The organism is Actinotalea sp. Marseille-Q4924, from assembly GCF_916618755.1.
In the GTDB taxonomy this organism is placed as follows: Bacteria; Actinomycetota; Actinomycetes; order Actinomycetales; family Cellulomonadaceae; genus Actinotalea.
Genome location: NZ_CAKAKB010000002.1, coordinates 458,987 through 516,657, shown reverse-complemented (window position 1 = coordinate 516,657; position 57,671 = coordinate 458,987). Strand labels below are relative to the sequence as shown.

Annotated in this window: 48 protein-coding genes (2 of these 48 running past the window's edge); 13 read left to right on the top strand and 35 right to left on the bottom strand. The window is 74.1% G+C overall.

The window, feature by feature from the left end; all coding sequences use genetic code 11:
- Positions 1 to 79, bottom strand: the beginning of a protein-coding gene (locus tag LG379_RS06595; protein ID WP_225753785.1) for a fumarylacetoacetate hydrolase family protein. Its footprint begins 707 nt before the window's first position; the window shows 79 of its 786 coding nt (coding positions 1–79); it begins with the start codon at positions 77 to 79; its stop codon lies off the left edge, out of view.
- Between the two features lie 63 nt (positions 80 to 142).
- On the opposite strand from LG379_RS06595, the gene LG379_RS06590 reads away from it, so the two are divergent.
- Entirely contained in the window at positions 143 to 1,237 is a 1,095-nt protein-coding gene (locus LG379_RS06590) for a heparan-alpha-glucosaminide N-acetyltransferase domain-containing protein (protein ID WP_225753815.1), read from the top strand.
- On the opposite strand, the gene LG379_RS06585 is transcribed toward LG379_RS06590, so the two are convergent.
- From LG379_RS06585 to LG379_RS06575, 3 genes are all read right to left on the bottom strand, one after another.
- On the bottom strand, positions 1,221 to 2,036 hold the full coding sequence (locus tag LG379_RS06585) for a methyltransferase domain-containing protein (protein WP_370634451.1): 816 nt from the start codon (positions 2,034 to 2,036) through the stop codon (positions 1,221 to 1,223). The two genes, LG379_RS06590 and LG379_RS06585, sit on opposite strands and share 17 nt — an antisense overlap.
- Positions 2,037 to 2,087: 51 nt before the next feature.
- On the bottom strand, positions 2,088 to 2,540 hold the full coding sequence (gene rnhA, locus LG379_RS06580) for a ribonuclease HI (protein WP_370634460.1): 453 nt from the start codon (positions 2,538 to 2,540) through the stop codon (positions 2,088 to 2,090).
- Between the two features lie 98 nt (positions 2,541 to 2,638).
- A complete protein-coding gene (locus LG379_RS06575; RefSeq protein ID WP_225753783.1) occupies positions 2,639 to 3,316 on the bottom strand; it encodes a pyridoxal 5'-phosphate synthase in 678 nt (225 codons plus the stop codon).
- A gap of 95 nt (positions 3,317 to 3,411) precedes the next feature.
- Here LG379_RS06575 and LG379_RS06570 point away from each other — a divergent pair, with 95 nt between their 5' ends.
- Together LG379_RS06570 and LG379_RS06565 are read left to right on the top strand one after the other, a co-directional pair.
- On the top strand, positions 3,412 to 4,725 hold the full coding sequence (locus tag LG379_RS06570) for a phosphoribosyltransferase family protein (RefSeq protein ID WP_225753782.1): 1,314 nt from the start codon (positions 3,412 to 3,414) through the stop codon (positions 4,723 to 4,725).
- A 60-nt stretch (positions 4,726 to 4,785) separates the two neighbouring features.
- Positions 4,786 to 5,784: a 3-methyladenine DNA glycosylase gene (locus LG379_RS06565; RefSeq protein WP_225753781.1), complete on the top strand. Its 999-nt coding sequence runs from the start codon at positions 4,786 to 4,788 to the stop codon at positions 5,782 to 5,784.
- Here LG379_RS06565 and LG379_RS06560 read toward each other — a convergent pair.
- A complete protein-coding gene (locus LG379_RS06560; protein ID WP_225753780.1) occupies positions 5,733 to 6,110 on the bottom strand; it encodes a hypothetical protein in 378 nt (125 codons plus the stop codon). The two genes, LG379_RS06565 and LG379_RS06560, sit on opposite strands and share 52 nt — an antisense overlap.
- A gap of 100 nt (positions 6,111 to 6,210) precedes the next feature.
- Between LG379_RS06560 and LG379_RS06555 the strand changes: the two genes are divergently transcribed.
- Complete coding sequence (locus tag LG379_RS06555; RefSeq protein WP_225753779.1) at positions 6,211 to 8,889, top strand: RNA helicase; 2,679 nt, start codon at positions 6,211 to 6,213, stop codon at positions 8,887 to 8,889.
- Between the two features lie 53 nt (positions 8,890 to 8,942).
- The gene (gene ybaK / locus LG379_RS06550) at positions 8,943 to 9,437 is read left to right on the top strand and encodes a Cys-tRNA(Pro) deacylase (RefSeq protein ID WP_225753778.1); all 495 of its coding nucleotides are present in this window, start codon (positions 8,943 to 8,945) and stop codon (positions 9,435 to 9,437) included.
- A 6-nt stretch (positions 9,438 to 9,443) separates the two neighbouring features.
- On the opposite strand, the gene LG379_RS06545 is transcribed toward ybaK, so the two are convergent.
- The gene (locus tag LG379_RS06545) at positions 9,444 to 9,842 is read right to left on the bottom strand and encodes a YccF domain-containing protein (protein ID WP_225753777.1); all 399 of its coding nucleotides are present in this window, start codon (positions 9,840 to 9,842) and stop codon (positions 9,444 to 9,446) included.
- Positions 9,843 to 9,980: 138 nt separating this feature from the next.
- Here LG379_RS06545 and LG379_RS06540 point away from each other — a divergent pair, with 138 nt between their 5' ends.
- Positions 9,981 to 10,760 carry a YggS family pyridoxal phosphate-dependent enzyme gene (locus LG379_RS06540; protein WP_225753776.1) on the top strand — a complete coding sequence of 260 codons (780 nt, stop codon included), beginning with the start codon at positions 9,981 to 9,983 and terminating at the stop codon, positions 10,758 to 10,760.
- 138 nt (positions 10,761 to 10,898) lie between these two features.
- The gene (locus tag LG379_RS06535) at positions 10,899 to 11,963 is read left to right on the top strand and encodes a glutathione S-transferase family protein (protein ID WP_225753775.1); all 1,065 of its coding nucleotides are present in this window, start codon (positions 10,899 to 10,901) and stop codon (positions 11,961 to 11,963) included.
- A gap of 36 nt (positions 11,964 to 11,999) precedes the next feature.
- Here the strand turns inward: LG379_RS06535 and cimA are convergent, their stop codons facing one another.
- From cimA to LG379_RS06515, 4 genes are all read right to left on the bottom strand, one after another.
- A complete protein-coding gene (cimA, locus tag LG379_RS06530) occupies positions 12,000 to 13,601 on the bottom strand; it encodes a citramalate synthase (RefSeq protein WP_225753774.1) in 1,602 nt (533 codons plus the stop codon).
- A gap of 293 nt (positions 13,602 to 13,894) precedes the next feature.
- Positions 13,895 to 15,010, bottom strand: coding sequence for a branched-chain amino acid aminotransferase (locus LG379_RS06525; RefSeq protein ID WP_225753773.1), 1,116 nt, complete (start codon positions 15,008 to 15,010; stop codon positions 13,895 to 13,897).
- 79 nt (positions 15,011 to 15,089) lie between these two features.
- Positions 15,090 to 16,133, bottom strand: a complete 1,044-nt coding sequence (locus LG379_RS06520; RefSeq protein WP_225753772.1) for a 3-isopropylmalate dehydrogenase — start codon at positions 16,131 to 16,133, stop codon at positions 15,090 to 15,092.
- Positions 16,134 to 16,202: 69 nt separating this feature from the next.
- On the bottom strand, positions 16,203 to 16,745 hold the full coding sequence (locus LG379_RS06515; protein ID WP_225753771.1) for an ASCH domain-containing protein: 543 nt from the start codon (positions 16,743 to 16,745) through the stop codon (positions 16,203 to 16,205).
- A 114-nt stretch (positions 16,746 to 16,859) separates the two neighbouring features.
- On the opposite strand from LG379_RS06515, the gene LG379_RS06510 reads away from it, so the two are divergent.
- Positions 16,860 to 17,849 carry a YihY/virulence factor BrkB family protein gene (locus LG379_RS06510; protein ID WP_225753770.1) on the top strand — a complete coding sequence of 330 codons (990 nt, stop codon included), beginning with the start codon at positions 16,860 to 16,862 and terminating at the stop codon, positions 17,847 to 17,849.
- A gap of 613 nt (positions 17,850 to 18,462) precedes the next feature.
- On the opposite strand, the gene ilvC is transcribed toward LG379_RS06510, so the two are convergent.
- From ilvC to LG379_RS06455, 11 genes are all read right to left on the bottom strand, one after another.
- The gene (ilvC, locus tag LG379_RS06505; protein ID WP_225753769.1) at positions 18,463 to 19,491 is read right to left on the bottom strand and encodes a ketol-acid reductoisomerase; all 1,029 of its coding nucleotides are present in this window, start codon (positions 19,489 to 19,491) and stop codon (positions 18,463 to 18,465) included.
- A 103-nt stretch (positions 19,492 to 19,594) separates the two neighbouring features.
- Positions 19,595 to 20,119, bottom strand: coding sequence for an acetolactate synthase small subunit (gene ilvN / locus LG379_RS06500; RefSeq protein ID WP_225753768.1), 525 nt, complete (start codon positions 20,117 to 20,119; stop codon positions 19,595 to 19,597).
- A complete protein-coding gene (locus LG379_RS06495; RefSeq protein ID WP_225753767.1) occupies positions 20,116 to 20,847 on the bottom strand; it encodes an aspartate/glutamate racemase family protein in 732 nt (243 codons plus the stop codon). Before LG379_RS06495 ends, ilvN begins: the two co-directional genes overlap by 4 nt.
- Positions 20,848 to 22,764, bottom strand: coding sequence for an acetolactate synthase large subunit (locus LG379_RS06490; protein WP_225753766.1), 1,917 nt, complete (start codon positions 22,762 to 22,764; stop codon positions 20,848 to 20,850). It abuts the gene before it with no gap.
- 312 nt (positions 22,765 to 23,076) lie between these two features.
- A complete protein-coding gene (gene ilvD / locus LG379_RS06485; protein ID WP_225753765.1) occupies positions 23,077 to 24,786 on the bottom strand; it encodes a dihydroxy-acid dehydratase in 1,710 nt (569 codons plus the stop codon).
- Between the two features lie 112 nt (positions 24,787 to 24,898).
- Positions 24,899 to 25,549 (bottom strand): VOC family protein, encoded by a 651-nt coding sequence (locus tag LG379_RS06480; RefSeq protein WP_225753764.1) that lies wholly within the window; start codon positions 25,547 to 25,549, stop codon positions 24,899 to 24,901.
- A gap of 31 nt (positions 25,550 to 25,580) precedes the next feature.
- Positions 25,581 to 27,125, bottom strand: coding sequence for a glycoside hydrolase family 43 protein (locus LG379_RS06475; protein WP_225753763.1), 1,545 nt, complete (start codon positions 27,123 to 27,125; stop codon positions 25,581 to 25,583).
- Positions 27,122 to 29,518 (bottom strand): glycoside hydrolase family 3 N-terminal domain-containing protein, encoded by a 2,397-nt coding sequence (locus LG379_RS06470; RefSeq protein ID WP_225753813.1) that lies wholly within the window; start codon positions 29,516 to 29,518, stop codon positions 27,122 to 27,124. The genes LG379_RS06475 and LG379_RS06470 overlap by 4 nt, the downstream gene beginning before the upstream one ends.
- 165 nt (positions 29,519 to 29,683) lie before the next feature.
- Positions 29,684 to 30,580, bottom strand: a complete 897-nt coding sequence (locus LG379_RS06465; RefSeq protein ID WP_225753762.1) for a carbohydrate ABC transporter permease — start codon at positions 30,578 to 30,580, stop codon at positions 29,684 to 29,686.
- Positions 30,580 to 31,599: a carbohydrate ABC transporter permease gene (locus LG379_RS06460; protein WP_225753761.1), complete on the bottom strand. Its 1,020-nt coding sequence runs from the start codon at positions 31,597 to 31,599 to the stop codon at positions 30,580 to 30,582. Before LG379_RS06460 ends, LG379_RS06465 begins: the two co-directional genes overlap by 1 nt.
- 5 nt (positions 31,600 to 31,604) lie before the next feature.
- On the bottom strand, positions 31,605 to 32,909 hold the full coding sequence (locus LG379_RS06455; RefSeq protein WP_225753760.1) for an extracellular solute-binding protein: 1,305 nt from the start codon (positions 32,907 to 32,909) through the stop codon (positions 31,605 to 31,607).
- A gap of 268 nt (positions 32,910 to 33,177) precedes the next feature.
- On the opposite strand from LG379_RS06455, the gene LG379_RS06450 reads away from it, so the two are divergent.
- Positions 33,178 to 34,236: a LacI family DNA-binding transcriptional regulator gene (locus LG379_RS06450; RefSeq protein ID WP_225753759.1), complete on the top strand. Its 1,059-nt coding sequence runs from the start codon at positions 33,178 to 33,180 to the stop codon at positions 34,234 to 34,236.
- Here LG379_RS06450 and LG379_RS06445 read toward each other — a convergent pair.
- The 12 genes from LG379_RS06445 to LG379_RS06390 all read right to left on the bottom strand — a co-directional run bounded on the left by LG379_RS06445 (position 34,233) and on the right by LG379_RS06390 (position 48,075).
- Positions 34,233 to 35,849: a glycoside hydrolase family 43 protein gene (locus tag LG379_RS06445; RefSeq protein ID WP_225753758.1), complete on the bottom strand. Its 1,617-nt coding sequence runs from the start codon at positions 35,847 to 35,849 to the stop codon at positions 34,233 to 34,235. The two genes, LG379_RS06450 and LG379_RS06445, sit on opposite strands and share 4 nt — an antisense overlap.
- Positions 35,846 to 36,799, bottom strand: a complete 954-nt coding sequence (locus LG379_RS06440) for an NAD(P)-dependent oxidoreductase (RefSeq protein WP_225753757.1) — start codon at positions 36,797 to 36,799, stop codon at positions 35,846 to 35,848. The genes LG379_RS06445 and LG379_RS06440 overlap by 4 nt, the downstream gene beginning before the upstream one ends.
- A gap of 116 nt (positions 36,800 to 36,915) precedes the next feature.
- Entirely contained in the window at positions 36,916 to 37,488 is a 573-nt protein-coding gene (locus tag LG379_RS06435) for a GNAT family N-acetyltransferase (protein ID WP_225753756.1), read from the bottom strand.
- 55 nt (positions 37,489 to 37,543) lie between these two features.
- On the bottom strand, positions 37,544 to 39,055 hold the full coding sequence (gene gatB, locus LG379_RS06430; protein ID WP_225753755.1) for an Asp-tRNA(Asn)/Glu-tRNA(Gln) amidotransferase subunit GatB: 1,512 nt from the start codon (positions 39,053 to 39,055) through the stop codon (positions 37,544 to 37,546).
- On the bottom strand, positions 39,052 to 40,593 hold the full coding sequence (gene gatA, locus LG379_RS06425) for an Asp-tRNA(Asn)/Glu-tRNA(Gln) amidotransferase subunit GatA (RefSeq protein ID WP_225753754.1): 1,542 nt from the start codon (positions 40,591 to 40,593) through the stop codon (positions 39,052 to 39,054). The genes gatB and gatA overlap by 4 nt, the downstream gene beginning before the upstream one ends.
- The gene (gene gatC / locus LG379_RS06420; RefSeq protein WP_225753753.1) at positions 40,593 to 40,889 is read right to left on the bottom strand and encodes an Asp-tRNA(Asn)/Glu-tRNA(Gln) amidotransferase subunit GatC; all 297 of its coding nucleotides are present in this window, start codon (positions 40,887 to 40,889) and stop codon (positions 40,593 to 40,595) included. The genes gatA and gatC overlap by 1 nt, the downstream gene beginning before the upstream one ends.
- Before the next feature lie 42 nt (positions 40,890 to 40,931).
- Positions 40,932 to 41,420, bottom strand: a complete 489-nt coding sequence (locus LG379_RS06415; protein WP_225753752.1) for a pilus assembly protein CpaE — start codon at positions 41,418 to 41,420, stop codon at positions 40,932 to 40,934.
- 57 nt (positions 41,421 to 41,477) lie between these two features.
- Positions 41,478 to 42,341, bottom strand: a complete 864-nt coding sequence (locus tag LG379_RS06410; protein ID WP_225753751.1) for an N-acetyltransferase — start codon at positions 42,339 to 42,341, stop codon at positions 41,478 to 41,480.
- Positions 42,338 to 44,662: an NAD-dependent DNA ligase LigA gene (gene ligA / locus LG379_RS06405; RefSeq protein WP_370634450.1), complete on the bottom strand. Its 2,325-nt coding sequence runs from the start codon at positions 44,660 to 44,662 to the stop codon at positions 42,338 to 42,340. The genes LG379_RS06410 and ligA overlap by 4 nt, the downstream gene beginning before the upstream one ends.
- Before the next feature lie 79 nt (positions 44,663 to 44,741).
- The gene (locus LG379_RS06400; protein WP_225753750.1) at positions 44,742 to 45,785 is read right to left on the bottom strand and encodes a hypothetical protein; all 1,044 of its coding nucleotides are present in this window, start codon (positions 45,783 to 45,785) and stop codon (positions 44,742 to 44,744) included.
- Positions 45,782 to 46,876 carry a tRNA 2-thiouridine(34) synthase MnmA gene (gene mnmA / locus LG379_RS06395; protein ID WP_225753749.1) on the bottom strand — a complete coding sequence of 365 codons (1,095 nt, stop codon included), beginning with the start codon at positions 46,874 to 46,876 and terminating at the stop codon, positions 45,782 to 45,784. The genes LG379_RS06400 and mnmA overlap by 4 nt, the downstream gene beginning before the upstream one ends.
- A 23-nt stretch (positions 46,877 to 46,899) precedes the next feature.
- Positions 46,900 to 48,075, bottom strand: a complete 1,176-nt coding sequence (locus LG379_RS06390; RefSeq protein ID WP_225753748.1) for a cysteine desulfurase family protein — start codon at positions 48,073 to 48,075, stop codon at positions 46,900 to 46,902.
- A 124-nt stretch (positions 48,076 to 48,199) separates the two neighbouring features.
- On the opposite strand from LG379_RS06390, the gene LG379_RS06385 reads away from it, so the two are divergent.
- Entirely contained in the window at positions 48,200 to 49,195 is a 996-nt protein-coding gene (locus LG379_RS06385) for a phosphotransferase family protein (protein ID WP_225753747.1), read from the top strand.
- Positions 49,196 to 49,251: 56 nt separating this feature from the next.
- Here LG379_RS06385 and LG379_RS06380 read toward each other — a convergent pair whose 3' ends face one another.
- Positions 49,252 to 50,244: an electron transfer flavoprotein subunit alpha/FixB family protein gene (locus LG379_RS06380; RefSeq protein WP_225753746.1), complete on the bottom strand. Its 993-nt coding sequence runs from the start codon at positions 50,242 to 50,244 to the stop codon at positions 49,252 to 49,254.
- A gap of 10 nt (positions 50,245 to 50,254) precedes the next feature.
- Positions 50,255 to 51,043, bottom strand: coding sequence for an electron transfer flavoprotein subunit beta/FixA family protein (locus LG379_RS06375; protein ID WP_225753745.1), 789 nt, complete (start codon positions 51,041 to 51,043; stop codon positions 50,255 to 50,257).
- Between the two features lie 166 nt (positions 51,044 to 51,209).
- Here LG379_RS06375 and glgX point away from each other — a divergent pair, with 166 nt between their 5' ends.
- From glgX to treS, 3 genes are all read left to right on the top strand, one after another.
- Complete coding sequence (gene glgX, locus LG379_RS06370; protein WP_225753744.1) at positions 51,210 to 53,447, top strand: glycogen debranching protein GlgX; 2,238 nt, start codon at positions 51,210 to 51,212, stop codon at positions 53,445 to 53,447.
- 477 nt (positions 53,448 to 53,924) lie between these two features.
- Positions 53,925 to 55,937: an alpha-1,4-glucan--maltose-1-phosphate maltosyltransferase gene (locus tag LG379_RS06365; RefSeq protein WP_225753743.1), complete on the top strand. Its 2,013-nt coding sequence runs from the start codon at positions 53,925 to 53,927 to the stop codon at positions 55,935 to 55,937.
- Positions 55,934 to 57,671 carry the 5' portion of a maltose alpha-D-glucosyltransferase gene (gene treS, locus LG379_RS06360; protein WP_370634449.1) on the top strand. The gene runs 62 nt beyond the window's last position, so the window shows 1,738 of its 1,800 coding nt (coding positions 1–1,738); it begins with the start codon at positions 55,934 to 55,936; its stop codon lies beyond the right edge, outside the window. Before LG379_RS06365 ends, treS begins: the two co-directional genes overlap by 4 nt.

Below are 57,671 nucleotides of genomic sequence, written 5' to 3'. Positions count from 1 at the left end.
CGAGCTGCTCCTGGCCGGGCTCGCCCTCGACGAGCGCGTAGCGGGGGTCGTCCCCTGTGGTGAACCTGGCGATGCGCATGCCCGCAGCGTAGGCGCTGCGGCCCCCGCCGCCGCGGCCGGCCGTAGGCTGCGACGGGTGGGGATGCCGACGACCGACGACGGCGCACGCACCGGTCCACGGACGGCCGCCGGGGCGCGCCTGGCCGGCGTGGACGCCACCCGCGGCCTGGCCGTGCTCGGCATGTTCGCCGCGCACGTCGGGGCCGGCGGTCCGGACTTCTGGTCCGGCGACGGCTGGCTGCAGGTCGCCGACGGCCGGTCGGCCGCGACCTTCGCCCTGCTCGCCGGCCTGTCCGCCGCGCTGCTCAGCGGCGGTCCCACGCCGCCGACCGGGCAGCTCCTGCGGTACGCCCGCGTGCGCATCCTCGCCCGGGCGGCCATGCTCCTGCCCCTGGGGGCGTTCCTGGTCCTGCTCCGCACGCCCGTCGCGGTGATCCTGCCGGCGTACGCGGTGATGTTCGCGCTGCTCACGCCGTTCCTGCGGGTGCCACCGCGCTGGTTGCTCGCCGTCGCAGCGGCCGTCGCCGTCGTGGGCCCGGCGGTCGCGCTCGCCGCCCGTGGGGTCGCGGGCACGGGCGACGCCCTGCTGCCGCCGGTCGACGTCCTCGTCGGCGAGCACTACCCGGTGGTGGTCTGGTTCGCGTACCTGCTCGTCGGCCTCGCCGTCGGACGCCAGGACCTCGGCGCACCGACGACGGCGCGCCGGCTCGCCGTCGTGGGGGCGGTCGCCCTCGTCGCCGGCTACGGCACGGCGGCCGCCGCGATGCGGGCGCTGCCCGCGGACGCCGGCGTCCTGCGCGCGCTGCTCACCGCCGAGCCGCACGCGGACACCCTCCCGGAGGTCGTCGGCAACGTCGGGGTCGCCCTGCTGGTCCTCGCCGTGTCCCTGGCCGCAGCCCGACGGGTGCCCGCGCTGCTGACGCCCCTCGCCGCGACGGGGGCGCTGGCCCTCACCGCGTACGTCGTGCACGTCGTCGCGATCGCGGTGCTGGGCGACGAGGCGGTGTGGGGCCCGGGGAACGGCGACCTGGTCGCGTTCGTGGTGGTGACGCTCGCACTGACGACGGCCTGGCAGGCCACGCTCGGCCGCGGGCCGCTCGAGCGCGTGCTCCATGCCGTGTCCGGCGTGGTCGCCGCGGCCGCCGTCGAACGGGAGCCGGTCAGACCCGCGCGATGAGCTCGCCGTGGAGGATCGCGAACCAGCCGTCGGGCGCCTCACCCCACTCGCGCCACGCCTCCGCCAGGCTCTCCAGCGCGACGTCGTCGGCCAGGCCCTCGCGCAGCGCGTGCTCCGCGAACCCGGACGACGTCACGCGCTCCGCCCACGTGCCGGCCCACCACGCACGGTCCTCCGGCGTCGCGAAGCACCACGCCGACGCCCCCGGCGTGAGCCGGTCGGCGCGGAAGCCCGCCTCGAGCGCCCAGTGCAGCAGACGGCGGCCCGCGTCGGCCTCCGTCCGGTTCGCCTCGGTGACCTCGTGGTACAGCGCGAGCCACTCGTCCAGGCCCGCCGACGGCGGGTACCACGTCGTCGCGGCGTAGTCCGCGTCCCGCACGGCGACCACACCACCGGGCCGGGTGACCCGACGCATCTCGCGCAGCGCCGCGACCGGGTCCGGGACGTGCTGCAGCACCTGGTGCGCGTGCACCACGTCGAAGCTCGCGTCGTCGAAGGGCAGGTCCAGCACGTCGGCGACCTCGGCGCTGAGGTTCGGGAGGTCGGCCGCGCCTGCGGCGTCCCGGGTGAGGTCCACGGCTGCCCGTGCGCGGTCGACCCCGACCACCTCCCCGGGCGAGACCGCGCGCGCGAGGTCCACCGTGATGCTGCCCGGCCCGCAGCCGACGTCGAGCACGCGCTGCCCGGGCTGCAGGAAGGGGAGCAGGTAGGCGGCGGAGGTCGCCGCCGTCCGCCGGGCGTGCGACCGGACCACGCTGCGGTGGTGACCATGGGTGTAGACGTCGGCGCTCACGCCCACAGTGAGTCAGAGGCCGCCCGCCGTATCAACGTGCGACACACTCCGTCTCGCTCAGCGGGACGGTTCAGCGAGGGGCGTCACTCGGGCGACCTCGACACCACGGTTGGCGAGCGCGTCCGCGCGCTCGTTGCCCGGGTCGCCCGCGTGGCCCTTCACCCACACCCAGGTGACGTCGTGGCGGCGCACCTGGCGGTCCAGCGCCTCCCACAGCTCCTTGTTCTTCACCGGCTTGCGCTCGCCGGTGAGCCACCCGTTGCGCTTCCAGCCCGCCATCCAGCGTGTCATGCCGTGCATGACGTAGGTCGAGTCGACGTGGAGCGTGACGCTGCACGACCGGTTGAGGGCCCCGAGCGCCTCGATGACGGCGCTGAGCTCCATCCGGTTGTTCGTGGTCACCGGCTCGCCGCCGAACAGCTCCCGCTCGTGGCTGCCGGAGCGCAGCAGCGCTCCCCAGCCACCCGGACCCGGGTTGCCCTTGCAGGCGCCGTCCGTCCAGATCTCCACGACCGGGCCCGCGGCGGCGGCCGGGGACGGCTCGGGGGCCGCCGGTGCGTGCGGCGGCGTGGTCGGGGGCGTCGGCACGGCGCCACCCTACGGGCGCGTCAGGGCCAGACGAGGGTGCGGCTCCAGCCGTCGCCGTCCCGCGCGTAGACGACGCGCTGGTGCGCCCGCGTGCCCGAGCCCTGCCAGAGCTCCACCGCCTCGGGCACGACCGCGTAGACGACCCAGTCGGCCAGCACGGCGTCCGGGTGCGCGTCGACGTGCTGGCGAGCCCGCGCCAGGGCCACGTGCAGGGTGGCCACGTCGGGCAACGGCTCCCCCGGCCGCGTCGCGAAGGCGGCCGCCCGCGACGCCGGTGAGCGGGCGAGGAAGTCCGCGGCGCACTCGTCGGCATCGAGCGCGACGGCGGTGCCGGTGACCCGGACCTGGCGACCCTGCGGCTGCCAGTAGGAGGACAGCGCGACCGCGGGGTTCGTGCCGAGGTCGCGTGCCTTGCCGCTGCGCCGGTCGGTCGCGAACACCCACCGGCCCTGCTCGTCGACGTCCTTGAGCACGACCACGCGCGACGACGGACGCCCGGCGCCGTCGACCGTCGAGACGGTCACCGCGTGCGGCTCGGGGACGCCGGCGTCCAGGGCCTCCTCGAGCCACCGGAGGAAGGCGGTCACGGGGTCGGCGGGCAACGAGGCCGGGTCGAGCACCGGGAGGTCGCCCGCGAGCGCGGGGAGCCGGCGCAGCGTCCGGCGCAGGCCCGACGGGTCGTCCGCGTGGCGCGACATGGCCCCGACGCTAGCCCAGGCGGCGTCCCTCGGACGGCGGACGGGTGGACGGATGGACGGCGGGGCCCACCGGGGCCATGGTGGAGGTGGGGGTGGTGACATGCGCTATCACCGACCGTGAGGAGGCGGGCCGCCGGCTCGCACCGTTGCTGGAGCACCTCCGGGGTCGCGACGTGGTCGTCCTCGGCCTGCCACGCGGCGGCGTGCCGGTCGCCGCGCAGGTCGCCGAGTGGCTCGGAGCGCCCCTGGACGTCGTGGTCGTACGGAAGCTGGGGGTGCCCTGGCAGCCGGAGCTGGCGATGGGCGCCGTCGGCGAGGGCGGCGTCATGGTCGTCGACGAGCACGTCCTGCGGTCGGCCCGCCTGAGCCGGGGCGACCTCGAGGAGGTCGCGACCCGGGAGCGCGCGGAGCTCGAGCGCCGCACCGCACGGTTCCGCGGGGACCGCCCCCGGGTACCCGTGGCGGGCCGGACGGCCGTGGTCGTCGACGACGGGGTGGCCACCGGCTCCACGGCCCGCGCGGCGTGCCAGGTCGTCCGGGCCCTCGGCGCCACGCACGTGGTCCTGGCCGTCCCCGTGGCGCCGGCCGGCTGGGAGGGGCGGCTCGCGGGTGCCGCCGACGAGCTCGTGGCGGTCCGCACCCCGCGGTTTCTCGGCTCGATCGGCGAGTTCTACGACGATTTCCGCCAGACGAGCGACGAGGAGGTCCTGGCGTGCCTGTCCGGGGTCGCGCCGCCCTCGCACGTCACGATGGCGGTCCCGGCGGACGGTGCCGGCCTCGTCGGCGACCTCGTCCTGCCGGCAGGCGCGCGAGGTCTGGTGGTGTTCGCCCACGGGACCGGCAGCAGCCGGCACAGCCCCCGCAACCGGGCCGTGGCGCGGGTGCTGCAGGAGGCGCGGCTGGGGACGGTCCTGCTGGACCTGCTCGACCCGACCGAGCAGGACGGCCACGCGACGCCGGTCGACGTGGAGCTGCTGGCGGCACGACTGGGCCTCGTCGTCCGGCACCTCACGGACCTGCCCACGACGGCCGGCCTGCCGATCGGGCTCTACGGGGCCAGCACGGGCGCAGCCGTCGCCCTCCTGACCGCGGCGGAGCCGGGCTCACCGGTCGCGGCGGTCGTCTCGCGCGGCGGACGGCCCGACCTCGCGGCCCTGCGCCTGCCGGCCGTGCGGGTCCCCACGCTGCTCGTCGTCGGGCAGGACGACCCCGTGGTGCTGGACCTCAACGAGCGCGCGCTGCGGATGCTGCGCTGCGAGGCCCGGCTCGTCGTCGTCCCCGGGGCCGGGCACCTCTTCGAGGAGCCGGGGACGCTGGACGTGGTGGCCGAGGCGGCGCGGGACTGGTTCGTCGAGCACCTCCGTGCGCGACGGCACCGGGACGGCGGCCCGGAGCGGCTCCGGGCGTGAACGCAGCCCCGTGAGCTCGACCGCCGGTCCGACGACGAGCGGGCGACGTACCCTCGGGGCGTGACGTCCCCGACCGCTCCGTCGGGCCCCTTCGAGCCCGAGACCGTCGCGACGTCGCCCGCGCCCCTCACCCTCACCCCGACGCAGTGGCGGCGGCACGCGGACGAGCACGCCGCTCACGCCGACGCCCTCACCGCCGCGCACCGCGCGCGGCGCGCCACCGGCGAGAAGCACCCGGTCGAGGACTTCCTCTACGAGTACTACGCGCTCAAGCCCGCCGCCCTGCGCCGCTGGCACCCGGGTGCCGGCGTGCGCCTCGCGCCGGGTCCCGACGGGCCGGCCCCGCACGCGGCCTGGCGCTGGTACACGACGGACGACGACCACGCGGTGGGGCTCGACCTCGACGCGTACCTCGCCGACCGCGCGGGCACGGTGCGCTACGTCCGTGACCTGCTCGTCGCCACGGCGGCGCGTCCCGCTCACCTGGGCTGCCTGGGGCTGCACGAGTGGGCGATGGTGTACCGCCAGGACGACGTCGGCCGCCGGCACGCCCTCCCGCTGCGCTTGGGGAGGGAGGGCACGGACGCCGTCGTCGAGCGGCACGCGATCCGGTGCTCCCACTTCGACGCCTTCCGGTTCTTCACCCCGGAGGCCACCGGGCGCAACGCGCTGCAGCCGACCCGCGAGACGCAGCCCGCGATGGAGCAGCCCGGCTGCCTGCACGCCACCATGGACCTGCTCAAGTGGTCGCTCAAGCTCGGCCCGCTCGTCCCGGGCGACGTGCTGCTCGAGGCCTTCCGGCTCGCGTCGGACGTGCGGCGCCTGGACATGCAGGCCTCGCCGTACGACGTCAGCGCCCTCGGTGAGCCGGTGGTCGCCGTCGAGACGCCGGAGGGCAAGGCGGAGTACGTGCGCCGGCAGCGTGCGTTCTCCGAGCGCGCTGCACCGCTGCGGGCGCGGCTGGCGGACCTGTGCGGCACCGCTGTCGGCGGCGACCGACCGGCTCCTCAGCCGAGCAGCCCGGCGACCCCCGTGAGGATCGGCGTCGCGAGCCAGTAGAGCGCCACCACAGCGCCGATCACGGTGGGGACCAGGCCCTGGGGCTCACCCTCACGCTCGGCACGCCGGCCGTTGACGAGGGCGAAGACCGCGGGGGCCAGGCCGATCACGGTGGCGGGGAGGCCTGCGAGGAGGAAGACCTCGGGCGTCGGGTCGACGGAGCCGCTCTCGTACCCGAGGAGCGACCCCACACCGTCACCGACGAGCATCGCCACCACGAACGCGACCGGCACGAGAGCCACGGCGACCCAGGCGCGGCGCAGGTGGCGACGGGCCGCGGTGTACGGGCGGCCCAGGGGCGGGGAGGCTGGTGCGACGGCGGACATGGTGCACCTCCACCACCAGAGGACACCCGCGCGCCTCCGGGCGCAAGGGCCGGACGCCCCGTGGGCCCGCCCGTCGGTGACGCCTGCGAGGATGGCGGCGATGACCTCCTCCCCCGGCACCTCCATCGCGACGTCGACCGGCCCGTCACGGGCCCCGACGGAGCCCGTGCCCGACCTGGCCGCCCGCATCCCCGACGACCCCCACGACCCCGACGCGCTCTACGAGGCGTTCGTGGGCTGGGCCGCCGAGCGCGGCCTCGACCTGTACCCGGCCCAGCAGGAGGCGCTGCTCGAGCTGGTCACGGGGTCGCACGTGATCCTGTCGACGCCCACGGGCTCGGGGAAGTCGCTCGTGGCGATGGCGGCGCACTTCGTGGCCCTGGCCCAGGGACGCCGGACCTACTACACGGCGCCGCTCAAGGCGCTCGTCAGCGAGAAGTTCTTCGACCTGGTCGCGGCGTTCGGGTCGGACCGCGTCGGGATGATGACCGGCGACAGCAGCGTCAACCCCGGGGCCCCGATCATCTGCTGCACGGCGGAGATCCTGGCGAACATCGCGCTGCGCACCGGCGAGGGCATCGCCGAGGCGCCCGGTCACGTCGACGACCCGGCGGTGCCCGGCGAGGACGCCGTCGGCCAGGTCGTGATGGACGAGTTCCACTTCTACGCCGACCCCCAGCGCGGCTGGGCCTGGCAGGTGCCGCTGCTGGAGCTCCCCCGCACCCAGTTCCTGCTCATGTCGGCGACGCTGGGCGACACGACGTTCTTCGCCGAGGACCTGCGTCGGCGCACGGGCGTCCCGGTCGCCGAGGTGGCGAACGCCGAGCGGCCCGTGCCACTGACGTTCTCCTACGTCGTCGAGCCGCTGCACGAGGTGGTCGAGGAGCTCGTGCACACGCGGCGGGCTCCCGTCTACCTCGTCCACTTCACCCAGAAGGACGCCGTCGAGCGGGCGCAGTCGCTCCTGTCCAGCGCGGTCGCCTCGCGGACCCAGCGGGACGCCATCGCCGAGGAGCTCGGCGCCTTCCGCTTCGGCACCGGCTTCGGCAGGACGCTCTCCCGGTTCCTGCGGCACGGCGTGGGCGTGCACCACGCCGGCATGCTGCCGCGCTACCGCCGGGTCGTGGAGCGTCTGACCCAGAAGGGGCTGCTCACTGTCGTCTGCGGCACCGACACCCTCGGCGTGGGCATCAACGTGCCCATCCGCACCGTCGTGCTCACGTCTCTCGTCAAGTACGACGGCGTGCGGATGCGCCACCTGTCGGCGCGCGAGTTCCACCAGATCGCCGGCCGTGCGGGCCGTGCGGGCTACGACACCGTGGGAGAGGTGCTCGTCATGGCGCCGGACCACGTGGTCGAGAACCGCAAGCTGCTCGCCAAGGCGGGCGACGACCCGAAGAAGCTGAAGAAGATCGTCCGGAAGAAGGCACCGGAGGGCTCGGTCAACTGGACCGACAAGACGTTCGAGCGGCTCCGCGACGCCCCGCCCGAGCCGCTGACGTCGAGCTTCGCCGTCACCCACGCGATGGTCCTCAACGTCCTGTCCCGGCCGGGCGACCCGGTGGCGGCGATGCGCCGGCTGCTCACGGACAATCACGAGCCGGAGGCGGCTCGCGGCCGGCACGCGCGCCAGGCTGTCCGCATCTACCGCTCGCTCCGGACCGCCGGGGTGGTCGAGCGCGTGCGCCGCCAGGACGGTGCGGGGTGGACCGTGCGGCTCACCGTGGACGTGCCCCCCGACTTCGCCCTCAACCAGCCGCTGTCGCCCTTCGCGTACGCCGCCCTGGACGTCCTGGACCGCGAGGCGCCGTCGTACGCGCTGGACGTCGTGTCGGTCATCGAGGCGACCTTGGACGACCCCCGCCAGGTGCTCGCGGCCCAGGAGAACCGGGCGCGCGGCGAGGCCGTGGCCGCCATGAAGGCCGAGGGGTACGACTACGACGAGCGGATGGCGCTCCTGGAGGACGTCACCTACCCCAAGCCGCTCGCCGAGCTGCTGGAGGCCGCCTTCACGATCTACCGGCGCAGCAACCCGTGGGTCGCCGACCACCAGATCTCGCCGAAGTCGGTCGTGCGCGACCTGCACGAGCGCGCGATGACGTTCACGGAGTTCGTCTCGGTGTACGGCCTGGAGAGGACCGAGGGCGTCCTGCTGCGCTACCTCGCCGACGCGTACCGCGCCCTGCGCCAGACCGTCCCGGCGGAGCGACGCGACGAGCAGCTCGAGGACTTGCTGGAGTGGCTGGGCGAGCTGGTCCGTGGCACGGACTCCAGCCTGCTCGATGAGTGGGAGCGGCTCCGCGACCCCGAGGCCTTCGCGGCCGGCCGCGACGGCTCGGCGCAGCCGGCCGACCTGGGCGACGGCACGACGACGACCCGCATCACCGCCAACCGCCGCGCCTTCCGCGTGCTCGTCCGCAACGCGCTCTTCCGCCGGGTGGAGCTGGCCGCCCGCGAGCGCTGGGCGGCCCTCGGGGCGCTGGGCGACGTGGACGCCGACGGCGCTGCGTGGGACGCGGACCGGTGGGCCGACGCGCTGGACCCGTACTTCGACGAGCACGACGAGATGGGCACCGGTCCGGACGCGCGGGGTCCGGCCCTCCTCATGATCACGGAACGGCCGGCCGCCGACGGCACTGCCGAGCGCTGGGAGGTCCGCCAGGTCCTCGAGGACCCGGCCGGTGACCGCGACTGGCGCATCGACGTGGTCGTCGACCTGGCTGCGAGCGACGAGCGCGGGGAGCCGGCGCTCGTCGTGACGGCGGCCGGGCGACTCTGACGGCGCGCCCCGCGCGCTCGTGGGGTGACCCGGCGCTCTCGTAGAGTCGCGCCGTGGCCAGGAAGAAGGGTCCGTCCGGGACGCCCGCGCTCGTCGCCCTCGAGGCGGCCGGGGTGGCGCACACCGTCCACCCGTACGAGCACGACCCTGCCTCGGACCTCGGGTACGGCCTGGAGGCGGCGCAGGCGATCGGCGTCCCCGCCGAGCAGGTGTTCAAGACGCTCATGGCGGTGGTCGACGGGGAGCTGACCGTCGCCGTCGTCCCGGTGACGGGTCTGCTCGACCTCAAGGCGCTCGCGCACGCCGTGGGCGCCAAGCGCGCCGTCATGGCCGACCGGCCGGTCGCCGAGCGGGCGACGGGGTACGTCGTCGGCGGCATCTCCCCGCTCGGCCAGCGCGCCCGGCACCGGACGGTGGTGGACGAGACGGCGGAGCTCTTCGACGTCGTCTACGTGTCGGGGGGCCGGCGCGGGCTGGACATCGGCCTCGCACCGGCGGACCTGGTGCGGCTCACCGGCGCCGTCGTCGCCGACGTGGCCCGCGGCTGACGGCGCTCAGCGGACCGGCTCCGCGAAGGGCCGGTCGGTCGGGACGACCTCCTTGCCGAGCGGCAGCAGCGAGATCGGGATGAGCTTGAGGTTCGCGATGCCCATCGGGATTCCGATGATCGACACGAACAGCGGGATGGCCGTGACCACGTGCCCGATGGCGAGCCACACCCCTGCCACCACGAGCCAGACGACGTTCCCCAGCGTCGACCACGCCCCCGCGCCCGGCTTGTCCACCACCGTGCGACCGAACGGCCAGAGCACGTAGCCGGCGATCCGGAATGCCGCGATGCCGAACGGGATCGTCACGACCAGGAGGCAGCACACGATGCCGGCGGCGACGTAGCCCAGCGCCAGCCAGGCGCCGGCGAAGAACAGCCAGATGACGTTGAGGAGGGTCTTCACGTCCCCAGCCTCTCCCCTGGTACCGGGCTCCGACATCGGTGAACCACCGGACCCGCCCCTGATCGTGCGCCCCTGATCGTGCCGGGCCGCGCCGGTGCCGTCGACGGTCTGCGATCGGCCCGGAATACAGTCACGCGCGTGACCGCCACGCACCCGCCCGACGCGCCCGACGGCGGCCTCGCCGCCCGGCTGGCCGCCGCGCAGGACCGCGTCGCCGCCGCCGCTCGCTCGGCGGGCCGGGACCCTGCCGAGGTGCGGCTGCTGCTGGCCTCGAAGCGCATGCCGGCCGCCGTCGTCCGCGACGCGGTGCTCGCGGGGGGGACCCTGCTCGGGGAGAACACCGTCCAGGAGCTCGTCGCGAAGGCGCCCGAGCTCGCCGACCTGCGCCCACGGTGGCACCTCATCGGCCACCTGCAGTCCAACAAGGTCAACGCGGCGCTGCGCTGGGCCGACTGCGTGCAGAGCGTCGACACCCTCCCTCTGGCGGAGCGGCTCTCCCGGCGGTGCGGGACCACCGACCGCGACCTCGACGTCATGGTCCAGGTGAACGTCTCCGGCGAGCCGAGCAAGTCGGGCGTCGAGCCGGTGCAGGCGGTGGAGCTCGCCCGGGCGGTCGCGGCGCTCCCGCGCCTGCGGCTCGTGGGCCTCATGACGATCGGCGCCGCCACGGAGGACGACGCGGTCGTCCGTGAGGGCTTCGCGCGGCTCCGGGGCCTGCGCGACGAGGTCCTCGCGTCCGGGGCGCCGGGGACGGCGGCCGCACGCGAGCTGTCGATGGGCATGAGCGGGGACCTCGAGGTCGCCGTCGAGGAGGGGTCGACGATGGTGCGGATCGGCACCGCGGTGTTCGGTGCGCGACCCCGGCAGGCGGACGGCGCCGCTGACGACGCCGGCCGACACGGACGCGGCGCCCCGTGACCAGCGGTCGACCTGCACGTCTACCGGCCGGTCTGACCGGGGCGGAGTCTGCGGGCCGGCGCACCCGCCGCGACCCCTGGCGCCGACCCGCGCCTCGGCGTAGACTAGTTGAAACGTGAACTAGTTGAGGAGGCCTCGGTGACCGAGCACCACCCCGAGCACAGCACCGGCGGGACGTACACCGTCAAGGGCAAGGAGTTCACCCGCGACACCCGGTACATCGCCACGCGCATCACGGCGGACGGTCAGGACGGGTTCCCGGCGGAAGCCGGGCGGTACCGCCTCGTCGCGGCCCGGGCGTGCCCGTGGGCGAACCGCGCCATCATCGTGCGGCGGCTGCTAGGTCTCGAGGACGCCATCTCGCTGGGCACACCCGGGCCCACGCACGACGCCCGCTCCTGGACGTTCGACCTGGACCCGGACGGCCGGGACCCGGTGCTGGGCATCGAGCGCCTGCAGGAGGCGTACCTGCGCCGCGACCCCGAGTACCCCCGGGGCATCACGGTGCCCGCGATGGTCGACGTCACGACCGGCGCCGTCGTCACCAACGACTACGCCCAGCTGACCCTCGACCTGTCCACCGAGTGGCGCGCGCACCACCGGGCCGGTGCGCCGGACCTGTACCCCGAGCGGCTCCGCGACGAGATCGACGGGATGAACGACACGGTGTTCCGGGACGTCAACAACGGCGTCTACCGCTGCGGCTTCGCCGGCTCGCAGGACGCCTACGAGCGGGCCTACGACCGCCTCTTCGCCGCCCTCGACCGGCTCGAGGAGCACCTGACCACCCGGCGCTACCTCGTGGGCGACACGATCACCGAGGCCGACGTGCGGCTCTTCACCACGCTCGTGCGCTTCGACGCGGTCTACCACGGCCACTTCAAGGCGAACCGCAACAAGCTCAGCGAGATGCCCGCCCTGTGGGGGTACGCGCGGGACCTGTTCCAGACGCCCGGGTTCGGCGACACGGTGGACTTCCAGCAGATCAAGGAGCACTACTACGTCGTCCACACGGACATCAACCCCACCCAGGTCGTGCCGAAGGGCCCGGACCTGTCGGGCTGGGTGACCGCCCACGGCCGCGAGGCGCTCGGCGGGCGACCGTTCGGGTCCGGGACGGCGCCGGGCCAGGTCCGCGAGGGCGAGCGCGTGGACCCCGCGCACACGCCGCTCGGCCGTCAGTCCGGCGCCTTCAGCAGCTGACGACGCCGCCCGGACCGGGCGTCGTCGCGGAAGGCCTCAGGGCCGCGCCCCGACCCCCGCGCGGAGGAGCCCGAAGACGATCGAGTCGACGATCGCCTCCCACGACGCCTCGACGATGTTCGGACCGACGCCCACCGTGCTCCACGTCGTCTCCGCGCCGGTGTCCATGGTCTCCACGAGCACGCGCGTGGTGGCGTCCGTGCCGTGCTGCGTGTCCATGATCCGCACCTTGAAGTCGATGAGCTCGAAGCGCTCGATCTCCGGGTAGCACGGCCGCAGGGCCTTGCGGAGGGCGTGGTCGAGGGCGTTGACCGGACCGTTCCCCTCTCCGGTCGCGATGACGCGATCCCCGCCGACGTGCACCTTCACCGTGGCCTCGCTGGAGGCGTCGGTCGGGTCGCCGGGGACGGTCTCGACGAAGACGCGCCAGCTCTCGGTCCGGAAGAAGGCAGGCCGGGCGCCGTCGAGCTCCTCCCGCAGGAGCAGCTCGAAGGACGCGTCCGCCGCGTCGTAGGTGTAGCCCTGCGCCTCGGCGTCCTTGACCCGGTTCGTGACGCGGGACAGCAGCTCCCCCTGACCGGACAGGTCGAAGCCCAGCTCGCGGCCCTTGAGCTCGATGGAGGCGCGGCCCGCCATGTCGGAGACGAGCATCCGCATGTCGTTGCCGACGGCCATCGGGTCGGCATGCTGGTACAGGTCGGGGTCGACCTTGATGGCGCTGGCGTGCAGCCCCGCCTTGTGCGCGAACGCGCTGGCGCCCACGTACGGCTGGCGGGCGAACGGCGCGATGTTCGTCACCTCGCTGATCGCGTGGGCGATCCGGGTCATCTCCCGCAGCCCGTCGCCGGCGAGCAGACGGCGGCCCTCCTTGAGCTCGAGGTTCGCCACGACGGTGAGGAGGTCGGCGTTGCCCGTGCGCTCTCCGTAGCCGTTGATCGTGCCCTGCACGTGCGAGGCGCCCGAGGCCACGGCGGCCATGCTGTTCGCCACCGCGCAGCCCGAGTCGTTGTGGGCGTGGATGCCGAGGCGTCCACCGACCCGCTCCCGGACCGCCTGGACGACCTCGTGGACCCGGTCCGGCAGCATCCCGCCGTTGGTGTCGCACAGCACGGCGACCTCGGCCCCCGCGGTGAACGCCGCCTCCACCGCGCGCAGGGCGTAGTCGGGGTCGTACCGGTACCCGTCGAAGAAGTGCTCCGCGTCGAGGAACACCCGCCGGCCCTCGCGCACGAGGAAGGCCACGGTGTCCGAGATCATCGCCAGGTTCTCCTCGCCCGTGGTCCGCAGGGCCCGCGCGACGTGGCGGATGTCGCTCTTGGCCACGAGGGTGACGACGGGGGCCTCGGCGTCGAGCAGGGCGCGCACCTGGGCGTCCTCCCACGCCCGGCTGCCGGCCTTGCGCGTGGACCCGAACGCGGCCAGCTCGGCGTGCCGCAGGTCCAGCTCCTTCGCGGCCCGGCGGAAGAACTCCGTGTCCTTCGGGATGGCGCCGGGCCAGCCGCCCTCGATGTAGCCGACGCCCAGCTCGTCCAGGAGCGGGGCGATGGTGAGCTTGTCCGCGACGGAGAGGTTCATCCCCTCCTGCTGGGCGCCGTCACGCAGCGTCGTGTCGTAGACGTCGAAGGTCGTGGTCTCCACGTCGTGCTCTCTTCGTCCGGCCCCGTCACGGGGCTGCGGGTGCGGCCGGTGCTGCCTGGGTCGTGCTCCCGCCGGCGAGGGGTGGTGCCGGCTGTGCCTCGGTCCGGGCGGGGGTGGTGCCCGGACCAACAAAAAGACCCCCCGGGGTACGGGAGGTCTGCGCGTCCGGCGGGTCGGCCGAACGCGCTACTCGATAATGAGGGTGATCCAGGTCACGGCGCCATCATGCCACAGCGTCCGCGAGCCGGACAGGGTGGCCGCATCGTGGGATGCGCCACCCTGTCCGACGTGCTTCAGACCAGCCGGCGCATCCAGCCGTGCGGGTCCTCCGCCCTGCCGTACTGGATGTCCGTGAGGCGGCTGCGGACCGCGGACGTGACCGCACCGGTCTGGCCCTCCCCCACCGTCAGGTCGAAGTCGTCGCTCGCGAGCCGGCCGATCGGCGTGACGACCGCCGCCGTGCCGCACGCGAACATCTCCGTGATCGAGCCGTCCTGCAGGCCGTCGCGGACCTCCTGCAGCGGGACAGGGCGCTCCTGCACGTCGTGGCCGGCCTCCCCGAGCAGGGTGAGGATGGACGAGCGCGTCACGCCCTCGAGGATCGAGCCGTTGAGCTCCGGAGTCGTCACGGACCCGTCGGCGCGGACGACGAAGACGTTCATGCCACCCAGCTCCTCCAGGTAGGAGCCGGTGGGCGCGTCGAGGAAGCACACCTGGTCGCAGCCCTGCGCCTGCGCCTGCTGCTGCGGCAGGAGGCTCGCGGCGTAGTTGCCACCGCACTTCGCCGCACCGGTCCCCCCCGGCCCGGCCCGGTGGAAGTCGCGGACCACCCAGATCGACACGGGCTTGAGGCCGCCGGCGAAGTAGGGCCCGACCGGGGAGGCGATGAGGACGTACTCGGCCTGCCTCGTGGGCCGGACGCCGAGGAAGACCTCCGAGGCGTACATGAAGGGACGCAGGTAGAGGCTCGTCTCCTCGCCCGAGGGCACCCACGCGAGGTCCGTGCGCACGAGCGCCTCGATCGAGCCGAGGAAGTCCTCGGCGGACAGCTCCGGCAGCGCGAGGCGTCGCGCGGAGCGGGCGAACCGCGCGGCGTTGGCCTCGGGCCGGAAGGTCCACACGGACCCGTCGGCGTGGTGGTACGCCTTGAGACCCTCGAAGATCTCCTGCCCGTAGTGCAGGACCGCGGTGGCCGGGTCGAGGACCAGCGGGCCGTACGCCTCGACGCGGCGGTCCTGCCAGCCGCCGTCGGCGGTCCAGGAGACGCGCGCCATGTGGTCCGAGAAGGCCGTGCCGAAGGTGGGGGCCCGGAGGATCGCGTCGCGCTCGTCGCTCGACCGGGCGGTCGTGCTCGGGCGGACGTCGAAGCGGTCCGCGGTCGATGCAGCAGCAGCAGCAGTGGTGCTCATGTCGATCCTTTCACCGGGGCGTGAGCCCGCTCGGTCCCAGACGGTACCGGGGTGACGGCCGACGCGGCACGACGAGCGGCTACCCGCTGACGCGGGCGGCGAGGTCGGTGCCCACCTCGGCCGTCGACCGTACTCGGGCGCCCCGCTCGGCGAGGTCCGCCGCGACGGCGCGCTCCACCCGGGCGGCGGCGTCGTCCAGACCCAGGTGGGCGAGCAGCATGCTCACCGAGAGGACCGTCGCGGTGGGGTCGGCCTTGCCCTGACCGGCGATGTCGGGCGCGGACCCGTGCACGGGCTCGAACATCGACGGCGACGTCCGGTCGGGGTTGATGTTGCCCGAGGCGGCGAGGCCGATGCCGCCGCAGATCGCGGCCGCCTGGTCGGTGATGATGTCGCCGAACAGGTTGTCGGTCACGATGACGTCGAACCGCGACGGGTTGGTCGTCATGAAGATCGTCGCCGCGTCGACGTGCAGGTAGTCCGTCGTGACGTCGGGGAACTCCGCGTTGACGCGCTCGACGGTCCGGCGCCACAGGTGGCCGGCGTGGACGAGCACGTTGTGCTTGTGCACGAGCGTGAGGTGCTTGCGGGGGCGCGCCTGGGCCCGGGCGAAGGCGTCGCGGACGACCCGCTCGACGCCGAAGGCGGTGTTCACGCTGACCTCGTTGGCGACCTCGTGCGGGGTACCCACCCGGATGGCGCCGCCGTTGCCGACGTACGGCCCCTCCGTGCCCTCGCGCACCACGACGAAGTCGATCTCCCCGGGCTCCGCCAGCGGCGACCGCACTCCGGGGTACAGCCGCCCGGGCCGGAGGTTGACGTAGTGGTCCAGCTCGAAGCGCAGGCGCAGCAGGAGGCCGCGCTCGAGCACGCCCGACGGCACGCCGGGGTCACCGATCGCGCCGAGGAGGATCGCGTCGTGCCGGCGGATCGTGGCGAGGTCCTCGTCGGTGAGGGTGTCCCCCGTGGCGTGCCACCGGCGCGCGCCCAGGTCCAGCTCGGTGGTCTCGACCGAGACGCCGGACCCGGCGACGGCCGCGTCCAGGACGGCCAGCCCCTGCTCGACGACCTCGGTCCCGATGCCGTCCCCCGCGACGACGGCGAGCTTCACGATGCGTGCCATGCCCGAGACCCTAGCCGAACCGTCCCACGACCCGGGACGCGGATCCCGCCATCCGGACGATCCGTGCGCTCACGGGTGGAGGACGACGAACCTCTCGACGACCAGCTCGACGTCGTCGTCCGGGACGGTGCCGAGCGAGTCGCGCAGGGCCGCGGCGGTGTCCTGGCGCCACGCGGCGACGTCGTCGTCCCCCGTCTCCGCCCGCACGAGCGCCGGGTCGACGTCGCCGAGCCGGACGACGTCCACCGCCGTCGTCCGGAGCAGGGCCCGAGGACGCCCCGCACCGTCGGCAGCGATCCAGAGGTCGTCCACCTGCGGCAGCTCGGCCCCGTGCGCCTCGAGCTCGGCGAGCGGCGCGCTCACCGCCGTCACGGTGCCCCCGAGCACGAGGGCGAGCCGCGCGTCGGCGAGGTCAGGGTCGGTCGCGAGCCGGCCCACCGGCGGTGGCACGGTCGCCAGCACGCCCTCCCCGACGACGGCGCTCAGCCGCGCGAGGCCGGCGCGCGCCCTCGCCACCTCCCAGAAGCGCTGCAGCTCGGCGGCGCGCTCCTCCTCCTCGGGCGTGAGCGGCGTCAGCTGCTCGGCGGAGGTGAGGTCCTCGGGGTCGCTCATGACGTCAGTCTCCCCCACGTGGCACCGGTCGGGTCGCGGACCCCGTGACGACGGCGCCGTGCGCGGTCGGACGTGCTTCGGGACACTGGTCCGGTCACCACCTGAGGAGGCCCCGTGGGCGCGCCCGTCGAGGAGCACCATCCCGGTGCGCACGCACACGAGCCCGACGAGATCCCGCCGCGCGGCTGGTGGCAGGTCCTGGTCCGCGCGCTGCAGCAGTCGGCCGAGGACCGCGTCCCGCTCGTGGGCGCGGGCGTCGCGTTCTTCGCCTTCCTCGCGCTCTTCCCGACCCTCATCGCCGCCGTGCTCCTCTACGGCCTCGTCGCGGATCCCGGCGACGTCGACCGCCACGTCGGGAACGTCGCCGCGGTCCTGCCCAGCTCGGCGGCCGAGCTCGTCACCCTCCAGATGCGGGACCTCGTCGCCAAGGACGCGGAGGGCCTGTCGATCGGCTTCGTCGTCTCCATCGTCACCGCCCTGTGGTCGGCCTCCGTCGGGGTCGCGAACCTCATCACGGCGGTGAACCTCGCGTACGACGAGACGGAACGGGTCTCCTTCGTCAAGCGACGTGGGATGGCGCTGCTCTTCACCGTGGGCGCGATCCTCACGTTCACGCTCCTGGTCGGCCTCGTCGCCGTCGTCCCGTTCGCGGTCGACACCACTCGGGTGTCGCCGGTGGTGGTGAGCGCGGTCCGCTGGGTCACGCTGGCGCTCGTGTCCGCGGTCGTGCTGGCGGTGATCTACCGCTACGCCCCGGAGCGGCGCGCCCCACGGAGCTCCTGGGTGAGCGTGGGTGCCGTCGTCGCGACGGCGATCTGGGTGCTGACGTCCCTGGGGTTCTCCGGGTACGTGCAGTGGTTCGGTTCGTACACGGAGACCTACGGCGCCCTGGGCGGCGTCATGGTCCTGCTGCTGTGGATGTGGCTGACGAGCATGGCCGTGCTCCTCGGCGCCGAGCTCAACGCCGAGGCCGAGTACCAGACCGACGAGGACACCACCGTGGGCCCCGACCGACCCCGCGGCCGCCGCGGCGCCGTCAAGGCGGACACCGCCGTCGGCCGCCCGGACCCGCCCGGCCTGCGGACCGGCGTCCCCCGGCGGTGACCTGCTCGTCGGCGCCACGGCCGGCGTCCGCTGCATCCGGGCGGGCGGGTGGCGCCGTAGTGGTGGCAGGGCCCGTCGGGCCCGCGGGCAGCGACCCGCACCGCGCGCGCCACGAACCGGAGGAGCAGGGTCCATGCGTCACCGTCGTCTGCTGTCCTCCCTCACCGACGGCGACGTCGTGCTGACCGCGTTCATCCCGACGGACCGACCTGGGCAGACCGCAGATCGCCCACGGCACCAGCGAGGTCCTGCTCGTCCCGCTCGCCTGAGGCAGGAGGACGCAGCGACCCGCTGAGCACCGTGCGGGGCGGGGGTGTCCTGACCACCCCCGCCCCGCACGTCTGCGGGATCGCTGTGGGCGACACCTCCGGTCCTCGTGAAGATGACGCCCCGAAGCGCAGCGAGGCCCGGTGCAACCCAGTGCGCCGTCAGAACGGTCAGCGGGCGGCGCTTCCCTCGGTGCTCATCGCTCGGGAAGCACCACCCTTGCCGTCGCGGGCCGCTCCTGCGTCGCGGACCACGACGTCAGCGGGCGGCGCTTCCCTCGGTGCTCATCGCTCGGGAAGCACCACCCTTGCCGTCGCGGGCCGCTCCTGCGTCGCGGACCACGACGTCAGCGGGCAGCGCTTCCCTCGGTGTAGTCGGAGTCCGCGTCCTTGATCCACGCGAACATCTTCCGCAGCTCGCGACCGGTCGTCTCGATCGGGTGCTGCTGACCCTTCTCACGCAGCTGCTGGAACTCCGGGGCACCGGCGTCCTGGTCGGCGATGAACCGCTCGGCGAAGGCGCCGCTGCGGATGTCGGCGAGGACGTCCTTCATGTTGTCCTTCACCTCGGGCGAGATGACGCGCGGGCCGGAGACGTAGTCGCCGTACTCGGCCGTGTCGGACACGCTCCAGCGCTGCTTGGCGATGCCGCCCTCGACCATGAGGTCGACGATGAGCTTGAGCTCGTGCAGCACCTCGAAGTAGGCGACCTCGGGCTGGTAGCCGGCCTCGGTCAGGACCTCGAACCCGTACTGGACGAGCTGCGACGCGCCGCCGCACAGGACGGCCTGCTCCCCGAAGAGGTCGGTCTCGGTCTCCTCGGTGAACGTGGTCTTGATCCCACCCGCGCGCAGTCCGCCGATCGCCTTCGCGTAGGACAGCGCGAGGTCCCACGCCTGCCCGCTCGCGTCCTGCTCGACCGCGACGATGACCGGCACGCCGCGCCCGGCCTCGTACTCGCGGCGCACGAGGTGGCCCGGGCCCTTGGGGGCGACCATGAGGACGTCGTGGCCCTCGGCGGGCTTGATGTAGCCGAAGCGGATGTTGAAGCCGTGGCCGAACACGAGGGCGGCGCCCTCGGCGAGGTTGGGCTCGATCTCCTCGCGGTAGATGTGCCGCTGGAACTGGTCCGGCGCGAGGACGACGACGACGTCGGCGCCCTTGACGGCCTCGGCGACGGTCGCGACCTTGAGGCCCTGCTCCTCGGCCTTGGCGCGGGAGGGGCTGCCCTCACGCAGACCGACGGTCACGTCGACGCCCGAGTCGCGCAGGTTCAGCGAGTGCGCGTGGCCCTGGCTGCCGTAGCCGATGACGGCGACCTTGCGGCCGGCGATGAGGGACAGGTCGGCGTCGTCGTCGTAGAACAGCTCTGCCACGGGGGTGTCTCCTTGTGTCTGGGTGGTGGTGCAGGTGTGGGGGACGGCGCGGGCGGCTCCGCGGACCCGCCGTCAGGCGGACGGTGCCGCCCGGCACGTCGGGTCAGGCGCTGCGCGCCACGCGCTCGAGGGCTCGGTCGGTGATGGACCGGGCGCCGCGGCCGATGGCCACGGTGCCGGACTGGACGATCTCCCGGATGCCGTACGGCTCCAGGGCCGAGAGCAGCGCGTCGAGCTTGCCTGGGCTGCCGGTGGCCTCGATCACCACGGCCTCCGGGACGACGTCGACGACGTGCGCCCGGAACAGCTGGACGATCTCCAGGACGTGCGTGCGCGTCGAGGCGTCGGCGCGGACCTTGACGAGCAGGAGCTCGCGCTGGACGGACGCCTCGGGCTCGAGCTCGACGATCTTGATGACGTTGATGAGCTTGTTGAGCTGCTTCGTCACCTGCTCCAGGGGGAGCTCGTCCACGTCGACGACGACGGTGATGCGCGAGATCTCCTCGTGCTCCGTCGGGCCCACCGCGAGGGAGTGGATGTTGAACGACCGTCGCGCGAAGAGGCCGGCGACCCGCGTCAGCACACCGGGCTTGTTCTCGACGAGGACGGAGAGCGTGTGCCTGCTCATGCTGCACCTTCTTCTTCGGTGGACGGGAGCCCGGACGCGAGCGCCGCGTCGAGCAGTGCCTGGACGTGCAGGGCCGTGCTGTCCAGCACGGGGACGGGTGACAGCGCCTGGTCACCGGGCAGCAGCATCGCGAGCTCGGTGCAGCCGAGGACGACGGCGCCCGCGCCCGCCTCGACGAGACGCCCGATGACCTGCCGGAACGCCTCGCGCGACTGCGGGCGGACCTGCCCGAGGACGAGCTCGTCGTAGATGACGCGGTGGACGAGGTCCGCGTCCTCGCCCTGCGGGACGATCGTGTCGATGCCCCGCGGTGCCAGCCGCGCCGGGTACAGGTCCGACCGCATCGTGTAGGCGGTGCCCAGCAGTGCGACCCGCCGGACGCCGAGCGCAGCCGCGGCCTCGGCGACGGCGTCCACCACGTGCACCACGGGCAGGCCGGAGCCGCGGGCGACGTCGTCGGCGGCGAGGTGCATGGTGTTGGCGAGGATCCCGACCAGCTCCGCGCCGGCAGCCCGCAGCGCGGCGCCCTCGGCGGCGTACCGCGCGCCGAGCGTCGCCCAGTCACCCCGCTCCTGGAACGGGACGAGCTCGGCGAAGTCGACGGAGCGCAGGACGAGGTCGGCCGAGTGCAGGCCGCCGAGCCGGTCACGCACGCCCTCGTTGAGCTGCGCGTAGTAGTGGGCCGACGACTCCCAGGAGGTGCCGCCGATGAGCCCGATCCGCCGCACTCAGTCCTCCCGGTCCCAGGCGGGGCTGATGCCGCGGGCGTACTGGATCTCGTCGTTGCTCACGCCGGCGGCGACCATCGGCCACACCATCGCGTCGCGCGAGACGGTGAAGTCCACGACGACGGGCTGGTCGTCGATCTCCATGGCCCGCTTGACCGTGGCGTCGACGTCGGCGGGGCTCTCGCAGCGCAGGCCCACGCACCCGTAGGCGTCTGCGAGCTTGACGAAGTCCGGGATGCGCACCGTGCCGTGGCCGGTGTGCAGGTCGGTGTTGGAGTAGCGGGACTCGTAGAAGAGCGTCTGCCACTGCCGCACCATGCCGAGCGAGGAGTTGTTCACGACCGCGACCTTGATGGGGATCTCGTTGATCGCGCAGGTCGCGAGCTCCTGGTTGGTCATCTGGAAGCAGCCGTCGCCGTCGATGGCCCAGACGGTCCGGTCGGGGTCGCCGACCTTGGCGCCCATGGCCGCCGGCACGGCGTAGCCCATGGTCCCCAGGCCGCCGGAGTTCAGCCACGAGCTCGGGCGCTCGTAGCGGATGAACTGCGCCGCCCACATCTGGTGCTGACCCACGCCGGCGACGTAGATCGCCTCCGGGCCCGCGATCTCCCCGAGGCGCTGGATGACCCGCTGGGGGGCGAGGTGCCCGTCGTCGGGGTCGGTGTAGCCGAGCGGGAAGGTCTCGCGCCAGTCGTCGATCTGGCGCCACCACGCCTCGAGGTCCGGCTTGCCGTGCTGGGCGTGCTCGCGGGTGAGCTCCGGGAGCAGGTCGGCGATGACCTCGCGCAGGTCACCGACGATCGGCACGTCCGCGCGGCGGTTCTTGCCGATCTCCGCCGGGTCGATGTCCGCGTGCACGATCGTGGCGTGCGGCGCGAACGACGAGAGCTTGCCGGTGACGCGGTCGTCGAAGCGGGCGCCCAGAGCGACGATGAGGTCGGCCTTCTGCAGCGCCGCGACGGCCGGGACCGTGCCGTGCATGCCCGGCATCCCGAGGTGCTGCGGGTGGGAGTCAGGAAGCGCGCCGCGCGCCATGAGCGTCGTGACGGCCGGCGCGCCGGACAGGTCGACGAGGCGCCGCAGCTCGGCGCTCGCACCCGAGCGGATCGCGCCGCCACCGACGTACAGCACCGGCCGGCGGGCCGTGGCCAGCAGCCGTGCGGCCTCGCGGATCTGCTTGGCGTGGGGCTTGGTCACCGGGTGGTAGCCCGGCAGCTCCACCGACTGCGGCCAGGTGAACGTCGTCTGCGTCTGCATGGCCGACTTCGCGATGTCGACGAGGACCGGGCCGGGGCGGCCGGTCCGGGCGATGTGGAACGCCTGCGCGATCACCTTGGGGATCTCGTCGGGGTCGGTCACGAGGAAGTTGTGCTTGGTGATCGGCAGCGTGATGCCGACGATGTCCGCCTCCTGGAAGGCGTCCGTGCCGATCATCGAGGCGCCGACCTGGCCGGTGATCGCCACCATGGGCACCGAGTCCATGTTGGCGTCCGCGATGGGGGTGACGAGGTTCGTGGCGCCCGGTCCGGACGTCGCCATGCAGACGCCCACCCGGCCGGTCGCGTAGGCGTACCCCGAGGCCGCGTGCCCGGCGCCCTGCTCGTGGCGCACGAGGATGTGGCGCAGCGCGCTGGAGTCCATGAGCGGGTCGTACGTCGGCAGGATGGCGCCGCCGGGGATGCCGAAGACCACCTCGGTGCCGGCCGCCTCGAGCGAGCGGACGATGGACTCGGCGCCGGACATCGGCGTGCCGGCCGCGACGACCGACGCGGGGGCCGTGGAGGCACCTCCGGCCGGTCCACGCCCCGGGACGACGGCGGGCCGTACGTCCGCGGGCGTGACGGCCGGCTGCGGCCGGGCGGTCTCGGCGGCCGGACGGCCGCTCCCCGTGGGCGGGGCCTGCGTGCCCTGTGCCATGTCGCTCTCCCTGGTGGTGCGGGTGGTGCGGGTGGTGCTGCGGTCGTGCCGGTGCCGCGGGGGCCCCGACATGAAAAAGCCCCTCCGCCCGTCAGGTGGGCTGCGAGGGGTCGGCGCGCGGACGATGCCTGGCTGGCGGTCGGCCGGCGCCTAGGCGAGTACTACGAGGATCGTCTGCACGTCCGGCAGCCTACGCCCGCGTAGGTGCTGTGTCACGCAGCGACCCGCCGGTCTCACATCGTGGTTCACGTGTCCATCATCCGGCCACGCGGTGGGAGCAGGAGCGCGCCCGCTCCCACCGGTGGCGAGGGCTCAGCCCAGGACGGCTCCCTTGGACGCCGACTGGACGAGCTTCGCGTACTTGGCGAGGACGCCCCGCGTGTAGCGCGGGGGCAGGGGCTCCCAGCCCTGACGGCGGCCGACCATCTCCTCCTCGTCCACGAGCAGCTCGAGGGTCGCGTTGCGGACGTCGAGCCGGATGCGGTCGCCGTCCCGGACGAAGGCGATGGGACCGGCGTCGACGGCCTCCGGCGCGACGTGGCCGACGCACAACCCGGTGGTGCCGCCGGAGAACCGGCCGTCCGTGAGGAGGAGCACGTCCTTGCCCAGGCCCGCACCCTTGATCGCACCGGTGATGGCCAGCATCTCCCGCATGCCGGGTCCGCCCTTGGGGCCCTCGTACCGGATGACGACGACGTCGCCCGCGACGATCGTGCCGTCCTCGAGGGCGTCCATCGCGGCACGCTCGCGGTCGAAGACCCGCGCGGTCCCCTCGAACACGTCGGAGTCGAACCCCGCGGACTTCACCACCGCACCCTCCGGGGCGAGCGAGCCGTGCAGGATCGTGATGCCCCCGGTGCGATGGATCGGGTTGTCCAGGGCACGCAGGATCTTGCCGTCGGGGTCCGGCGGGTTCACGTCCGCGAGGTTCTCGGCGACCGTCTTGCCCGTCACCGTCAGGCAGTCGCCGTGCAGCAGGCCGGCGTCCAGCAGCGCCTTCATGAGCACCGGGACGCCGCCGATGCGGTCCACGTCGTTCATGACGTAGCGCCCGAACGGCTTGAGGTCGCCCAGGTGCGGCACCTTCTCCGCGACGCGCGCGAAGTCGGCGAGCGTGAGGTCGACCTCGGCCTCGTGGGCGATCGCCAGGAGGTGCAGGACCGCATTGGTGGACCCGCCGAAAGCCATGACCACGGCGATGGCGTTCTCGAACGCCTCCTTCGTCATGATCTGCCGGGCCGTGATGCCGCGGCGCAGGAGCTCCACGACCGCCTCGCCGGAGCGCTGCGCGAACTGGTCGCGCCGGCGGTCCGCCGACGGCGGCGCGGCGGAGCCCGGCAGGGACATGCCCATCGCCTCCGCGACCGAGGCCATGGTGTTGGCGGTGTACATGCCACCGCACGCGCCCTCACCCGGGCAGATGGCCCGCTCGATGCGGTCCACGTCCTCCGTGCTCATGAGGCCCCGGGCGCACGCGCCGACCGCCTCGAAGGCGTCGATGATCGTGACCTCCTTCTCGGTCCCGTCGGAGAGCTTGACCCAGCCGGGAGCGATGGAGCCCGCGTAGAGGAACACCGACGCCAGGTCCAGACGGGCGGCCGCCATGAGCATCCCCGGCAGCGACTTGTCGCAGCCCGCCAGGAGCACCGAGCCGTCGAGGCGCTCGGCCTGCATGACCGTCTCGACGCTGTCCGCGATGACGTCCCGGCTCACCAGGGAGAAGTGCATCCCCTCGTGCCCCATCGAGATGCCGTCCGACACCGAGATCGTGCCGAACTCCAGCGGGAAGCCCCCGCCCGCGTGGACGCCGTTCTTCACGGCCTTGGCGAGCCGGTCCAGGGAGAGGTTGCACGGCGTGATCTCGTTCCACGAGCTCGCGACGCCGATCTGCGGCTTGGCGAAGTCGCTGTCGCCCATGCCGACGGCGCGCAGCATGCCGCGCGCGGCGGTCGCCTCCAGACCGTCGGTCACCTGGCGGCTGCGGGGCTTGATGTCGACGGCACCGTCGGGGGTCTGCGTCATGGCCGGAGTCTAGGACCGCGACCACGGGGCGCACCGGAGCGGCCGCAGTGCGGACCGACAGCCGTCGACCGCGCCGGGGCGCCCAGCACGCCGGGCCGTCGGCTGGTCCGCGTCAGTCCCGTCCCTGCCAGGTGCACACGCACGCCTCGTTGCCCTCGGGGTCGGCGAGCACCCAGAAGGCGGGCGCGCGCTCGTCGCCGACGACGCGTCCGCCGGCGGCCACCGCCTCGGCGATGCGGCGCTCGGCGAGGTCGTGCGGCACGTCGACGTCCACGTGCAGCCGGTTCCGCTGCGGCCGGGGCGCATCCATCTGCTGGAACCAGACCGTCGGGCCGGTCCCGGCCGGGTCCACGAGCTGCCCCGGCCGGTGCGGGTCGTCGACGTAGCCCAGGACGGCGCGCCAGAACGGCAGCACGGCGGGGATGTCGAGGGCGTCGACGGCGATCTCGAGCATCCGCGGTGCCGTGACGTCGGCCTCGAGGCCCGCCTCGTCGGCGAGCGCGCTGATGCGCCGCGCCAGCGCGATGTCGCGGTCGGTGAGCCGGCCGACGTCGTGCGAGACGAGGGTGAGCGTCACGGCCGGGTACCGCAGCACGACGTCGGGGTGGTGCCCCGCCTCCTCCGCCGCCTCGGTGACGCGCGACACGAGCTCGGCACCGCGCACGAAGCTGCCGGTGCGGAACGTGGCCTGGAGCCGGCCGAGCACGACACGCCAGTGGCGCGGGTCGACGGCGGCGGTGACGTCGGCGTGGGAGAGGTCCATGCCGTCATGGTCGCACCGCGGGGGGCGGTGCTCACCCCTGAGGGACGTACGTCACCTGCTCGACCGTCACGCTCGCCGTGGTGGGCCGTCCCGTGCTGGTGGCGTAGACGCCGATCCAGAGACCGAGGAAGCCCCCGGTGGTGACGCTGTCGAGCCACCGCCCGTCCGCCGTGGCGACGTGGACGGGCTCCGCGCCCTCCTCCTGGACCAGGAGCGCGTAGTCCTGGCCGCGCGCCGAGACGCTGAGGCGGACGCGGTCGCTCCCACCGTGAACAGGCACCTCGCCCAGCACCGTGCGGGACCCGTCGTCGACCCGGACGGCGACCGCTCGCCGCTCCTCGCCGCCGGTCACATGGAGGAGCACGTGCTGCTTCTCGGACTGGCGGACGGCCAGACCGACCTCGTCCTGCGGCCCGGGTCCGGCCACCAGGACCGCCGAGACGTCGACGTCGCGGTGCTGCTGACGCAGCCCCAGGAATGCCGGCACGTCGAGGTCCGCGAGCGTGGCCGGCCTGACGGGCAGCTCCCAGCCCTCGCCATGAGGGACCGCGACCTCCTGCGGCAGCGCACGCACGGCGGTCCAGCGGAGGTCGTGCGCTGCCACGACGCCTGAGGTCGCGCCGTCGTCGGACGCCGTGACGGCCGCGGGGACCTCGACCGTCGGGGTGACCCGGCCCGTCCCCGGCGCGAAGAGCGGCCAGCCGTCCTCCCACGTGACGGGCACGAGGAAGGTCTCCCGGCCGAGGTTGTAGTGGTACCCGCCGTAGGGACGCATCCCGAGGAGCACCGCCCACCAGGAGCCGTCGGCACCCTGGACGAGGTCGGCGTGGCCGACCCCGACGACGTCGGCGCTGCGGCCGAGGTCGCGATGGGTCAGCACCGGGTTGGCCCGGCTGCCCTCGTACGGGCCCGTGACGGTGTCCGCCCGGGCGACGCACACGGCGTGGTGGATCTCCGTGCCGCCCTCGGCGGCGAGGAGGAGGTAGCGGCCGTCGACCTTGTACAGGTGCGGGCCCTCCGCCCAGACGGCGCCCTTGAGCGCGCCGGTCCACAGGACGTGCTCCGGTCCGACGAGCTCCCTCCGCTCCAGGTCGAGCTCACGCAGCCACACCTCGGTCTGGTGGAACCACTCGGGCTCACGGGCGAGCCGTGTCCCGTGGACCCACGCACGGCCGTCGTCGTCGAAGAAGATCGACGGGTCGATGCCGTCGGCCTCCAGCCAGACGGGGTCCGACCACGGACCGGACGGGTCCTGCGCCGTCATGAGGAAGTTGCCACCACGGGAGTCGTCGCCCTGGTCGACGAGCGTGCAGACCAGCCAGAACAGGCCGCCGTGGTGCCGCAGCGTCGGCGCGTACAGCCCGCCGGACGAGGCGATGCCCGTGTAGTCGAGCTGCCCGGGCCGGTCGACGACGTGGCCGATCCGCTCCCAGTGCGCGAGGTCACGGCTCCGGAAGACCGGTAGGCCCGGGAGGTACTCGAACGTCGAGGTCACCAGGTAGAAGGTGTCCCCGACGCGGCAGATCGACGGGTCCGGGTGGCAGCCGGGCAGGATGGGGTTGCCGACGCTCGTCACACCCGGGCCCGATCGACCTGGACGGTCCGCGGGTCCAGCAAGGAGACCTCGTGGAGGTCACCGACGATGGCGACGACCGCGCGCGGCGTCGCGGTGCCCGGCACCGACAGCCCCTGCCGTTCCCGGCTGGGGATGGCCCCGCCCGTCGTCCCGTCCGTCGCCGAGCCGTCGTGGGACGCACCGGCGTGCGAGGCCGCCCAGACCTGGACGTCGCCCGGCTCCACCACCCGGACCATGCGGCGGTCCGAGAAGGCGAACCGACCGGTGGGGACACGGAAGGTGAGGCGCACGGACTCCCCCGGCGCCAGCGTGACGCGGGCGTACCCGAGGAGCTGCTCGACGGGTCGCGTCACCGTGCCCTGCACGTCGTGGCCGTAGAGCTGGACGACGTCCGACCCGGCCACCGTGCCGGTGTTGGTGACCGTGACGGCCGCGTCGAAGGCCTTGCCGGCGGCGACGGACCGGTCCACCGCGAGGTCCGCGTACGTGAACGCGGTGTACGACAGCCCGAAACCGAACGGCCGGGTCGGGGAGGAGTCGGCCGACGTCACGTCGGACGGCCCGCCGAGCACCGGGTGCAGGTAGGTGTACGGCTGGGCACCCGTGCTGCGGGGCAACGACACCGGCAGCCGTCCCGACGGGTTCACGGAGCCCGTGAGGACGTCGGCGATCGCCGCGCCTCCCTCCTCACCGGGGAAGAAGGCCTGGAGGACGGCCGCCGGAGCGGGTCCGTCGGCGTCGAGCGCCCACCCGACGGCGTACGGGCGACCCGTGACGAGGACCAGGACCACCGGGGTCCCCGTCGCCACCACCGCCTCGACCATGCGTCGCTGTGCCCCCGGCAGGTCGAGGGACTCCGCGTCGTTGCCCTCGCCCACGGTCCCCCGACCGAAGAGCCCGGCGTGGTCGCCCACGACGACGACGGCGAGGTCCGCGCCGGAGGCGGCGTCGACGGCCTCGTCGAACTCCTGCTCGTCGCCGTCGACGGTGCAGCCCTCCACCACGACCAGCTGGGGTGCGGGGAGGCCCGCGGTCGCGAAGGCCGCCGGAAGGGCGTCCGCCACCGACGGGATGTCGATCCCCGCCGCGACGCCGGGGTGGTGCGGCAGGACGTGGTTGACGAAGGAGTAGCACCCCATGAGTGCGTCGGCCCGGGCCGCGTTCGGTCCGATGACGGCGACGCGCGACGGCGGCGTCTCCCATCCGCCCAGCGGCAGCGTCCCGTCGTTCGCGAGGAGGACGACGGACTCCTCCGCGAGCCGCCGCGCCAGCGCACGGTGCTCCGGGGGGTCGAGGTCGACCGCCCGGGGTGGCTCGTCCTCGAACGCGTCGGGGTCGAGCAGGCCGAGGTCCTCCTTCTGCTGGAGCGCGCGGAGCACGGCGCGGTCCACGTAGGCCTCGGCGAGCGCCCCGGACCGCACCTGCTCGGCGAGCGGCTCCAGGTACGCGTCGCCCGTCGGCAGCTCCACGTCGATCCCGGCGCGCAGCGCCTGTGCCGCTGCCTCGCCCCGGTCGGCCGCCACCCGGTGCATCACCTCGAGGAACGCCACGGCGAAGTAGTCGGCGACGACCACGCCGTCGAACCCCCACCGCTCCCGCAGCAGCTCCGTCAGGAGCTCCTCGCTCGCCGCCACGGGCACGCCGTCGAGCTCGGCGTACGAGTTCATGACCGACCGGGCGCCGCCCTCGAGGACCGCCATCTCGAACGGCGGGAGGTAGACGTCCGCGATCTCGCGGGGTCCGGCGGCCACGGGCGCGTGGTTGCGTCCGGCGATCGACCCGGAGTAGCCGGCGAAGTGCTTGAGCGTGGCGTGCACCCCGCTCTCCTGGAGCCCGCGGACGTAGGCGGTCCCCACCGTGCCGACCAGGTACGGGTCCTCCCCGATGCACTCGTCGACCCGCCCCCAGCGCGGGTCGCGGACGACGTCGAGGACGGGCGCGAGGCCCTGGTGGACGCCCAGGGTGCGCATCGAGCCGCCGATGGCCCGGCCGACCTCGCGCACGAGCTCCGGGTCGAAGGACGCGCCCCACGCCAACGGCGTCGGGAAGGTCGCGGCACGCCACGCCGCCAGGCCCGTGAGGCACTCCTCGTGGACGAGCGCCGGGATGCCGAGACGCGTCTCGCGCTTCAGCCTGCGCTGCTCCGCCCAGAGCCAGCCGGCCCGCTCCACAGGGTCGACGGGACGGGTGCCGTACACGCGGGTGTAGTGGCCGATCCCGTGCTCGGTGACCTCACGCAGGAGACCCGGGTCCTTCTGCCCCGAGGCCATCTCGGACTGCATCGGGGCCACGGTGCCGTTCTGGTCGAGCCAGTAGCCGACGATCTGGGCCAGCTTCTCCTCGAGGGTCATCCGGGCGTGCAGGTCTCTGACGCGGTCGGACACCTGGGGCATGGCGGGGGGTTGGTCCACCGGGACGTTCTCCTTGTCGAGCACAGGGCGAGGGGCGCGGCCGGGCCGCGGGACGGCGGCGTCGGATGGGGCGCCCGGGTGCGGATGACGCGCGCGGGTGCGGATGACGTGCCGCCGGGGCCCGGTGCGCCGGGCCCCGGACAGCGGTCAGCCCTTGACGGCGCCGGTGAGCCCGCCCACGATCCGCCGCTCGAAGAGCGAGAAGAAGATCAGTGCGGGGATCATCGACAGCGACGTGAAGGCGAGCACCCGGGCCGTGTCCACGGAGTACTGCGCCGCGAACGCCTGCACGCCGAGCGGCAGGGTGTACTGCGCCTCGTTGTTGAGGATGAAGAGCGGGAGCATGTAGCTGTTCCAGCTCGCGACGAACGCGAGGATCCCGACGGTGATGACCCCGGGCACGGACAGCGGCACCACCATCCGGAAGAAGAACCCGAGCCGGCCGGCCCCGTCGATCGCGGCGGCCTCCTCGAGCTCCTTGGGGATCGCCCGGAGGAACGGCACGAGGATGATGATCGTCACCGGCAGGGCGAAGGCGATCTGCGGGATGATGACGCCCGCCAGGCTGTTGGTCAGGCCGAGGTCGCGGACCAGGATGTACAGCGGCGTGATGGCGACCGTCATCGGGAACATGAGGCCGGCGGCGAACAGCGAGTACATCGCGGTCCTGCCCCGGAACTGGTAGCGGGCCAGCACGTAGCTCGCCATGACCCCGAGGACGACGACGCCGGCCGTGGTCGCGACCGCGCTGATCGCCGAGTTGCCCATCTGACGCCAGAAGATCGAGCTCTGCAGCACGCTGAGGTAGTTGCCCACCTCCCACGGGTCCGGGAAGCCGGACGGGCTCGTGATGATCTGCGAGTTGCTCCGGAACCCGCCGAGGATGATGTAGAGGACGGGTCCGATGCACAGACCGACGAAGAAGAAGGCGATGACGTAGGTCATCGGGCCGCTCCGCCCGAGGCGGCCGCGACCGCGGCCGCGGCGGCGCTCGGCGGGCCTGCTGGCCGACAGCGGCGGTGGGGCGACGGTGCTCGCGCTCATCACTTCTTCCCTTCCGTCAGCGCACCCTCGGTGTCACGCCGGAGCACGTAGCGCTGGTAGACGAGGGCGATGACCAGCGAGATGAGGAACAGGACGACAGCGACGGCGTTGCCGAAGCCGTAGCTCCCGGCGTTCCGGCCGTTGACGACCATGTACGTCGCCATCGTCGACGTGCCGGCGGTCGGCGCCACGTACTGCCCCCAGATGATGTAGACGAGGTCGAAGAGCTGCAGCGACCCGATGATGGACAGGAAGGCCCAGATGCGGATCGTCGGCCCGAGCAGGGGCAGGGTGATGCGTCGCTGGATCTTCCAGTAGGACGCGCCGTCGATCGCCGCCGCCTCGAAGAGCTCCTCGGGGATGCTCTGCAGCCCGGCGAGGAAGAGGATCACGGCGAAGCCGATGTACTTCCACGTGATGATCGCCATCAGCGTCCAGATCGCCACGTCCGGGTCCGCGAGCCAGTCGACGGACAGGCTGCCGAGTCCCAGCTTCTCCAGGACGTCGTCGAAGGCGCCGCCGCTGCGGAGCATGAGGCTCCACCCGGTCCCGACGATGACCTCGGCGATGACGTACGGCACGAAGATCAGCACTCGGATGAGCGAACGGCCGCGCATGCGCTGGTTGAGCAGGAGGGCGAGCGCGATGGCGGCCGGACCCTGGAGCACCAGGGACAGGACCACGATGAAGCCGTTGTGCAGGAGCGCGTCGTGGAAGTCGCTGTCCTGGAGGATCGTCAGGTAGTTCCCGAGGCCCACGAAGTCCTGCGGCGGGCCGTAGCCGTTCCACCGGTAGAACCCGTAGTAGGCCGCCATGACGACGGGGAGGATGACGAAGGAGACGAAGACGAGGATGGCGGGCCCCGCGAGGACCGCGATCTCGGCGCGCTTGCGCCAGTCCGGCCCTCGTCGCCGTCCCCGGAGAGCCGGGGACGGCGCCGTGGTGGCACCGTCCCCGGCCCCGGAGGGGCCCTGGGGCGACGTCGTCGTGAGCGTGTTGTCGCCCTGGGAGTCACTCATGGGACCTAGCCCCTGGCCGCCGCGTCGTTGACCGCGGAGACGATGCCCTCGGGCGTGCCGTTACCGGCGAGCATCTCGACGACCCCGGCGTTGAGCGCGTTGCCGACGTTCTGACCGAACGCCGTGTCGAGCCACACCTGCACGTACGCGGCCTCGTTGTACGCCTCGAGGATGTCGACCAGAGCCGGGTCCGTCACGACGCCCTGGGCCTCCTGGCTCGCGGGCAGCGTCACGAACGCCTCGGCGTACGCCTCCTGCCGCTCCTGGGACATGTAGAAGTTGAGGAACGCGGCGCACTCCTCGGCGGGAGCCTGCGCCCAGCAGGCGTAGCCGTCGACGCCACCCATCATCGCGGTCGGGTCACCCTCGCCGCCCTCGACCTCCGGGAACGGGAACCAGCCGAGGTCCTCCATCGGCTGCTTGTCCGGGGTGAGGTCGGCGATGACGCCCGGGTTCCACGCACCCATGAGCTCCATCGCAGCCTGCTCGTTGGCGATCATGCCTGCCGACGACGCTGCGCTGCCCTGGGCGTCGGTGGTGAGGAAGCCGGGGTTGAACGGCTCGACACTCGCGAAGTCCTGCAGCTCCTGGGCCGCCTGCTCCCAGCACGGGTCCTCGAACTGGACCGCGGCGGCGTCGGCCTCCATGGCCTCCTGCGAGCAGGTGCGCAGGGCGAAGAAGTAGTACCAGTGGGCCGCCGGCCACGCCGCCTTGCCACCGAGTGCGATCGGGTCGACGCCGATGCCCTTGAGCTTCGCGACGGCGTCCTCGAGCTCGGCGACCGTCGTGGGCGTGCCCTCGATGCCGGCCTCCTCGAACATCGCCTTGTTGTAGTAGATGCCGCCCGGCAGGACCGACGTCGGCATGCCGTAGACCTTGCCGTCGACGGTGAACGCGTTGAGCGTGCCGCCGACCGCGTCACGGACGTCGTCGTCGATCAGGTCGGTGAGGTCGAGCGCCTGGCCCGCCTCGACGATGTCGGCGAGCTTGCCGCCGCCGCGCGCCATGAAGACGTCCGGTGCGTCGCCCGAGTTCAGGGCGGTCTGGAGCTTGCCGTCCATGTCCTCGTTCTGGACGGCCTGGATGTTGACCTTGATGCCGGTCTCCTCCTCGAACATCGCCGCCGTCTCGTCCCAGTACTCCGCGCCCGGTCCGGTCGTCGAGTTGTGCCAGAAGGTGAGCTCGACGTCGCCGCCGCCCTCGCCGCCCGAGTCCGAGCCGCCGGAGGTGCTGTCCCCGCCACCGCAAGCGGCGAGGAGCGCGGCGACGGTGATCGCCGCGGGGACCATCATGGCCTTGCGTGTGCTCATCAATCGTCCTCTTCGTTGAGTTGCCGTGTGGGACGGGTTCGTCCCGCTTCGAGGCCGGCGTCCGCCTCGACGCCCGACCCGGGGGGAGTGCCGACGGGTCCTTCCGTCGTCCGGGTGGGGTCGATCTACGGCCGCATGCGTTCCGGGTGCCTCGCGTCAGCGGGCACCCCTCTCGTCTTCGACAGGTTGACGGGTACGACACTCTCAACTTCTCCGGGGGCGTGTCAACCGTTATCGATAACGTTTTCGACACGCTACGCTGTCCAACGTGAGCAGAGGCACCCGCGTGACCATCAACGACGTGGCGCGCACCGCAGGCGTGTCCGTCGCGACGGTGTCCAAGGTGATCAACAGTCGCTACGGCGTCGCGCAGGCGACGAGCGAGCGCGTCCAGGAGGTCATCTCGAGCCTGGGGTACGAGTCCTCCCTCGTCGCCCGGAGCCTGCGCAGCCACCGCACGAACGTCATCGGGATCCTCGTGGCCGAGTTCGAGCCGTTCAGCACCGAGATCCTCAAGGGCGTGTCGCAGGCGGTCGCGGGCACGGGCTACGAGCTCCTCGCGTACTCCGGCGGCGGCGCGTCCGGCAACCTCGTCGGGTGGGAGCGTCGGTCCCTCTCGCGGCTCAGCGGCACCCTCATCGACGGAGCCGTGATCGTCACGCCGACCGTCGTGGAGGTGCACGACGGGGTCCCCGTCGTGGCGATCGACCCCCACGCCGGCCCGTCCGGGCTGCCGACCGTCGACTCCGACAACCTCGCCGGCGCCGTGTCCGCCACGGAGCACCTCCTGGCGCTCGGGCACCGGCGGATCGCCTTCCTCGGCGGCCGCACCGACCTGGAGAGCTCACGTCTGCGCGAGGAGGGCTTCCGGCTGGCGATGGAGCGCGCCCAGGTGCCCGTCGACCCGGCGCTCGTCCGCGTGGGTGGGTACCGGCGCGAGACGGCGGACCGCCCGGCGCACGAGATCCTGGAGCTCGCCGACCGGCCGACGGCCGTCTTCGCGGCGAACGACCTCATGGCGATCGCCACGCTCGAGGCCGCCGCCGACGTGGGCATCGCCGTGCCGGGTGACCTCTCGGTCGTCGGCTTCGACGACGTGCCGGAGGCGGCCGCGACCACTCCCCCGCTGACGACGGTCGCCCAGCCCATCCAGCGGATGGGCTCGGAGGCGATCGGCCTGCTGGTCGAGCTCATGGCCGGGCGCGAGGTACCGACGCCCCACCTCCGGCTGCCCACCCGGCTGGTGCAGCGCGGGACGACCGCCACGGTGCCCGCCGGCACGCCGTCGTCCCGCGCCCGAGCAGCAGGGGGCGCGGCGCGGCCCTAGGACCCGACCGGTCGGTACTCGAACCACTCCACGGTGGCCGAGGAGTCCGTCGGCATCCCGTTGCTGGTCCCGTACACCCCGATCCACACGCCGACGAAGCTCTCCTCGACGCGGCTGTCGAGCATGCGGCCGTCCAACGTGGCCAGGTCCCGCGCGGCGCCGGAGGCGTCCGTGAGCACGGCCGCGTAGTCCTGCCCGCGCACGTGCAGTGCCAGCTCCACGGGGCCGTCAGGCACCGGCTCGGAGTGCAGGACCGTGCGCCGCCCCTCCAGGCGGCGCACCACGAGCACGCGCCGCGGGCCACCGACGCTGTCGGGCCCGGCGACGACGACGAGGTAGCTGTGCGTGTCGGACTGCCGCACGGCGAGCCCGGCCCACTCGTCCCCGGTGGCCGGCTCGAACCGGATCCTGGCCCGGACGTCCACGTCCACGTGCTGCTGGCGCCGGCCGAGGAACGCGCACGGCACGTCGTCGGCGAGCGTGGGCGACCGCAGCGCCAGCTCCAGCCCCCCGTCCGGCAGCGCACGGCAGAACTCCTCGGCCGGGCCGCGCACCGACGTCCACACGGGCCCGAGCCCGTCGGTGAACGCGTCGCGCACCGGGAGATCCGGCCACGCGTGCGACGGCAGCGACGGGGCGACCTCCACCTGGCAGACCTGGCCGACGCCCGGCGCGAAGACCGGCCAGCCCTGCTCCCACACGACCGGCACGAGGAACGTCTCCCGGCCGAGGTTCTCGTACAGGCCGCCGTACGGCCTGGACCCCATGACCACGGCCCACCAGGAGTGGTCCGGGAGCTCGACGAGGTCCGCGTGCCCGACCCCGACCACCGGGTGCGAGCGACCCAGGTGGCGGTGGGTGAGGACGGGGTTCGACGGGCTGCCCCGGTACGGACCGGTCACCCGGTCGGCGCGGGCGACGGTGACGGCGTGGGTGTGCTCGGTGCCGCCCTCCGCCGCCACGAGGACGTACCGGCCCTCGACCTTGAACAGCCGCGGCCCCTCCGCCCACACCGCGCCCTGCAGCGCACCGCTCCACAGGACGTGCTCCGGGCCGACGAGGCGCAGGGTGCCCAGGTCCAGCTCGCGCAGCCAGATCTCCGTCTGGCCCTCCCACGCCATGGGGCGGCTCTCGCGCATGCCCGTGCACCAGGCGCGACCGTCGTCGTCGAAGAACAGGGCCGGGTCGATGCCCTCGGCCTCCAGCCACACCGGGTCCGACCACGGGCCTGCCGGGTCCGTGGCCGTCATGACGAAGCTGCCCGACGGCTCGTCGCCGCCGTGCCGCACGACCGTGCTGGTCAGGTAGAACGTGCCGGCGTGGTGCCGCAGCGTCGGGGCGTACAGGCCGCGCGAGGCCTCGACGTCGTGCAGCGACAGCTGCGACGGGCGGTCGACGACGTGGCCCACCGGTCGCCAGTGGACGAGGTCGCGGCTGTGGTGGACGGGCAGGCCGGGCACGTACTCGAAGGACGACGACACGAGCCAGTAGTCGTCCCCCACCCGGCAGATCGTCGGGTCCGGGTGGCACCCCGGCAGCACGGGGTTGCGGAACGTGCGACCGAGGGGCGGGGCCGCCCCGTGCGGCACCGGGGCGCCGGGCCGACCCGTCACGGAGCCGCCTCCTGCACGGCGCGGACGACGTTGAGGGGTGGCGCGCCCGCGACCAGCGCGGCGACCTGCCGACGCACCAGGTCGGCCATCCGCGGGATCGTCGCGTCGGTGTGACCGCCGACGTGCGGGGTCAGGACGACACCCGGGGCGCGCCACAGCGGGTGGTCGGCCGGGAGGGGCTCGGGGTCGACGACGTCGAGTGCCGCGCGCAGGCGTCCGGTGGACACCTCCGCCACGAGGGCGTCCGTGTCGACGACGGCGCCCCGCCCCACGTTGACGACGACGGCGCCGTCGGGCAGCGCCGCCAGTGCCTCGGCCCCGAGCAGCCCCCGCGTGGCCTCCGTCAGCGGCAGCACCGCCACGACCGCGTCGACCGTGGGCAGCAGGCCCCCCAGCTCCTGCACCCCGTGGACCGGAGCACCGTCCTCGGTCCGGGGGCGGCTCGCGACCCGCACGACGTCGACCTCGAAGGGCTCGAGGCGGCGGGCGACGGCCGCCCCGATCGAGCCGTGGCCGAGGACCATGACACGCCGGTCCGCGAGCGACCGGCGCTCCTGCGGGCGCCAGCGCCCCTCCTGGGCGTCGCGCACGGCGTCGTCGATGCCGCGCTGGGACGCGAGCAGCAGGGCGACGGCGAGCTCGGCCGTTCCCGCGTCGTGCACGCCGCGGGCGTTGCACAGCGCCGCGCTCCCCGGTGCGTGCGGCACGGCGTGCTCGTAGCCCGCGCTCGGGAGCTGGACGACCCGCAGGGCCGGCAGCGCGTGGAGGCGCTCCAGCCGCTCGCGGTCCGCCCGGGCGAGCACGACGACGTCGACGTCCGCCGCCGGCACGTCGTCGGGCAGGGCGTCGGCGGGGTCCCAGGCGACGAGCCGCACACCGGGCGGGAGCAGGTCCGGGTCCCGCCGCAGGGCTTCGAGGACGCCCGGGTGGGCGAGGGTCACGGTGAGCATCGGGGCCATCCTGGTCGGGGAGCGGCGCGAACGCAGCGCGGCGACGCGCCGGGCGGAGGTGGTCGGGACGGGTGCGCCGCCCGTCGGGCGGTCCTGCCCGCCCGGTCGCCCGCGCCTCAGCGCTCGGGGTCCTGGACCTGCTGGGCGGCGCGGTAGTCGTCCTCGAGGATCGCCATGACGATGACGTCGGTCCAGAACTCGCCGTCCCGGTGCACCTCGCGCAGGCGGCCCTCGACCTCGAACCCGTGGCTCTCGTAGAGCATGCGCGCCCGGGGGTTGATCTCCAGCACGTCGAGGGCGACACGGTGGAGCCCGAGCCCGTGGGGCGGCGACGCGAACGCGTGCTCGAGCACGAGACCGATCGCCTCCCCGCCGAACCCGCGTCCCCGCTGGCCGGGGCGCATGCTCATCCGCAGCGAGGCGTTCGCGTCGTGCTCGTCGATGTCCATGAGCACGATCTCGCCCAGGAACTCGTCCGAGTCGTGCTGCGTGATCGCGAGGTCGATCCGGCCCTCGCGCCCGCTCACCGTGGCGCACCACGCGTCGGTCTGCTCGCGGGTGTGCTCGACGACGGTGCCCGTCAGTCGCCGGCCCTCCGGGTCGTTGACCATCTCCCACATGGCCGCGGCGTCCCGCGCCGCGACCGGCCGCAGCACCACGAGCTCGCCCTGCAACGTCGGCTTGTCCATGACGTCCTTCCCCTCGGGTGTGGACCCGGCGCCGTGCGCCGGACCCACGTCACGGTCAGCCCTGCGCGACGCGCTCGAGCACGAGCTCGCGGACGCGGCCGGCGTCGGCCTGACCCCGCGTGGCCTTCATCACCGCGCCGATGATGGCGCCGACCGGGCCGAGGTTGCCGCCGCGGATCTTCTCCGCGACGTCCGGCTGCGCCGCGAGCGCGGCGTCCACCGCGGCCAGCAGCGCGCCGTCGTCGGAGACGACCTCCAGCCCACGGGCGTGCGCCACCTGCTCCGGCGAGCCCTCACCGGCGAGCACGCCGGACAGGACCTGCCGGGCGAGCTTGTCGTTGAGCCGGCCCGAGTCGACGAGGCCCTGGAGCTCGGCGACCTGGAGCGGGGTGATCGCGAGCTCCTCGAGCGCGAGGCCCTCCGCGTTCGCCGTCCGGGCCAGCTCACCCATCCACCACTTGCGGGCGGCGGCGGGCGACGCACCGTCGGCGACGGTCGCCTCGATGAGCTCGATCGCCCCGGCGTTGACGACGTCGCGCATCTCCGCGTCCGCGTAGCCCCACTCGCCCTGCAGCCGCCGACGGCGTGCCACGGGCATCTCCGGCAGCGTGGCGCGGATCTCCTCGACCCACTCGCGCGCGGGAGCCACCGGCACGAGGTCCGGCTCGGGGAAGTAGCGGTAGTCCTCGGCGTCGGACTTCACGCGGCCGGGCGTCGTGATGCCCGTGTCCTCGTGCCAGTGCCGGGTCTCCTGCACGACCGTGCCGCCGTCGGTGAGGACGGCGGCCTGGCGCGAGATCTCGTACCGGACGGCCCGCTCGACCGAGCGGAAGCTGTTGACGTTCTTCGTCTCGGTCCGTGTGCCGAGCGGCGCGCCCGGCGACGGCCGCAGCGAGACGTTGACGTCGGCGCGGACGTTGCCGCGCTCCATCCGCGCCTCGGAGACGCCGAGCGCCCGGAAGATGTCCCGCAGCGTCTGGACGTACGCCCGCGCCACCTCGGGCGCCCGCTCCCCCACGCCGGTGATGGGCCGGGTGACGATCTCGACGAGGGGGATGCCCGCGCGGTTGTAGTCCACGAGCGAGTACTCGGCCCCGTGGATCCGACCGGTCGCGCCGCCGACGTGGGTGTTCTTGCCGGCGTCCTCCTCCATGTGGGCGCGCTCGATCTCGACCCGGACGACCGTCCCGTCCTCCAGCTCGACGTCGATCCACCCGTCGTGGGCGATCGGCTCGTCGTACTGGGAGGTCTGGAAGTTCTTCGGGACGTCCGGGTAGAAGTAGTTCTTGCGCGCGAACCGGCACAGCTCCGCGATCTCGCAGTTGAGCGCCAGGCCGATCTTGATGGCCGACTCGACCGCCGTGCGGTTGAGCGCCGGCAGCGCACCCGGAAGGCCGAGCGAGACCGGCGTGACCTGCGTGTTGGGGCCCTCGCCGAACTCCGTCGGCGCATCGTCGAACATCTTGGTGCGGGTCCCGAGCTCCACGTGGACCTCGATGCCGATGACCGGGTCGAACCGGGTCACGGCCTCGTCGTAGTCCACGAGGCGCGTCGTCGTCGTGCTCATCGCTGTGCCACCTCGGTCCCCTCGGTCGCGAGCTCGGGCGCCTGCTCCAGGAGCGGTCCGCCCCAGCGCTGCTCGAGCAGCGTCTCCAGCGCCGCACCCACGCGGTACAGGCGGTCGTCGGCCCGCGCGGGTGCGAGGACCTGGAAGCCGACGGGCAGGCCGTCGACGAGGCCGTTCGGCACGGACATGCCCGGGACGCCGGCGAGGTTCGCGGGGATGGTCGCGACGTCGTTGAGGTACATGGCCAGCGGGTCGTCGAGCTTCTCCCCCAGCCGGAACGCCGTGGTCGGGGCGGTCGGCGACACGAGGACGTCCACCCGGTCGAACGCCGCGGCGAAGTCACGCTGGATGAGCGTGCGGACCTTCTGGGCGCTGCCGTAGTAGGCGTCGTAGTAGCCGGCCGAGAGGGCGTACGTGCCGAGGATGATCCGGCGCTTGACCTCGTCGCCGAAGCCGGCACCTCGGGTCGCCGCCATGACCCGCTCGGCCGTCACGGGCCCCTCGTCCGGCTCGACACGCAGGCCGAACCGCATGCCGTCGAACTTCGCGAGGTTGCTGGACGCCTCGCTCGGGAGGATGAGGTAGTACGCGGCGAGCGCGTAGTCGAAGTGGGGGCACGAGACCTCGACGACCTCGGCCCCGGCACCGCGCAGGAGCTCGAGCGACTCCTCGAACCGGTCCCGCACGCCGGCCTGGTAGCCCTCGCCGTTCAGCTCGCGCACGACGCCGACGCGCACGCCGGTGAGGTCGCCCGTGAGGCCCTGCCGCGCGGCGCCGACGAGGTCGGGCAGCGGGTCGGGGAGCGAGGTCGAGTCGCGCGGGTCGTGCCCGCCGATGACCTCGTGCAGGAGGGCCGAGTCGAGCACCGTCCGGGTGACCGGCCCGGCCTGGTCCAGGCTCGAGGCCAGGGCGATGAGGCCGTAGCGGGAGACGCCGCCGTACGTCGGCTTGACGCCGACCGTGCCCGTCACCGCCCCGGGCTGACGGATCGACCCGCCGGTGTCCGTGCCGATCGCCAGCGGCGCCTCGAAGGCCGCCACGGCGGCCGCGCTGCCGCCGCCGGAGCCGCCCGGGATCCGGTCGAGGTCCCACGGGTTGTGGGTGTCCCCGTAGGCGGAGTGCTCCGTGGAGGAGCCCATGGCGAACTCGTCCATGTTCGTCTTGCCGAGGATGGGCAGCCGGGCCGCGCGCAGCCGCTCGACGAGCGTGGCGTCGTAGGGCGGCACCCAGCCGGAGAGGATCCGCGAGCCGGCCGTCGTCGGCATGCCGCGGGTGACGACGACGTCCTTGACGGCGATCGGCACCCCGGCGAGCGGTGCCAGCTCCTCGCCCGCGGCGCGGCGGGCGTCCACGTCCCGGGCCGTGGCGAGGGCGTCCTCCGCGCTGACGTGGAGGAACGCGTGCACCGCGCCGTCGACCGCGGCGATGCGGTCCAGGTGCGCCTGGGTCACCTCGACGCTCGAGACGTCACCGGCGCGCAGCGCCTCGGCGAGGTCGGCGGCGGTGCGACGGGTGAGGTCGGTGCCGGGGTCCGCCATCAGTCCTCCTCGAGGATCTGCGGGACGAGGAAGCGGCCGTCCTCGGCCGCCGGCGCGCCGGCGAGGACGTCCTCGACGCGCAGCGGCTCCCCCGGCACGTCGTCACGGAACACGTTGGTCAGCGGGAGCGGGTGGCTCGTCGCCGGCACGTCGGAGGTGGCGATCTCGCTGACCTTGGCGACCGACTCGACGATGACGTCGAGCTCGCCCGCCAGCCGCGTCAGCTCGCCGGGCGTCAGGTCGATCCGGGCCAGGCCGGCCAGGCGCGCGACTTCCTCGCGGGAGATGGTGGACATGGTTGGCGAGTCTAGTGGTCGGCCGTGCCCCGCCCGGGCGCGTCAGCCGCCGACGCCCGAGCCCACGGCACGCTGGACGAGGGCGAGGAGGGCACCGGCGTACGCGTCGGCGGCGTCGGGCGCGGTGAACCGCCGCTCGTGGCCGTCCGGCCCTCGGGTGGTGACCACGTACGTGCGGCCGGGGTCGCCGGCCCGCTGCTCCTCCTGGCCGGTCAGCCCCGCGGCGTCGTCCTGGTCCTGGTCCTCGACGGTCAGGGACACGAACGTGCCGCCCAGCAGGTCCCGCAGCTGGTCCTCGCGGGGCAGCCACAGCGCGTCGTCCTGGGCGACGGAGTCGAGCGCCCACTCGGTCGTGCCGTTGAAGCCGAGGACGGTGCCGCTCGGGTGGTGGTGCGCCTCGATGGTCATCTCGCTGAGCGTGAAGACCTGGCCGCCCAGCTCGGGCTGCGGGATGACGAAGCGGTCCCCCGGTGCGGGGTGCCAGCGGAGGCCTGCGAGGGCCAGGCGCTCGGCGAGCTCCACGGAGATCATGACGTCCAGTGTGCGTGACCCGCTCCGCCTCGGCCAGGCGTGGGCCCGCACCGTGGCTCAGGCCGTCGTCAGCGTCCGTTCGCGGTAGTGGTAGGCCGCGACCCGCTCGAAGCCGAACCCCTCGTAGAGCGCCCGTGCCGCGGCGTTCGTCTCCTCCACCTGGACGAACGCCCACGACGCGCCGCGGGCGCGGGCCCGCTCCAGCGCCGCCTCGGTGAGGGTCGACGCCACCCCGCGGCGCCGGGCGCTGGGCGCCACCATGAGGCAGGAGACGGCGCACCACGCGCCGGCCGTGGCGGCGCGCACCACGCCGACGACGCCCTGCCCGTCGCGCGCGGTGACGTAGTCGGCGGGCGACCCGGTGACCACCCGGCGGGCCGTGCCGACGACGTCCCCCTGCGCTGCCGCCGATGCCTTCACGGCGAGCCAGCCGGCCAGCCAGTCGTCGTCGGGCCGGTCGGACGCCTGCAGCTCGACGCCGATGCCGCCACCGGCGACGGACGCCGCCGACCCGTGGTCGACCGCACCTCGCCGGTCGGCCGCACGAAATCCGTCGACCGCACCCCCGCCGTCGACCGGACGCACCATGAGGTGCGTCCGCGCGACGGCCCGGTAGCCGCGCGCCGCGAGCACGCCGTCGAGGTCCGCCGGCTGCGCCGCCGCGCACACGCGCACCACGCAGGCCAGGCCTTCCTCCCGGTAGAGGGCCTCCGCCCGGTCCAGCGCTGACGGAGCGTCCTCCACGGCACCGGCGGGCACGACGCTGTTGGCCCGTCGCGTGAACCCGGCCGACCGCCCGATCGCCCAGCCGCCGACCGTGTCGACCCGCAGCGGACGCCACGTCCCCACCTCCGCCTCGAGCGGCGGCACGGGGACGGGGACGCCCAGCACTCCCGCTCCGGGCGCGACGGCACCGCTCACTGCTGCGCCTCGCCGCCCGCACCGGCGACCGCGCCGTCGTCGAGGACCGCGAGCCCTTCGGCGAGGAGCCGGACGAACTGCGCCTCGTCGACGATCCGCAGCCCGAGCTGGACGGCCTTGTCGTGCTTCGTGCCGGCGTTCTCGCCGACGACGACGACGTCCGTCTTCTTGGAGACGCTGCCCGCGGCCTTGCCGCCGCGGGCGAGGATCGCCTCCTTCGCCCCGTCACGCGAGAAGCCCTCCAGCGACCCCGTGACGACGACGGTCAGGCCCTCCAGGGTGCGGGGGACCGACGCGTCCCGCTCGTCCTCCATCCGCACCCCGGCCGCGGTCCAGCGCTCGACGATCTCGCGGTGCCAGTCCACCGCGAACCAGTCCTGGACCGCGCCGGCGATCGTCGGACCGACCCCCTCGACCGCCGCCAGCTCCGCCTCGTCCGCCGCCCTGATCCGCTCCAGCGACCCGAAGTGCGTGGCGAGCGCGCGCGCCGCCGTCGGACCCACGTGCCGGATGGAGAGCGAGACGAGGACCCGCCACAGGGGGCGCGCCTTCGCCAGCTCGAGCTGCTCGAAGAGCTTCTCCGTCGTCGCGGTGGGCTTGGCGGGCACCTTGGCGGTGCCCCGGGTCCAGAAGAACGGCACCTGCTCGACGACCCCCGTCGCCACGCCCTTCGCCTTGCGCTCGCGCCACACCCGCACGTCCGCGAGGACCTCGGGGGTGAGCTCGAACAGACCCGCCTCCGTGTCGAGCACGGGCGTCTGCCGCGGCAGCTCGCCGTCGTCGACGTCGTCCGGGCGCCCGGCCTCCGGGTCGGTGAGCGCGATCGCCGCCTCCCAGCCCAGGGCCTCGATGTCCAGGCCGCTGCGGGAGGCGATGTGGAAGACGCGCTCCCGCAGCTGCGAGGGGCACGACCGGGCGTTCGGGCACCGGATGTCGACGTCGCCCTCCTTGGCGGGGGCGAGCGCGGTGCCGCAGGCCGGGCAGTGCGTCGGCATCACGAACTCGCGGAGCTCGTCCTCCCGGCCCTCGCGCAGCGCGACCACCGGACCGACGATCTCCGGGATCACGTCGCCCGCCTTGCGCAGCACGACCGTGTCCCCGATGAGGACGCCCTTGCGTCGCACCTCGCTGGCGTTGTGCAGGGTCGCCATCTCCACGGTGGAGCCCGCCACGAGGGTCGGCTCCATGACGCCGTAGGGCGTCACCCGACCGGTCCGCCCGACGTTGACGCGGATGTCCAGCAGCCGGGCGTTGACCTCCTCCGGCGGGTACTTGTAGGCGATCGCCCACCGCGGCGCGCGGCTCGTCGACCCGAGCCTGCGCTGCAGGGCGGTCTCGTCGACCTTGACCACCACGCCGTCGATCTCGTGCTCGACCGACCGCCGGTGCTCCCCGAAGTGGTCGATCATCTCCTGCACCGCTGCGAGGTCCTCGAGGACGCGCGTGTGCGAGGAGACCCGCAGCCCCCAGGACTCCAGGAGCCGGTACGTCTCCGACTGCCGGGACGTCGCCGCCTCGTGACCGGCCCAGCGCAGGGCACCGACGCCGTGGCAGATCATCCCGAGCCGGCGGGACGCGGTGACCCTCGGGTCCTTCTGCCGCAGGGAGCCCGCGGCGGCGTTGCGCGGGTTCGCGAACGGCGGTCTCCCGGCCTCGACCTGCGCGGCGTTGAGCTCCTCGAACGCGGTGACGGGGAGGAAGACCTCGCCGCGGATCTCGATGAGCTCGGGCAGGTCCTCGCCCGTCAGCACGTGCGGCACGTCGGCGATGGTGCGGACGTTGAGGCTCACGTCCTCGCCCGTGCGCCCGTCACCCCGCGTGGCGGCGCGCACCAGCCGCCCCTGCTCGTACAGCAGCGACACGGCCAGGCCGTCGATCTTCAGCTCGCACAGGTAGTGCCGGTCGCCCTCCCCGAGCTCGCGCCGCAGCCGCTCCTCCCACTCGGCGAGGTCCTCGGTCGAGAACGCGTTGTCCAGGCTGAGCATCCGCTCCACGTGGTCGACCGCCGCGAAGTCCGTGGAGAACGTGCCGCCGACCGTCTGGGTCGGCGAGTCCGGCGTGCGCAGGCCGTACTGCTCGTAGAGGTCCTCGAGGGCGCCGAGGCGCCGCAGGAGCGCGTCGTACTCGGCGTCGGAGACCGTCGGGGCGTCGCGCACGTAGTAGGCGAACTGGTGCTCCCGCACGCCGGCGGCGAGCTCCTCCCACCGGTGCCGCGCGGCGGCCTCGTCCAGACCCACGTCCGCAGGGTCCGCCGCGGCCGCGGGTGGGCCCTGCGGCGGGGTGCGGGGCCGGGTGTCGGGCGCGGTCGCGGCGTCGGTCACGCGCCCATCATGGCGCGGCCCACCGACACACGCCCTCAGCGGCCCGCCGTGGGCGACGGGCGGCGCCGTCCACCCCGGATCAGCCCGCGGCAGCGGCGCCGGCCAGCTCCAGCGCCACCCGCACGGCGTCGTCGACGGCGGCGCGCACCGCCCGGGGCTTCGTGAGCACGAGGTCCCCGCCGGCCACCCCGCTGGACGTGTCGACGTGCACGACGACGTCCGCCAGCGCACCCACCGGCAGGCCCACGGCACGCCACGGGTCGCGCAGCGCCGCGGCCGTGCGCGCCGGGTCCACGGTCCGGCCGTGCCGAGGACGCGGGAGGCCGAACCACAGGCCGGTCCCCTGCTCGACGAGGCCCGCGACCGTCTCCCACTGCGGGCCCCGCAGCGGCGCCAGCGCGAGGCCGAGGCCGTCGGCGCCGCTGGACGCGGCCACCGTGACCGAGCGGCGGGCGAACCGTCCACCGGTGTGCACGACGACCTTGGTCGCGCCGCCGCGGCGGCCGGCGGTCACGACGTCCTCCAGCCGGGCACGCGCGACGTCCGGGTCGACGGCGGCCAGCCGGCCGTGGCCGGAGAAGGTCGCCACCGTCCCGCCGAGCACGTCCGGCAGCTGCGGCTCGCGGAGCACGAGCACGAGGTCCGCGGCGGGGACGGCGGCGTGCACCCGCGCGAGGAGGTCCGCCAGGCCGTCGGCGAGGGAGTGCGTGAGCTCGCGGACAGCCCCGGCGTCGGCCAGGACCCGGTCCCCCCGGGCGAGGTAGAACGTCGCGGCCAGGCTCCACGGCCCCCGCAGCGCGACGACGAGAGGCCCGCTCCACCCGTGCGCCGCCACCGCGAGCGCGTCGAGGTCCTCCCGGAGCGTGGCGCGGGACCGCTCCACGTCGCGGCCGGGCCGGTCGCACAGCTTCCAGCCGTGCGGGCCGACCTCCACGGGCATCTCGGTGAGCACCGCGCCGGCACGGCCGGTGGAGTCCGCCCAGGGGCCGCGCTCGGGCATCTGGACGAGCGAGGGCAGAGCGGTCACGCCGGCGGGCACGTCCCCGAGGCGGTCCAGCACCGACGTCTGCGCCTCCAGCACGGCCGACCCGGGCCACGGCCCGAGCAGGCTGACGCCGGTCACCGGCCCGCCACCGTCACGGTGGCCTGCCCCAGGACGCGGGTGCCGTCGTAGAGGACGAGCGACTGACCGGCCGCCACGCCTCGCAGTCCCGCGTCGACGCGCACCTCCACGCCGTCGGGTCCGGTCGCCCGCACCTGCGCCGCCACCGGTACCCCGTGCGCACGCACCTGCGCCTCGCACGGCTGCCACGTCGTCGGCGCGGGCACGAACCAGACGGCACGGTCCCCCTCGAGCCGCGTCACGGTCAGGAGCTCGGCCGCCCCGACGACGACCGTGTTCGTCGCCGGGCGCACCTCCAGCACGTACCGCGGCCGACCGTCGTCGGCCGGACGCTCGAGCCGGAGCCCGCGCCGCTGACCGACGGTGAACGCGTAGGCGCCGTCGTGCCGGCCGACGACCGCGCCGGACGCGTCGACCACCTCACCCGGTCGCGCGCCGAGCCGGTCGCGCAGGAACCCCTGGGTGTCACCGTCCGCCACGAAGCAGATGTCGTAGGAGTCGGGCTTGGCGGAGACGCCGAGACCCCGGTCGCGCGCCTCGGCCCGCACCGCGTCCTTCGACGCGACGTCGCCGAGCGGGAACATCGACCGCGCGAGCCGCTCGGGACCCATGACCGCCAGGACGTAGGACTGGTCCTTGGCCGCGTCGAGCGCCCGGTGCAGCTCACGGGCCACGGAGCCGTCGGCCGCGGTGACCGTCTCGATGCGGGCGTAGTGGCCCGTGCACACGGCGTCGAAGCCGAGGGCGGTGGCCCGGTCCAGCAGCGCGGCGAACTTGATGTGCTCGTTGCAGCGCACGCAGGGGTTGGGCGTCCGGCCCGCCTCGTACTCCGCCAGGAAGTCCGCGACCACCGTGTCCTCGAACCGCTCGGACAGGTCCCACACGTAGTACGGGATGCCCAGCACGTCGGCTGCGCGGCGGGCGTCCCCGGCGTCCTCGATCGAGCAGCAGCCGCGCGAGCCGGTGCGGTACTCCGCCCGCTCGCGGGACAGCGCCATGTGGACGCCGACGACGTCGTGCCCCGCCTCGACCGCCCGCGCGGCGGCCACGGCGGAGTCCACCCCTCCGGACAGGGCAGCGAGCACACGCATGCGGGTCAGCCTAGGTGCTCGGCTCAGGCGCGACTGGCGGCCCGGGCGCGCTCGACCACCTCGGGCAGCACGGCGGCGAGCGCCGCGACGTCGTCGTCGGTCGAGGTCCGTCCGAGGGAGAACCGCAGCGCACCGCGGGCGTCACGCTCGGGCACCCCCATGGCGAGCAGGACGTGGGAGGGCTGGGGGACGCCGGCGCGGCACGCGGAGCCGGTCGAGCACCGGATGCCCCGGCTGTCCAGGAGGTACAGCAGCGCGTCCCCCTCGCACCCGGGGAAGGTGAGGTGCGCGTTCGCCGGGAGCCGGTCGCCCGACGCCGGCCCCGCCCCCCGCACGACGGCGTCGGGCACCGCGCGCAGCACGGCGGCGAGCAGGCGGTCGCGGAGGCCGGCCACGCGCCGGGCGTGCTCCGGCTGCGCCTCGACGGCGAGGTCGACGGCCACCGCCAGCGCCCGGGCGCCGACGACGTCCACGGTGCCGGAGCGCACGCCCCGCTCCTGACCGCCGCCGTGGGTGAGCGGGGTGAGCCGCAGCTCCCGCCGGGCGAGGAGTGCGCCGACGCCGACCGGGGCGCCGACCTTGTGCCCCGAGAGGGTCAGCGCGTCCAGGCCCGACGCCGCGAAGTCCACGGGGAGCTGGCCCACCGCCTGGACGGCGTCGGCGTGCACGGGCACCCCGTGGCGGCGCGCCACCTCCACGACGCGGTGCACGGGCTGGACGGTGCCCACCTCGTTGTTGGCCCACATGATGCTCACGAGCGCCGTCTCGTCGCCGTGCGCCGCCAGGTTGGCCTCGAGCGCAGCGGGGTCCACGCGACCGTCGGCGTCCACGGGCAGGACCACGAGGTCGGCCCCGCAGCGCTCGGCCAGCCAGACGGCCGGGTCGAGGACGGCGTGGTGCTCGACCGCGGAGACGACCACGCGCCGGCGCCGGGGGTCCGCGGCCGACCTGGCCCAGTACAGCCCCTTGACCGCCAGGTTGTCCGCCTCCGTCCCGCCTGCGGTGAGGACCACCTCGCTCGGCCGGGCACCCAGGCGCGCGGCGAGCAGCTCGCGGGACTCCTCGACGACGCGCCGCGCGGCGCGTCCCTCGTCGTGCAGGGACGAGGCGTTGCCCGTCCGTCCGAGCTGGTCGACCACCGCCTCCACCACGCGCGGGTGCACCGGCGCGGTGGCGGCATGGTCGAGGTAGACGGTCACGGGCCAGCAGTCTACGAAGAGCGGGGAGCTCGGTATACAGGGGCAGCGACGCGCAGACCGTGCAGCGGCGCCGCGTGCTGAGCGTCACCGCAGGCGGCATGCGTGGAAGCGCTCCCGTGATGGCATGATCCACCCCATGTCGACGGCGCCCGCCCCCCGTGCGTTCAGCGGCTCCCGCCTCGGGTGGGGCGACCTGCCGCGTGAGGTGCGCGCCCGCATCCAGGAGCTGGCCGGCGCGGAGGTGGCCTCGGAGTCCACCGCGACCAACGGGTTCAGCCCCGGGTTCGCCTCGACCCTGGAGCTCGGCGACGGGACGTGCGTCTTCGTCAAGGCCGTCGCCCCGCACCTCAACCCCGTCTCGCCGACGCTGGCCCGCGCCGAGATCCACGTCAACCGGCTGCTGCCGCCGGAGGCGGGGGCGCCGGAGCTCGTCTTCGCCGACGACGACGGCACCTGGGTGGTCCTGGGCTTCGCCGTCGTCGACGGCACCACGCCCGCCGTCCCCTGGGACGCGCAGGAGCTCGAGCTGGCACTGGCGACCGTCGAGCGGCTCGCGCACGTGCCGGCCCCGGCCGGGCTGCGCGACCTGCGGGAGCTGACCGGCGAGATGTTCACGGGGTGGCGACGGCTCGCCGAGGACGCGGACGACCTGGGCGCCGCCCTGGAGTCCGTGCCCGAGCACGCCGACTGGCTCGCCGGTGCGCTGCCGCGCCTGGCCGCGTGGGAGGAGTCCGGCGTCGCCGCGAGCGCGGGCGACCGGCTCGTCCACGCGGACCTGCGCGGGGACAACATGCTCGTGGGGACCACGGCGGGCGGTCCGCGGCGGGTCTGGCTCGTCGACTGGCCCCACGCGTCGGCCGGCTCCCCCGTCTTCGACGTCGTCGGCATGCTGCCGTCGGTCGCCATGACCGGCGGCGGGGCGGCGGCCGACGTGTTCGACGCCCACCCGGCTGCGACCTCCCTCGACCGCGGCGCCGTGCGCGACGTCCTGACGGGCATCGCCGGCTACTTCGTGCGGGGCGCGGTCCAGCCCGCTCCCCCGGGCATCCCGAACCTTCGGGCGTTCCAGCTGGCCCAGGGCCGGGCGGCGCTCGACTGGCTCACCGTCCTGGACGGCTGAGCCCCCCGGGCCGGTCAGGGCCGGTCAGGGCCCCGGCAGGGCCGGTCACAGGCCGGTCAGGTGTCCCCGGCCTCCGCCCGGAGCCGGCGGAGCTCGGCCGCGGCCTGGGGCAGCACGGTCGTGAGATCGCCGACGATCCCGTAGTCCGCGATCTCGAAGATGGGCGCCTCGGGGTCGTTGTTGATCGCGACGATGGTGCCGGAGGACTGCATGCCGCCCCGGTGGTGCACGGCGCCGGACACCCCGGCGCCGACGTAGAGCCGCGGCGAGACCGTCACGCCCGTCTGCCCGATCTGCGCCTCGTGGCCGATCCAGCCCTCGTCGGTCGCCACGCGCGTCGCGCCGACCGCGCCGCCGAGGGCCTCGGCCAGCTCCTCGACGTGGCTGAAGTCGCCGTTGGTCCCGCGACCGCCGACGACGACGACCTGCGCCTCCGTCAGGCTGGGGCGCCCCGACACGGGGCGCTCCGTGCGCTCGACCAGCTCGGCGTCAGCGGCCGGGGCAGGGACGTCGTGGCCGACCACCGTGGCCACGGCGCCCTCGGCCACGACCTCGGCCGGGACGGCGTTGGCCTTGAGCGCGACCACGGCGCGCTCGGCGGTCACGGCGCTGCGCAGCGTCCACGTGCCCGCGAACGCCTGCTGCACGGTGACGAGCGCGCCGTCGTCGGACCGCTCCAGGCCCGCGGCGTCGACGACCAGCCCGGCGCCGAGGTGGAAGGCCAGGTGGGCCGAGGCCTCCTTGTTCTCGAACGTCGACGTGAGCAGGACCGTCCGCGTGCCGGTCGCGTCCACCACGGCGCGCAGGAGCGCGGCCACCTGGGCGGGCAGCACCGACCCCGGCGCCACCGGCACGTGGTGCACGACGTCGGCGCCGTGCGCGCCGAGCATCCCAAGGGCCGCCTCGTCGGGGGCGGCCTCGTCGAGCCAGACCGCCTCGGGGCGGCCGATCGCCCGGGCCGCGGCGAGCAGCTCGAGCGCCGGGTTGCGCACGGTGGAGCCCTGGTGGTCGACGACCACGAGGACGTCTGCGGAGCCGGACGAGGTCATGGACACTCCTTCAGACGAGGCGGTTCTGGACTAGGAAGGCAGCCAGCCTGGTGCCGGCCTCCCCGTCGTCGGTGACGAGCACCCGGTTCTCCCGCGGCGGACGAGCAGTCGCCTCGAGCACGCGGGTCCGGGCGCCGGCGGCGCCGACCGCACCCGGGTCCACCCCCAGGTCGGCCAGGGACCAGGCCGTCACGGGCTTCTTGCGCGCGGCCATGATGCCCTTGAAGTTCGGGTACCTGGGCTGGTTCGACTGGTCGGTGACGCTGACGACGGCGGGAAGCGGTGCCCGCACGACCTCCGTGGCGTCGTCCAGGTCGCGGCGCACGCGGACCGCGCCGTCCTCGACGGACAGCTCGGCGGCGAGGGTGGCCTGCGGCAGGCCGAGCTCGGCCGCCAGCAGCGACGGGACCACCGACATCAGCCCGTCCAGCGCCGCCATGCCGGTGACGACGAGGTCGACCGGCCCGTCCTGGCCCAGTCGACGGACCGCGGCGGCGAGCACCGCGGCCGTGGAGAAGACGTCCGAGCCCGCGAGCGCGTCGTCCTGGACGTGCACCGCCTGGTCGGCTCCCATCTGCAGGGCGCGGCGGACCGCGTCCTCGGCGTCGGCGGGTCCCATGGTGACGGCCACCACCTCGCCACCGTGCGCCTCCGCGACGACCAGCGCGGCCTCGACCGCGTTCTCGTCGAGCTCGTTGAGCGTGCCGTCCCCCTGGGTCCGGTCGACCAGGCCCTCGTCGGTGAACCGACGGTCGGCCTGCACGTCCGGGACGTGCTTGACGCACACCACGATCCTCATGGGGAGCCTTTCTCGCACCGGGGAGCTCGCCGAGCAGGTTACCGGCCCCGACCCGGGCACCCCACCCGGCCTCAGCGCCCGCTGGGAATCCGTGCAGCCGTCGCGTGCGGCCGGGCGGTGCGCCGTCGGCGGACGCAGCCGTGGTGTACCGCAGACTAGGACCGCCATGACCGAACCCACGCTGCCCTCGCCCGACCCGTACCGGCTCGGTGTGCACCTGCGGGAGGACGGCGTCGACGTCGCCGTGCTCGCCTCGCACGCGACCGCGGTGGACCTGTGCCTGCTCCACCGTGACCCGGGCGGCCCCGACGGCTGGCGCGAGCGTCGCGTCCCGCTCACCGGCCCCGAACTGGGCGTCTGGCACGCGCACGTCCCCGGGGTCCGGGCCGGCCAGCACTACGGGTTCCGGGCGCACGGCCGCTGGGACCCGGCCGCCGGGACGCGGTACAACCCCGCCAAGCTGCTCGTGGACCCGTACGCGCGAGGCCTCGTCGGCAGCGTGCTGCTGGGCCAGGCGGTGCACGGCCACCGCGTCGACGCCCAGGGGCGCACGGTCGGGACCGCGCCGGAGCTGGACCCGACGGACTCCCGCGCCGCCGTGCCCCACTCCGTCGTCGTCGACGACCGGTTCGACGGCGCGCCCGTCCCCCGCCCCCGGGTGCCCTGGGCGGGGACGGTCGTCTACGAGGCGCACGTGCGCGGGCTCACGAAGGAGCTCCCCGGCGTCCCGGAGCACCTGCGCGGCACGTACGCCGGGCTGGCCCACCCGGCGACGATCGAGCACCTGCAGTCGCTCGGCGTGACGACGCTCGAGCTCCTGCCGATCCAGGCGATCGGGGACGAGCCCCACCTGACCCGCCGGGGCCTCGTCAACTACTGGGGCTACAACACGCTCGGCTTCTTCGCCCCGCACGGTGCCTACGCGACGGCGGCCGCCCGCGAGGCCGGCGCCCAGGCCGTGCTCGACGAGGTCAAGGGCATGGTCCGCCTGCTCCACGCGGCGGGGATCGAGGTGCTCCTGGACGTCGTGCTCAACCACACGTGCGAGGGCGGGACGGACGGGCTGCAGCTGTCGTGGCGCGGTCTGGACCCGACCGTCTACTACCTGCACGACGGCGGCTCGCCCGCCCGCTTCGCGGACCTCACCGGATGCGGCAACACCCTGGACTTCCGCCGCCCGCGCGTCGTCCAGCTGGCGCTGGACTCCCTGCGCTACTGGGCCGACGTCGTCGGCGTCGACGGCTTCCGGTTCGACCTCGCCGTGACCCTCGGTCGCGACGCGGACGGCTTCAACCCCGAGCACCCCTTCCTCGTCGCGCTCCAGACCGACCCCGTGCTGCGCGACCGCAAGCTCGTCGCCGAGCCGTGGGACCTCGGCCCGGGCGGGTGGCGGACCGGGCAGTTCCCGCCCCCGGTGGCGGAGTGGAACGACCGGTTCCGGGACGCCGTGCGCACCTTCTGGCTGGCGGACCCGAGCGAGGCGGCGCACGGGCGGCCCGGCCACGGGGTGCGCGACCTCGCCACGCGACTCGCCGGGTCCGCGGACCTCTTCGGCCACAGCGACCCGCCGCTGCTGCGCGGCACCGTCGCGTCGGTGAACTTCGTCACCGCGCACGACGGGTTCACGCTCGCCGACCTGGTCGCCTACGAGCACAAGCACAACGAGGCGAACGGCGAGGGCAACCAGGACGGGACGGACAACAACCGCTCGTGGAACCACGGCGTCGAGGGGCCGGTCACGGGCTCGTCCGTCGCGCTGGACATCGCCCCCCTGCGGCGGCGCTCGATGCGGAACCTGCTCGGGACGCTCCTGCTCTCGGCCGGTACGCCCATGATCACCGCGGGCGACGAGATCGGCAGGACGCAGCAGGGCAACAACAACCCGTACTGCCTGGACGACGCGACGTCGTGGGTGCACTGGGACCTCGCACCCTGGCGGCAGGACCTCCTCGCCACCACCCGGCACCTGCTGGCCCTGCGGCGGGCGTACCCGGCGCTGCGCTCCCCGCACTTCTACCTCGGCCGCCCCCGCACCGCGCCGGACGGCTCGGTCCTCGACCCGCGGCCCGACCTCGACTGGCGGACGGCCGAGGGCGTCCCGTTCCGGCACGACCAGTGGCTGGACCCGGCTGTGCGCACGCTGCAGATGATCCGGACCACGGTCGACGGCTCGGCGGCGCTCCTGGTCATCAACGGGGCGCTGGACCCGGTCGAGGTGACGCTCGCGGACGGCGCGCGCGACCACTGGGAGCTCGTGTGGGACTCCGTGGCGGAGCACCCCACCGAGGTGCGTCACGGCAACGGGTCGCCCGGCGCGGAGTCCCCGGACGGTGCTCGCACGGCGGCACCGGGCGACCGTCTGACCGTCGAGCCGCTGTCCCTGCAGGTGCACGTCTCCCGGTAGCCCGGGGGCGCCCACCACGTGGACGCCGACACTCCGTCGGCCGAGCGGGATCATGGTCGCCGGGGCGCGCGGTGAGCCGCGGGGCGCCCTTCCGGGGGCCGCTCCGGCGGGCCGGCGGGGTGCAAGCGCTTACATCTCCCGGCCGACGACGCCGCAGGTCAGCGAGGCGAGTCGGGGTGGCGCGAGCCACCGGGCACGCCACCGACCGGTGCTCGCCGCGGCGCGGAGGGCGTCCGTCCGTCCGGCCTCGGGGGCTGCGGATCGGTGGCCTCCGGGACCGCCCCGCGTGCCGGTGCCCCTCCCGCCCCGATAGTTTCTCTCCCGTGACGCAGACGCCCGCTCCCCAGCAGCCCGACCGCACCCCCGCCGCCGGTCCCGCCGAACGGTGGCCGCCGCGGAGGCCCCGCCACCACCGGCCTGCGAGCCACCGCCCCCGCCCCTGCCGCCCCTGCGACCACCCCGGAGGCACGGCCCGCCGTGACGTCCCGCCCCCTGTCCGTCGGACGCATCCCCGTCGTCGACGTGCAGCCCGTCTTGGAGGCCGGCCGCTGGTCGGCCAAGGCGGTCGTCGGGGAGGCCGTCGAGGTCACCGCCACGGTGTTCCGCGAGGGCCACGACGCCGTGGCCGCGACCGCCGTCCTCGTCGCGCCCGACGGCTCGGACCACTCCCGCGTCCGGATGGACGTGGTGAACAAGGGCCTGGACCACTACCGCGCCGACCTCGTGCCCGACGCCGAGGGTGCGTGGGGCTTCCGGGTCGAGGGCTGGTCGGACCCCTACGGCACGTGGAGCCACGACGCGGCGATCAAGGTCGGCGCCGGCGTGGACGTCGAGCTCATGCTCGCCGAGGGCGCCGCGCTGCTGGAGCGGGCGGCCGACCGGAGCGAGGTCGACGACGCGCGGCGCGCCGTGCTGCTGGACGCCGTCGGAGCGCTGCGGGACACCCACCGCGCCCCGGCGGAGCGCCTCGCGGCCGGCCTGGACGAGGCCGTCGTCGGCGTCCTGGCCGCCGCCCCCTTCCGCGAGTACGTGACCCCGTCCGCGACGTACCCGCTCCTCGTGCAGCGGGAGAAGGCGCTCGTCGGGTCGTGGTACGAGTTCTTCCCCCGCTCGGAGGGCGCCGTCCTCGACGAGACGACGGGCCGCTGGCGCTCCGGCACGCTGCGCACCGCGGCCGAGCGGCTGCCCGCGATCGCGGCGATGGGCTTCGACGTCGTCTACCTCACGCCGGTCCACCCGATCGGCACCACGCATCGCAAGGGCCGCAACAACTCCCTGAGCACGGAGCCGGGCGACCCGGGCTCGCCCTACGCGATCGGATCGGCCGAGGGCGGCCACGACGCGATCCACCCCGAGCTGGGCACCTTCGAGGACTTCGACTGGTTCGTCGAGCAGGCGCGGGCTCAGGGGTTGGAGGTCGCCCTCGACGTCGCCCTCCAGTGCTCCCCCGACCACCCGTGGGTCACCGCGCACCCCGAGTGGTTCACGACGCGGATCGACGGCTCGATCGCCTACGCGGAGAACCCGCCGAAGAAGTACCAGGACATCTACCCGCTCAACTTCGACAACGACCCCGAGGGCATCTACCACGAGATGCGCCGGGTCCTGCAGGTGTGGATCGACCACGGCGTCACGGCCTTCCGCGTCGACAACCCGCACACCAAGCCGCTCGTGTTCTGGGAGCGGATCCTGCGCGACATCGCGGCGGACCACCCCGAGGTCGTGTTCCTCTCCGAGGCGTTCACGCGCCCGGCGATGATGCACACGCTCGCGAAGATCGGCTTCCACCAGTCCTACACGTACTTCACGTGGCGCAACACCAAGGCGGAGATCGAGGAGTACCTCACGGAGGTCTCGGGTGAGGCGGCCGCGTACATGCGCCCGAGCTTCTGGCCGACGACCCACGACATCCTCACGCCCTACATGCAGCACGGCGGCGCGGCCGCCTTCGCCATCCGGGCCGTCCTGGCCGCGACCGGGTCGCCCACGTGGGGCATCTACTCCGGCTACGAGCTGGTGGAGAACGTGCCCCGGCCCGGCGTCGAGGAGCAGATCGACAACGAGAAGTACGAGTTCAAGCCGCGTGACTGGGCGGTCGCGGAGGAGATCGGCATCGCCCGCCTCCTGGGCCAGCTCAACGCGATCCGGCGCGAGCACCCGGCGCTGCAGCGGCTGCGGGGCCTGACGGTGCACCCCACGTCCGACGACGCCCTCGTCGCGTTCTCCCGCCGGGTCACCGCGGCGCAGTCGCCGACCGGCGTCGAGGACACGGTCGTCGTCGTCGTGAACACCGACCCGCACCACACGCGCGACGGCGTCGTCCAGCTCGACCTCGCCGCGCTGGGCCTGCCCGCCCCGGTGGGCGACGAGCCGGTGCTCGCCGCCCACGACCTGCTCTCCGGCGCCGTGTACGCCTGGGGTGCCCGCCCCTACGTCCGCCTCGACCCGTGGGCCCAGTGCGCCCACGTCATCCACGTGAGGACCCTGTGAGCTCCACCCCCTCGTCCCCCCGTCCCGACCCCGCACCCGTGGACACGGGCGCCCTGCGCGTGGTGGACCCGGCAGAGGCCCTGCCGCCCCGTCCGCAGCCGTCCGCCCCCTCGCGCCCCGCGGCGGGCGGCGGCCTCGCGGAGGACCCCGACTGGTACAAGAAGGCCGTCTTCTACGAGGTCATGCTGCGGTCCTTCAGCGACTCCACCGGGGCGGGGTCCGGGGACCTGCGCGGCCTCATCGAGCGCCTGGACTACCTCCAGTGGCTCGGCGTGGACTGCCTGTGGCTGCCGCCGTTCTACCCCTCGCCGCTGCGCGACGGCGGGTACGACGTCGCCGACTACACGGCCATCGCCCCGCAGTACGGCACGATCCAGGACTTCACCGAGCTCATGGAGCAGTGCCACGCGCGCGGCATGCGGGTCGTCATCGACCTGGTCATGAACCACACCAGCGACCAGCACCCCTGGTTCCAGTCCTCCCGCTCCGACCCCGAGGGGCCGTACGGCGACTTCTACGTGTGGAGCGACGACAACACGCGGTACGAGGACGCGCGCATCATCTTCGTCGACACCGAGACGTCGAACTGGACGTTCGACCCGGTGCGCCGGCAGTACTTCTGGCACCGGTTCTTCAGCCACCAGCCGGACCTCAACTTCGAGAACCCGCACGTGCGGGAGGCCATGCTCGACGTCGCACGGTTCTGGCTGCGCCTGGGCGTGGACGGGTTCCGGCTCGACGCGGTGCCGTACCTCTTCGAGGAGGAGGGCACCAACTGCGAGAACCTGCCCCGGACCCACGAGTACCTCGCGGAGATCCGGCGGATGGTCGACCAGGAGTTCCCCGGGCGCATCATGCTCGCGGAGGCCAACCAGTGGCCCGAGGACGTCGCGCCGTACTACGGCACGGACACCGACCCCGAGTGCCACATGTGCTTCCACTTCCCGGTGATGCCGCGCATCTACTACTCGATCAAGGACCAGCGCGCCACCTCGATCGTGGACATCCTCGCCGACACCCCCGACATCCCGAGCGCCGGCCAGTGGAGCACGTTCCTGCGCAACCACGACGAGCTCACCCTCGAGATGGTCTCCACGGAGGAGCGCGCGTCGATGTACGGCTGGTACGCCCCGGACCCCCGGATGCGTGCCAACGTCGGCATCCGCCGGCGGCTCGCCCCGCTGCTGGACAACTCGCGTGCGGAGATCGAGCTCGCGCACGCCCTGCTCCTGTCGCTGCCGGGCAGCCCGTGCCTGTACTACGGCGACGAGATCGGCATGGGGGACAACATCTGGCTGCCCGACCGCGACGCGGTGCGCACCCCGATGCAGTGGACGCCCGACCGCAACTCGGGCTTCTCCACGGCTGACCCCGGGAAGCTGTACCTGCCCGTCGTGCAGTCGCTCGTGCACCACTACACGACCACGAACGTCGAGGCGCAGCTGGCCCAGCCCGCCTCCCTCCTGCACTGGGTGCACGGCATGCTCACGGTCCGCCGGCAGCACCCCGCCTTCGGGCTCGGCACGTTCACCGCCCTGCGCACCGACGACGAGGCGGTGCTCGCGTACCTGCGCTCGACGCCGGAGGAGACCGTCCTGTGCGTCGCCAACATGGCGGCGACCCCGCGCGCGACGAAGGTCCACGTGCCCCGCCAGGCCGGGCACGTCCTGCGGGACGTGTTCGGCGGAGCCCCGTTCTCCACGGTCGGCTCCGACGGCGAGGTGTTCGTGACCC

Coding starts and splice junctions, on each gene's coding strand:
- LG379_RS06590 (WP_225753815.1), top strand. CDS start 143: ATGCCGACGACCGACGACGGCGCACGCACCGGTCCACGGACGGCCGCC.
- LG379_RS06575 (WP_225753783.1), bottom strand. CDS start 3,316: ATGTCGCGCCACGCGGACGACCCGTCGGGCCTGCGCCGGACGCTGCGC.
- LG379_RS06560 (WP_225753780.1), bottom strand. CDS start 6,110: ATGTCCGCCGTCGCACCAGCCTCCCCGCCCCTGGGCCGCCCGTACACC.
- LG379_RS06555 (WP_225753779.1), top strand. CDS start 6,211: ATGACCTCCTCCCCCGGCACCTCCATCGCGACGTCGACCGGCCCGTCA.
- LG379_RS06525 (WP_225753773.1), bottom strand. CDS start 15,010: ATGAGCACCACTGCTGCTGCTGCTGCATCGACCGCGGACCGCTTCGAC.
- LG379_RS06520 (WP_225753772.1), bottom strand. CDS start 16,133: ATGGCACGCATCGTGAAGCTCGCCGTCGTCGCGGGGGACGGCATCGGG.
- LG379_RS06515 (WP_225753771.1), bottom strand. CDS start 16,745: ATGAGCGACCCCGAGGACCTCACCTCCGCCGAGCAGCTGACGCCGCTC.
- ilvN (WP_225753768.1), bottom strand. CDS start 20,119: ATGAGCAGGCACACGCTCTCCGTCCTCGTCGAGAACAAGCCCGGTGTG.
- LG379_RS06490 (WP_225753766.1), bottom strand. CDS start 22,764: ATGGCACAGGGCACGCAGGCCCCGCCCACGGGGAGCGGCCGTCCGGCC.
- ilvD (WP_225753765.1), bottom strand. CDS start 24,786: ATGACGCAGACCCCCGACGGTGCCGTCGACATCAAGCCCCGCAGCCGC.
- LG379_RS06480 (WP_225753764.1), bottom strand. CDS start 25,549: ATGGACCTCTCCCACGCCGACGTCACCGCCGCCGTCGACCCGCGCCAC.
- LG379_RS06470 (WP_225753813.1), bottom strand. CDS start 29,518: ATGCCCCAGGTGTCCGACCGCGTCAGAGACCTGCACGCCCGGATGACC.
- LG379_RS06465 (WP_225753762.1), bottom strand. CDS start 30,580: ATGAGCGCGAGCACCGTCGCCCCACCGCCGCTGTCGGCCAGCAGGCCC.
- LG379_RS06460 (WP_225753761.1), bottom strand. CDS start 31,599: ATGAGTGACTCCCAGGGCGACAACACGCTCACGACGACGTCGCCCCAG.
- LG379_RS06455 (WP_225753760.1), bottom strand. CDS start 32,909: ATGAGCACACGCAAGGCCATGATGGTCCCCGCGGCGATCACCGTCGCC.
- LG379_RS06440 (WP_225753757.1), bottom strand. CDS start 36,799: ATGCTCACCGTGACCCTCGCCCACCCGGGCGTCCTCGAAGCCCTGCGG.
- LG379_RS06435 (WP_225753756.1), bottom strand. CDS start 37,488: ATGGACAAGCCGACGTTGCAGGGCGAGCTCGTGGTGCTGCGGCCGGTC.
- gatB (WP_225753755.1), bottom strand. CDS start 39,055: ATGAGCACGACGACGACGCGCCTCGTGGACTACGACGAGGCCGTGACC.
- gatA (WP_225753754.1), bottom strand. CDS start 40,593: ATGGCGGACCCCGGCACCGACCTCACCCGTCGCACCGCCGCCGACCTC.
- gatC (WP_225753753.1), bottom strand. CDS start 40,889: ATGTCCACCATCTCCCGCGAGGAAGTCGCGCGCCTGGCCGGCCTGGCC.
- LG379_RS06415 (WP_225753752.1), bottom strand. CDS start 41,420: ATGATCTCCGTGGAGCTCGCCGAGCGCCTGGCCCTCGCAGGCCTCCGC.
- mnmA (WP_225753749.1), bottom strand. CDS start 46,876: ATGCGTGTGCTCGCTGCCCTGTCCGGAGGGGTGGACTCCGCCGTGGCC.
- LG379_RS06385 (WP_225753747.1), top strand. CDS start 48,200: ATGATCCACCCCATGTCGACGGCGCCCGCCCCCCGTGCGTTCAGCGGC.
- LG379_RS06380 (WP_225753746.1), bottom strand. CDS start 50,244: ATGACCTCGTCCGGCTCCGCAGACGTCCTCGTGGTCGTCGACCACCAG.
- LG379_RS06375 (WP_225753745.1), bottom strand. CDS start 51,043: ATGAGGATCGTGGTGTGCGTCAAGCACGTCCCGGACGTGCAGGCCGAC.
- glgX (WP_225753744.1), top strand. CDS start 51,210: ATGACCGAACCCACGCTGCCCTCGCCCGACCCGTACCGGCTCGGTGTG.